The organism is Lentzea sp. NPDC003310 (assembly GCF_040610935.1).
Lineage (GTDB): Bacteria > Actinomycetota > Actinomycetes > Mycobacteriales > Pseudonocardiaceae > Lentzea.
Window position 1 is genome coordinate 166,197 of record NZ_JBEXNC010000006.1, and the last position, 57,284, is coordinate 223,480.

The following is a 57,284-nucleotide window of genomic DNA, read 5'->3' on the forward strand; positions in this document are numbered from 1 at the left end:
TCAACAGGTTGTCCCCAGCGCCGCAACCCCTGTGAGCAACCATCCACAAGTTGTCCCCCAGTTGTCCACAGGACGATCCACACGCTGGTTTGCTTGCTCCGGACGGGTCCCTCTAGCGTCGCTGTCAGGGCGAGGCCATCGCACAGCGTGGCCGCCCGGAATTGTCGGTGCCGCGCGGTACAACTAGGGGACTCAGGCACCGGCTCTCGACTTCTTTCGCAGGGGTGATTCGGCAGTGGCGCTCGTGGACGACCGGGGCATGGCAGAACCCGCATTCGAGCGCCAGCCGCCCCAGGACCTCGCGGCGGAGCAGTCCGTCCTCGGCGGCATGCTGCTGTCGAAGGACGCGATCGCGGACGTCATCGAGGCACTCGCGCCGAACGACTTCTACCGCCCGGCGCACCAGGCGATCTACGACTGCATCCTCGACCTCTACGGCCGCGGCGAGCCCGCCGACCCGATCACGGTCTCGGCCGAGCTCGAGCGCCGCGGCGAACTGCTGCGCGTGGGTGGCGCGCCGTACCTGCACACGTTGATCGCGACGGTCCCCACGGCCGCGAACGCCGGGTACTACGCCGAGATCGTGGCCGAGAAGGCGGTGCTGCGCCGCCTGGTCGAGGCCGGCACGCGCATCGTGCAGCTCGGCTACAACGGTGCCGAGGGCGCCGACGTCGACGAGGTGGTCGACCGCGCGCAGGCCGCGATCTACGAGGTCACCGACCGCCGCACCACCGAGGACTACGTGGCCCTCGAAGACCTGCTGCAGCCGACGATGGACGAGATCGACGCGATCGCGTCCCGCGGCGGCATCTCGCAGGGCATCCCGACGGGCTTCGCCGACCTGGACGCCCTGACCAACGGCCTGCACGGCGGCCAGATGATCATCGTCGCCGCCCGCCCCGGTGTCGGCAAGGCGCTGGCCCTCGACACCCCGCTGCCCACCCCGTCCGGCTGGACGACGATGGGCGAGGTCGAGGTCGGCTCGCACCTGATCGGCGCCGACGGCCGCCCGACCCGGGTCGTCGCGGCGACCGAGGTGATGAAGGGCCGCCCCTGCTTCGAGGTGGAGTTCTCCGACGGCACGGTGATCGTCGCCGACGCCGAGCACCAGTGGCTCGCGGAGTCGTGCAGCGAGACCGGCGGCTTCTGGGCGATCCGCACCACCGCGCAACTCTTCGACCGCGTCGGCGTGTGCCGCATGTTCGTGCGCATGTCCGCGGCCTGGGACCTGCCCACCGCACAGCTGCCCCTCTCGCCCACCGCGCTCGGCAAGTTCCTCTCGGGCCTCGGCGACCTGGAGCTGACGGACGAGGAACTGCGCGTCGCCAAGGACCTGGACCTGGCCGACGACCCGCACATCCCCGCCACCTACCTGCGCGCGTCGACCAAGCAGCGCGCCGAACTGCTGGCGGCCCTCCAGATCGACGGCCGCTTCGCCCGCCTGCGCCACGACGTCGACGAGCTGATCGCGAGCCTCGGCAAGCACGACCAGGTGGAGATCGTCGCGGTCCGCCCGGTCGCCTCGGTCCCGGTGAGGTGCGTGGAGGTCGACAACCACGACCACCTGTACCTCGCGGGCGAGACGATGATCCCCACGCACAACTCGACGCTGGGCCTCGACTTCGCCAGGTCGTGCTCCGTGAAGCACGGCATGACCAGCGCCATCTTCAGCCTGGAGATGAGCCGCACCGAGATCGTCATGCGCATGCTCAGCGCCGAGGCCCGCATCCGCCTCAGCGACATGCGAGGCGGCACCATGAGCGACGACGACTGGACCCGCCTGGCCCGCCGCATGAGCGAGATCAGCGAGGCCCCCCTCTTCGTCGACGACAGCCCGAACCTGACGATGATGGAGATCCGGGCCAAGGCGCGTCGGTTGAAGCAGCGCCACGACCTCAAGCTGGTGGTCGTCGACTACCTCCAGCTGATGTCCTCGGGCAAGAAGACCGAGTCCCGCCAGCAAGAGGTCTCGGAGTTCTCCCGAAACCTCAAGCTGATCGCCAAGGAGCTCCACGTCCCGGTCATCGCGATCTCGCAGCTGAACCGAGGCCCGGAACAACGAACCGACAAGCGCCCGATGCTCTCCGACCTCCGCGAGTCCGGCTCCCTCGAGCAGGACGCCGACATGGTCATCCTGGTCAACCGCCCGGACGCCTGGGAGCGCGACGACCCGCGCGCGGGCGAGGCGGACCTGATCATCGCGAAGCACCGCGCCGGCCCGACCGCCACCATCACCGTGGCGCACCAGCTGCACTACAGCCGCTTCACGGACCTGGCCCAGACCTGATCCGGGCAGGTCAGCCGGCGAACCTGTTCCAGCTGTCGGCGTGCTGCTCGACGGCACCAGGTTCGACGTCGGGTGAGGTCACGTAGAAGGCCGCCGTGCCGACGGACAGGTCCACGAACACCAGCGCGTGAGCGCCTTCGGTGTCCTGTTTGGTGCCGCGCCGCACGGGAGCGACGCGTGGCGGGCAGGCTACGACTTGCGGGGCGTGAGGCCGGCCAACGCCGTGTCCACCACCTGTTCGGCGTACTCGCTGGTCAGCGGCGCCGTCCGGTGCAGCCACCGGTTGAGGACCGGCCCCCAGATCAGGTCGACCGCGACCTCCAGGTCCACCTCGTCAGCCAGCTGGCCGACCTCCTGCGCAGCCCGCAGCCGTGCCTTCTTGATCTCACGCATCGGGTTGTCCAGGCGGGCCGCGTAGTCGGCGGCCAGGACCGGATCCAGGACGATCTCGGTGTGCAGGGCGCGCATCGCGCGGTCGAAGCGCGGGTCGTTGAGCTCGTCGACGGTGGCGACCAGGACGAGCTTCAGGTCTGCCGCCAGGTCTCCGGTGTCGGGCAGGGCTGCTGCTTCGCCGTCACCGGCGAGGTCCAGGAAGGCGTCGAAGAACACCGCGCCCTTGGACGGCCACCAGCGGTAGATCGTCTGCTTGCCCACGCCTGCCGACTTGGCGATGCGCTCGATCGTGAGCTTCGCGTAGCCCACCTCGCCGACCTGGTCGATGGCCGCGCTGAGGATCGCGCGCCGCGTGGCGTCGTTGCGGCGGCTGGGGTCTGGGGCACCTGTCGTGGACACGGGGGTCAACATAGCAAACAACGAGACGAGACGTCTCGTCTTGACAGCACGCGAAACGTCGTGCATCCTTTCGAACATCAGCGAGACGAGACGTCTCGTCTCGCCAACGGAGGGGGAACGGCATGACTGCCTCAGCTCGAGTTTGGTTCGTCACCGGTGCCAGCCGCGGACTCGGCCGCGCGTTCACAGAGGCGGCGCTCGCCGCCGGGGACGCGGTCGTCGGCGTGGCTCGGGACCTGTCGCCGCTCGACTCGCTCGCGGCCGAGCACCCGGAGCGGCTGCTGCGCATCGCGCTCGACGTCACCGATCGGGAGGCCGTGTTCGACGTCGTCGGGAAGGCCGTCGAGCACTTCGGGCGGCTCGACGTCGTGGTCAACAACGCCGGCGCGTTGTTCGCCGGGATGGTCGAGGAGTTCAGCGAGGCCGAGGCTCGGGCGCAGATGGAGCTGAACTTCTTCGGGGCGTTGTGGGTCAGTCAGGCCGTGTTGCCGCACCTGCGCGCCAACGGGAGTGGGCACCTGCTGCAGATCTCCAGCATCGGTGCGCTCGGCGGGTTCCCGAGCACCGGGCTGTACAGCGCGAGCAAGTTCGCGCTCGAGGGGATGAGCGAGGCGGTGGCCGTGGAGGCCGCGCAGTTCGGGGTCAAGGTCACCATCGTCCAGCCCGGCGGGTACTGGACGGACCTGTACGCGAGCAGCCGGGCGACCACGCCGAACCCGGTGTACGACGGGTTGCGGGCCGAGTTGGAGAAGCAGTGGGCCGAGGGGTCCGTCGACAGCGAGCCGAAGCTGGCCGCCGAGGCGGTCATGAAGCTGGTCGCCAGTGACGAGCCGCCGCTCCGGCTGTTGCTCGGCAGCATGGTCTACGACGTCGCGTTCGACATCTCGCGGCGGCGGATGGAGACGTGGGCCGCGTGGGAGGAGACCAGTCGTGCGGCGGAGAAGGCCGTGCCGGCGCCCTGACTGTTTTGATGTCGGTATGACCGTTTACGACGTTGCTCGTCGGCTGCCTGAGATCGTGGAACTGCGTGCGTTGTGCCGTGCGGTGGCGGCGTTGGAGATCGTGCTCAGTCCCGACGACGACACGTACTACCGCTACACGACCGCATGGGCGTCGAACGAGGAGTTGGCGTCCATGCGGAACGGTTCAGGCGACGAGTTCGATGTCGTGTTCACGGCGGCAGGGGCATACATACGCGGGTTCGACCACGAGTCGCCGATGAGTCCTTACGGCAACGACGACGAGCCTTGGCCCGGCGTGCTCGACGCTGTGCCTGAGGTGTTCCGCGAGTGTGTGGAGGAGCCGGCTTTCACCGATGAGTTTGATACGCCGTGCGTCACCGTCTGTCTGTGGCGCGAGCACGGTGACACGGCTTGGCAGCACGGGGACATCGACTTCCCTGACGAGGGCCAGGACGGGGCCGACTGGATGTTCCGGTTGCTGACCGACCGAACGCCCGAGGCGTTCCAGGACTGGGCGCAGGACTACTACGAGATGCCGGTCGACCTCGACGCGGTGCGGCACTTCTACGAAGGACGGCCGGTCACCGCACAGGTCGTGGCCGCGCTCAACCCCGGCACCGAACTGACCAAGGTGCTCAGCCGGATCGCCGAGACGGGCTACCCGGTTCCCCGGGAGACGGAGTGACTCACCCATGAGGGTCTCGGTGCTGGTCAACTGGCCTGTGCTCGGCTAGAACCGGAGGGTGCTGCACGACCCGCTCACGGGCCTGCCCGGACACGCGTTGCTGCTCGACCGCCTGGAGCAGTCGCTGATCCGCGCCCGCACGCGCGGCACGCTCGTGACGTTGGTGCTGATCACCGGGCCGGACGACGTGCTGGCCGCGGCGAAGTCGTTGCGGCAGAACCTGCGGCCCGATTTCACGGTCGCGCGGTACGGGGACGCGGTGCTGGCGGTGCTCGCCGAGCACGACTTCGGGGACGGGGAGCCGATCGCCGAGTTGATCAGGCAGGTCGCGGGGGAGAGTCCGCAGGTCCACTGGGTGACGAGCGACGGGGACGCGACGCCGGAGGAAGTGCTCTCGACAGCGCGAACTCCCCCCGAACGGCACTGAGCCCCAGCGACACCGTCGTGTCGCTGGGGCTCAGCTTCTTACCGGAGGGAGGGTGTTACGTGGTGCGGGGTGTTACAGCTGGCCGGTCACCGTCTGGAACAGGTTGGCCGGGTCGATCAGGGCGATCGCCGGGGCGTTGAACGGCAGCTGCGGCAGCGCGCGCTCGTCGGCCTGCGGGGCCAGGCCCTGGGTCGGGTTGAGCTTCAGACCCGAGATGGAGGCCGGGCCGTCGACCGGGAGCGTGGGCAGCGAACGCTCGGTGGGGAGCGCGGGCAGCTGCACCGGCACCGGCAGGGCCGGGGCGGTCACGGGCAGGGACGGCAGCGAACGCTCGGTGGCGCCGGCCGGAACCAGGTCCTTGGCACCGTCGAGCAGCTGGCCCAGGGGCAGGCCCTGGACGTTCGGGGACAGGCTCGCCAGACCACCGTTCACCGGCAGAGCGGTGCGCTCCTGCGCCACGCCGGGCAGAGCCGGGGTGGGCAGCTGGCCGGCCATGGCCGCCAGGTCAGCCGGGTTCGGGAACTGGTTGACGGGCAGCTTGCCGTCGAGGCCGTTGATGCCGTTGAACGCCGGGACCTCGTTGGCCTTCAGCAGGCTGTCGACGCCCTTGGGGAGCTCGAGGCCCTTGAGCTGCGTGGCGCGCAGGACGCCGGCGGTCTCCTCGCCGGTGAGCTGCGTGTCGTCGCTCGTGCCCAGCGTGGTCGCCTGGCCGACGACCTCGACGGGGATGCGCGCGAACTTGGCGGCCGCCTCGACCGGGACGTGCATGTCGCGGGCGGTCAGCGGGCCGGAGCCCTCGGTCAGGGTCTCGCCACCGGCCTGGGTGTACGAGGCCTTGTCGGTGACCGTCGTCGCGTTGCCGGCCACCGCGACCGCGTCCGCGTACACGCCGGCGAAGGCGTTGGCGGGGACGTTGATCAGGTTGCCGGACACCGAGGCGTCCTCGGCCGACGAGTAGCTGTCGTCACCGGACACGACGTTGGTGTCGGACACCACGTCGGAGTTGGTGATGCCCGCCGCGGCAACGGTGTTGCCCGGGACGGCCGGGAGGACGGCCGGCTGCGCGCCGATCAGGTTGCCGGAGACGGCACCCTTGTCACCGTTGCTGTTGACGTCGCCGCCGGCGACCGAGCTGAGGTCGTTGGTGGCCGTCGAGTTGACGTTGCTGCCGCCGCCGACCGACCAGCCGAGGACCTGCGTGCCGGTCGCGACCGGAGCCGACACGGCGTTGCCCGCGATGGAGCCCGCCTCGCCGGTGGTGATGGCGTCGCCGCCGGCCTTCATGTCGGTGGCGTTGTCGCCCTTGGTGTCGTTGTTGCCCACCAGGGTGGCACCGTCGGCGAAGACCTGGGCCGGCGTCGAGGTCGGGACCTGGACGATGTTGCCGGACACCGAGCTCTTCTTGCCGGTCGCGTGGGGCGCGTCGCCCGCGATGACCGTGGTGTCGTTCGCCGAGTCCGACACGGTGTTGCCCACGAGGGCGGCGGTGACGGCGAAGACCTGCGGCGCGGCCGCGGTCGGGGCGGTCACGATGTTGCTGGAGACCGTGCCGCGGTCGTCCTCGGTGTTCGGGGTGCCACCGGACTGCACCCACTTGACCTCGTCGGCCGAGCCGGCGGCCTGGCCACCGAGCGCGGCGGCGAGGCCGTAGACCTCGGCGGGCGTCGCGACCGGGGTGGACGCGATGTTGCCGGAGACGACCGAGTCGTTGCCCGTCGTGCCCTGGTAGCCCGAGGTGACCGACTTGACGTCGTTCTCGCAGGTACCAGCGGCCTGGCCGGCCAGCGTGGCGCCGTTGCCGCACACGTCCACGGCCGTGGCCGGGGGGACGTCCGCGATGTTGCCGGAGAGGACGGACTTGTCGCCGACGGTGAAGGTCTGGCCACCGGCGGTCGAGTTCGCCTCGTTGGTGTGGTCGGTCAGTGCGTTGCCGACCAGCGACGCGCCGTTGCCACCGACCGCGGCGGGCAGCGAGATGGGCGCACCCGCGACGTTGCCGGACGCGGTGGAGCCGTGGCCCGTGGTGTGGTGCGAGCCACCGGCGCGCGAGTCGTTCGTGGTGTCGCTGACCGCGGCCGAGTTGCCACCGACGGCGGCGGCGTTGTCGTCGACCGTGATCGGGCCGGCGAGCGCGGGCTCGACGATGTTGCCCGCCAGCGTGGCCGGGTCGCCGTTGGTGACGGTCTTGCCACCGGCGTACGCGGCACCCGTCTGGGTCGAGTCGGTGGCGGCGTTGCCCGCACCGGCGGCCGAGTTGCCGTTGACCTCGGCGAGCGGGGCCAGCGGGATCGGCACGGCGTTGCCGGAGATCGTGCTGTTCTTGCCGCTCGTGATGACGTCGCCCTCGGAGGAGGCGAACGTGTCGGCGGTGGAGTTGGCGTCGGCGATGCCCGCCGCGCCCACGCCGTTGCCGGTGATCTGGACCGGGGTCGCGCCCTGCTCGGCGATGACGTTGCCGGAGATGGCACCGCGGTCACCGCTGGTCCTGATGTCGCCGCCGGTCGTGGAGACCTGCTCGGCGGTGGTGTTCGTCTCGGCGTTGCCGCCGGCCGCGATCGCGTTGCCGGTCAGCTGGACCGGGAGCACGTGGTTGACGGCGACGACGTTGCCGGCGATGGCCTGGCCCGCGCCGTCCGTGACGATCGTGCCGTCGCGGTGGGTGTGCTGCTGGCAGTCGGCGTTCGCCTCGGTGTTCGCGAGGACCGCGATCGCGTTGCCGCAGATGTTGATCGGCACATCGACGTGCGCCTGGATCGTGTTGCCGCGCACCAGGTTCTGCAGGGCGGTGCCCTGGAGGCGCTCACCGGCCTGGCGAACCAGCGGGTTCGCGACGGGGGCCGCGGTGCGGGTGGGCACCGCGCTGGTGACGCGGTCCGTGCTGATCGTGCGGTCCACCTTGGGGAGCGTGATCTCCCGGACCGGGGTGGCCAGCTTGTTCTGGTCGGCCTTGACCGGAACGGAGGCCGCGACGTCGACGGCCGGAGGCGCGGCGTCCGGGTCGACGTTCTCCTGGGCAGAAGCGATGCCCGTACCGAGCATCAGCAAACCACCAGTGACAAACGCGGTCTGAAGTCCGCGCTTTGCCCAGGTCTGCATTAGAACTCCTTCATTTGGTTTCCCGTCAGTGAGCGACGGGGGCTCAAGGGGGTGGGGCCGAAACGCGCAGGGGAAGGCGCGTCATCACCGGGGGAGTCGCACGCGGTGATCGACCGTTGTTGAGCGCAAAGGAAAAGCGCGACGGTCGACTTCCGGACAGCCAGGGGAGGAGGGCTGTCGCGGACCGCGCGCTGTGATCAGTCGGGGTTGATACCGGGCTGCTTGCCCGGCGTCACGGTGACCTCGTCAGTGGACGGCGCGAGGGCAGCCGTCGACGAGGTGCCGTGAGCAGCACCGGGTGCAGCGAGAGCAGCGATCAGGCTGCCCTTGGCAGAACCAGAACCGTCGTTGCACGAAGAGCACTGCACCGGCGCGGGGGCCGGGACGGGCAGCTTCGGGAACGGGTTGCTGGGCAGGGAGGGACGCTGCTCGGAGGGCACCACGAAGTCGTTGTGCTCCAACAGGTCCGTCCAGCTGCCACCGGACGAGCCGGTGAACTGCGAGACCACCGGTGCCGCAGGCTGCGCGACATCGGTGGCGGGAGCCGGGATCTCCGGGAACGTCACGTCCATCGCCCGCTCGGTGGCGGGGCTGCTGGACTGACCGATCCTGGTGACCTGCGGCATGATTCGTGCGGCGATCTGCTCGACCGCCTGCGAGACCTGCACGGCCGGCAGGGAGGCGCGAGCCTTCTCCTGCTCGGCGCGCAACGTCTCGTCGATCTTGTGCACCGCTGCGGCAGCGGGGGTGATCACCGGCAGTTTCTCGTCGGTCTTGCTGACGAGCTTGCTGACGACGTCGACCTGCTGCGCGTCGGCGGACGGCACCGTGTCAGCCGCCTGGGCCGACGAAGTGGTGAGCGCCCAGGCAACGGCCGTTCCCGCGATCGCACCGCCGACGGCGAGCAGCGCACGGGTGGCGAACCGGCGGATGCCGTTCGTTCCCGTCTTCGCTCGCAGATCGGCGGAGAACAACGCAGGAAACCTCGCTACTCGGTGGCACTCAAGGGAATCGCCGACGATCAACTGATCAAGTCGACGTCGGCGACTCTGCCAGTCCATCCACCCCGAATGCACGCTCTGAGCGCTCGGTTAACTACATCGTGTGAACGCTTCTCCTTGGCTCACACGCGTTTCAGCACCCGTGCGGCACCGGCCGCCGCGGTCGACGCGAGCACCCATCCCACGGCCACGAGCAGCGAAGATATCCACTGCGACGCACCGGTGAACTGCCACTTGCCGTCGTGCCCGAAGTCGATGATCGGGATCAACAGGTCGAGGGCGAGCAACGCGGCGTTCCACACCGGGTCCTCGTCCTTGTTGAGCTTGACCATGGGGTGCCAGTTGAACCACAGGGCACCGAAGAGCCAGAACACGGCGAGCCAGCAGATCGCGAGCCACGGCCGGTAGCCGTAGCCGACCGTCCACCGCTGCACCTGGCCCCACACCCGGCCCGCGCGGCCGAGTTCGGCGTAGCGGCGGCGCTGCTTCTCCAGCTGGACCTTCTGCGCGAGCTCCTCCTCGCCGCCCTGCTGGTAGACGGCGGCGAGCTGCTCGTACGGTCCGGGCGCGAAGTCCGGCTGGACCTTGAGCAACCACTTGAGGCGCGTCTGCACCGGCACGTCCGGGTCGGCGGTGATGCCGGCGAACTCGAAGTCGTCCACGGCGACGCCGCCCTCGGCGTCCCACAGCCCCGGCCCGTCGGTCACCGACACGGCCTTCAGGCGGCTCAGCACTATCTTCCCCTTGGGCTGCTGGCCTTCGGGGATGTGCAGGCGGAACTGGTGGACGGTGAGGCCGTACGCGTTGAGCGCGATGTCCGCGGAGGTCGAGCCGAGGTGCGAGTCGCTGAAGGTCGCCATCTTGCCGACCTCGCCCAGCCGGAGCCGGACGCCGCCGACCGCGGTGAACCCGCGGCTGCACAGGAGGTCCTTGCCGATCGTGATGGCACGGGCGTCGAGCGACGGCTTCTGCGTGCCGTTGGGGCGCAGCCGCGGGAGGGTCAGCTCGGCGCCGGACATGTCGAGCGTGGAGCCGATGTTCGCGTTCTGCAGGCGGATCGAGCCCTTGGCCCTGAGCTCGCGCAGGAAGAGCGTGCCGCCGACCTGGAGGCGGTCGGCGAACAGGACGTCGATGCCGGGCCCGTGCAACGAGACGCCGGACATGCTGGCGCTGCCCATGATGTGCGCGTTGGAGAGCCGCACCTGGCCGTAGGTGTGCAACGGCTGCGAACGCGTGCCCGCACCGTTTAATGCGCTGCGAGCCTCCACGTCGCCACGGACCTGCATACCGTCCGCGTGCAGTGCGACGGGGATGCGGTTCGTGACGTCGCCGGCGAGCTCCTCGGCGACCTCGCGCGGTCCGATCACCGCGCCGGACAGCCGGAGGTACCCGCCGACGCTCGCGTTGGGCAGCCGGACCGTGCCGGTGCTCGTGAAGCCGTCGTCGAGCTCGACGTTGCCCTCGACCCGGATGCGGTCGGCCACGAGCGTCGCGGCCTCGTCGGCGGACCCGTGCGGCAGGACCAGCACCTGGTTGTCGACGCGGTGGGTGGAGTTGAGGCGGGCGCCGGTGAACTCGACGTTGCCGCCGACCCGCGCGCCGTCGAAGAGCACGCGGCCGTCGGCGGTGAAGCGACCGCCCTCGGCGTTGCAGAAGACGTTGCCCGAGACGACGATCCCGGACGCGTCGAGCGCGTCCTTGCCGGCGTTGAGCAGCCGCGCGCCGCCGAGGTGGACGCTGCCGCCGATCGCGGCACCCCTGAGGCGCACCTCGCCGTTCGCGCGGACCGCTATGGCCTGGACCGAGCCGCTGACCCGCAGGCGCGCGCCGAGCAGCGCGTGGTCGGAGTTGGGGCGCAGCACCGCGCCGGCGAGCCGGAGCGTGCCGTCGACCGCCGCGTCGGTGAGGTCGACGGTGCCGGTGGAGGTGAAGCCGGCCTCGAGGACGAGGTCGCTGAACACCCGGAGGTTGCGCCCCTGCAGACCGGGGACGCGGGTGCCGCGCAGCCGGAGCCCGATGAGGCGGGCCATGCGGAGGTCGGGCGGTTCCTCGAACGTGCAGTGGGTGAGGTCGATGACCCGCGTGACGCGCGTGCCCTCCAGCTCGAACTTGCCGGTGATCCGCGCGTTGCGCAGGCGCAGAGCGGGTAGCCCCTTGCGCGGCACTCGGTACATGCCGGTCAGCAGACCGGTGAGCACCTCACCGCGAGCGCTCTGTCCGGTCAGGTCCAGCTCGGTCCCACCCGCGTAGGCCCCCGCGACCTGGCGTTCGACATCGGTCAAGTCTTCGGGCTTGATCACTTCGTCCTCCCCTGACGGGTTGGATCATCCCTGGTGATGTTCCGGCTTGGCGAGGGTCCGAACAGTTAACGTGAGGCACATGAGCACGCCGGAGTCCGAGATCAGCGGCCGCGTTCCGAAGCTGCTGCGGGTGAGTGCCGCGGTGAGCTGGCGGTTCGTCGTGGTGATCGCCGCGTTGTACGTCGTCGCGTACGCGTTGAGCTTCATGGCGTCGGTGGTGATCCCGGTCGCCATCGCGCTGCTGCTGGCCGCCCTGTTCTCGCCGGGGGTGTCGAAGCTCGTCGAGTGGCGCGTGCCGCGCGGCGTCGCGGTGACCGTGATGATGATCCTCGGCATCGGCGTCCTGGGCGGCGTGCTGACGTTCGTGATCAGCGAGTTCTCCCGCGGCCTGCCGGAACTGCAGACGCAGGTGGCCGCCTCGCTCGACACGATCCAGAAGTGGCTGAAGGACGGGCCCGCTCACCTGTCCGACGCGCAGCTGCAGGGCTACGTCAACGAGATCGTGAAGACGATCAAGGAGAACCAGGCGGAGATCACGTCGGGTGCCCTGACGACGGCGGCGACGCTGGGCGAGCTGCTGACCGGGCTGCTGCTGGCGCTGTTCACGCTCATCTTCTTTCTGCACGACGGCGACGGCATCTGGCGCTTCGTGACCCGTGCGGTGCCACGGGACGTGCGTCAGCGTGTCGAGGTGGCCGGCCGTCGTGGGTTCGGCTCTCTCGTCTCCTATGTGCGCGCTACGGCCGTGGTCGCGATCGTGGACGCCGTCGGCGTTGGTGTCGGGTTGGCGATCATCGGCGTGCCTCTGGTCGTGCCGCTGTCGGCGTTGGTGTTCCTCGGCGCGTTCATTCCCATCATCGGTGCGGTGTTCACCGGTGCTGTGGCGGTGTTGATCGCGTTGGTGACCAACGGGCCGATCGCCGCTCTCGTGGTCTTGGCTGTGCTAATCGGCGTCATGCAGTTGGAGTCGCACGTGCTGCAGCCGCTGCTGTTGGGGCGTGCGGTGAAGCTGCACCCGTTGGCCGTGGTGCTGGCCATCGCCGGCGGGTTGGTGACCGGCGGGATCGCCGGGGCGTTGCTGGCGGTGCCGTTGCTCGCGGTGCTGAACTCCGGGATCCGGTCGTTGGTGTCGGACGCCGATGCCGAGCAGAACCCGGAGAAGGTGGACGTGCTGAACCCGCAGGACACGGCACCGAAGGACGACAAGGGCGAACGGGTGAAGGAGCTCTAAGCCATCGACACGAGGTTGCGGCCGAAGCCCTTCGCCGCCAGCAACGCCGCATCGGCCGCAACCAACAGGTCCGACAGCTCGTATCCGAACCGAGTCGTCGTCGACACTCCGATAGACACAGTCAGCCCGTGCAGCTCGTACGGCTGCTTATCAACGGACATGGTCGGCACCCGCAGGGTCTCCACGGCCTTGCGCACCCGCTGGGCGACGGACTCCGCCTCGTCCGGCGTGGCCTCGGGCAGCAGCACCACGAACTCCTCGCCACCGAACCGCCCGACGAAGTCGCCGCGCCGGACGGTGCCGCGCAGCAGGAGCGAGATCGCGGCCAGTGCCGCGTCTCCTGCCAGGTGGCCCACCTCGTCGTTGACGCGCTTGAAGTGGTCGAGGTCGAGCAGCATCACGGCCATCGGGCGGGTGCGGTCGGCTCCCTTGCTCAGTTCGTAGCGGGCCCTGCTGTCCCAGTGGACGGCGTTGGCCAGGCCTGTCTTGGCGTCGCGCTGGGCCGAGCGGCGCCATTGGGGGAGTTGGGCCGCTCGTTCCAGCAGGGCGAGGGGCGGGCCGGCGATCAGGGCGTGGATGGCGTTGGTCTCCGCCACGCAGCCCATCAGGCCGCCGATGGAGACCGCGACGATGCCCAGGACGGCGTCGATGGGCTCGCCGACGTTCTCCTCGAAGCCCGCGGACGGGTTGCGCAGCCTCAGGCCCAGGGCGATCAGGCCCGCGCGCAGGACCAGCAGCAGGGTCGCGCACAGCGTCAGGACCAGGAGGTTGGCGTGCGGGTCGGCCCAGCCCAGGGCGTAGCGGGTGGCGAAGACGGCCAGGGTGGTGGCGCTCAGGGTGAAGAGCCAGCGGTGGGTCTCGGGGCGTTGGGCGAGCAGGCAGTGCAGGGCCGGGCCGAAGAGCAGCAGCACCAGCAGGTTCGGCGGGAGGGCCAGGACGCCCGCGGTGAGGTAGCAGAGGTGGGCCGCCCACGGGTTGCGTTCGGTCTCGCCGAGGCGGTGGCTGTAGATCGAGCTGCAGATGATGACCGCGCCGGCCGTGCCCGCGATCGCGGCGAACCTGGCGACTTCGGAGGGTGACGGCGTTTCGGAGGAGACGATGCAGTGGACGACGGTGGCGAAGGCAGCCATGTCGATGAACAACCAGTAGCAGAGCGCGGGCCGCCGCAAAGTCCACAACGGCCAGTAGCGCACCTGCATTCGCCCTCCCCCGAACCCGGAGAGCGTCGCACATTCCTCCGTTCGGCAGAAGACGGCCACCTGGGGGTTAGCCACGCCACGTTCACCCGGCAGGATGGTGTCCGAAAGGAGCACAGCGTGCGCAAAGAGCCTGCCGAACGTGTGACGAAGGTGATCGACGACCCGGCCACGCCCCTGTGGCGCGGGACGATTGCGCTACGCATAGTCACATTCCTCTTCGCGACGGCCAACATCATCGCGAACCAATCCGGCTACGTGCGGCCGTGGCTCGCCTGGACCACGCTCGGCGTCATGGCGCTGTGGTCGGTGTTCACCAGCCGCGCCTACAGCACGACGTGGGGCAGGCGGTGGCCGCTCGTGCTCGTCGACCTGGCTCTGACCTGCGCACTCATGTCGCTGTCGCCGCTGATCATGTCCGACGCGCAGTTGCTGACGCTGAACGTCCCGCTCATCACCACGATCTGGGCGTGCGTGCCGGCGGTGGCGTTGGGCGCGTTGGGCGGGCCGTACGCGGGCTTCGCGGGCGGGTTGGCGGTCGGCCTCTCGACGTACCTGAGCAAGGGCGTGCCGAGCCTCGACCTGCTGCGCGACGTCGTACTGCTCGCCGGCGCGGGCATGGTCGTCGGCATGGCGTCGGCCACGGCCCGGCGCAGTGCGGTCCTCCTCGCGCAGGCGCTGCGGGCGGAGGCGGCCACCGCGGAACGCGAGCGGCTCGCCCGGTCGATCCACGACAGCGTGCTGCAGGTCCTCGCCCGCGTGCGCAAGCGCGGGCTGGAGGTCGGCGGCGAGGCGGCCGAACTGGCCGCGATGGCCGGCGAGCAGGAGGTGGCGCTGCGGAACCTGGTGGCCGCCGCCCCCGTCGACTCCACTGTGGACGGCGACATCGACCTGCGGCCCGGCCTGCAGCTCCTCGCCACGCCGCGCATCCAGGTCTCGACGCCCGCCACGCAGGTCATGCTGAAGGCCGGGGCGGCGAACGAGCTGACGTCGCTGGTGCGGGAGGCTCTGTCCAACGTGGACAAGCACGCCGGTGAGGACGCACGGGCCTGGGTGCTGCTCGAAGACCTCGGTGAGGAAATCGTGCTCAGCGTCAGGGACGATGGACCGGGCATCCCGGAAGGCCGCCTGGCGCTGGCCGCCGCGGAGGGCAGGATGGGGATCGAGAAGTCGATCAAAGGCCGGGTGGAGTCGCTCGGCGGGACGCTCGAGCTCCAGACCGGGCCGGGGGAGGGCACGGAGTGGGAGGTTCGGGTGTTCAGGAAGGGGGCGGCAGGATGACGGTCTCGGTGATGGTCGTGGACGACCACCCGATGTGGCGCGAGGGCGTCGCACGAGATCTGCAGGAACGCGGGTTCGAGATCGTGGCGACCGCGGGCGACGCGCCCTCGGCCGTGCGGATCGCGAAGGCCGTGCGGCCCAACGTGGTCCTGATGGACCTCAACCTCGGCGAGCTCTCCGGGGTCGACGCCACCGCGATGATCACCAGCGAGCTGCCGGAGACGCGCGTGCTGGTGCTGTCCGCGTCCGGCGAGCACGACGACGTGCTGCAGGCCGTGAAGGCGGGCGCGTCCGGCTACCTGGTGAAGTCCGCGTCCTCCGACGAACTGGTCGAGGCGGTCACCCGCACGGCCGCGGGCGACGCCGTGTTCACCGCGGGCCTCGCCGGCCTGGTGCTGGGCGAGTACCGGCGGATGGCCGCCGCGCCGGACGACTCGGAGGAGAAGCCGCAGCTCACCGACCGGGAGACCGAGGTGCTGCGGCTCGTGGCCAAGGGCCTCACCGCACGACAGATCGCGAACCGCCTGGTGATCTCCCACCGCACGGTCGAGAACCACGTCCAGTCGACATTGCGGAAACTCCAACTGCACAACCGGGTGGAGCTGGCGCGTTATGCCATTGAGCACGGGCTCGACGCCGAACCGGAGGCAGAGAAATGACAGACCCCAGAGAGTTACGCGTGTCCGACGCGGAACGTGAGCACGTCGTCAGCCTGCTGAACAAGGCGGTGGGCCGCGGCATGATCACGCTCGACGAGTTCACCGTCCGCACGGACACCGCTCTCGCCGCGAAGACCAGGGCCGATCTCAACGGCGTGCTGGTCGACCTGCCGGGCATGGTCAACAACGAGGTCGCCCACGCCCGCACGGAACTGAAGAACACGATGAGCACCACGACCCGCAAGGGTCACTGGGTCGTGCCGCAGGAGCTCGTCATCCGCAACACCCTCGGCACCACGAACCTCGACTTCACCGCCGCCGAGGTGCCGCCGGTCGTGAACGTCGACCTGGACGTGTCGCTCGGGACGGTGAAGCTGCTGCTGCCGGTGGGCTCGTCGGTCAACACGGACGCGGTCGAGATCACCGCGGGCGAGGTGAAGGACAAGGTGCACGTACCGGCCATGGGCAACCCGCACTTCCAGCTCAAGGGCGTGGTGCGCGGCGGAACCGTGGTGATCAAGCGCTCCAAGCGCTGATCTGCAGGCAGACCCGCCGTCGCGCAGGATCGAGGCATGCGGTGTCTCGTGACCGGCGCGACCGGGTACCTCGGCGGACGACTCGTGCCCAGGCTGCTGGCCGAAGGGCACGAGGTCCGCTGCCTCGTGCGTTCCCCTGAGAAGCTGCGCGACGTCCCGTGGGCGGCCGACGTCGAGATCGTGCGCGGAGACGTGCTCGGTGACCTCGACGAGGCCATGCGCGACATCGAGGTCGTGCACTACCTCGTGCACTCGCTGCACGACAAGGACTTCGCCGACGCCGACCGCAAGGCCGCCGAGAACACGGCGAGGGCTGCGGAACGCGCCGGCGTGCAGCGCATCGTCTACCTCGGCGGGCTGCACCCCGAGGGCACCGAACTGTCGCCGCACCTGGCCTCGCGCAAGGAGGTCGGCGACGTCTTCCTGCGGTCACCGGTCCCGGCCGTCGTGCTGCAGGCCGCGGTGATCATCGGGTCGGGGTCGGCGAGCTTCGAGATGCTGCGCTACCTCACCGAACGCCTGCCGGTCATGGTCACGCCGCGGTGGGTGCACAACCGGATCCAGCCGATCGCCGTGCGGGACGTGCTGCGCTACCTGGTCGACGCCACGACGTTGGAGAACCAGAACCGCACGTTCGACATCGGCGGCCCGGACGTGCTGACGTACCTGCAGATGATGCTGCGGTACGCCGAGGTCGCGGGCCTGCCGAGGCGCCGCGTGCTGCCCGTGCCCGTGCTGACGCCGGGCCTGTCCTCGCACTGGGTCAACGTGGTCACGCCCGTGCCGAAGTCGATCGCGAAGCCGTTGATCGAGTCGCTGGTGCACGAAGTGGTGTGCCGCGAGAACGACATCCAGACCCTGCTGCCGGGCGAGAACATCGGCTACGACAAGGCAGTCGAGCTCGCTCTCGACAAGATCCGCGACGCCGACGTCGAGACGCGCTGGTCGGGGGCGTCCCTGCCGGGCGCGCCGAGTGAGCCGCTGCCGAGCGACCCCGACTGGTCCGGCGGGTCCGTCTACGTCGACGAACGGGAGCGGCGGACGACCGCGAGCCCCGACCGGCTGTGGGAGGTCGTCGAGGGCATCGGCGGCGAACGCGGCTGGTACTCGTTCCCGCTGGCCTGGGCGGTGCGCGGCTGGATGGACCGGCTCGCGGGCGGCGTGGGGCTGCGGCGCGGGCGGCGGGACCCGCACCGGTTGAACGTCGGCGAGGCCCTCGACTGGTGGCGCGTGGAGGAGATCGAACGCGGCTCGCTGCTGCGGCTGCGCGCCGAGATGAAGGTGCCCGGCAAGGCCTGGCTGGAGCTTCGAGTGGCGGCGAACGAGGGACACGGGTCCACTTACCGCCAACGTGCCGTGTTCGTGCCCAAAGGGCTCGCCGGCCACCTCTACTGGGCGGCCGTCTACCCCTTCCACGGCATCGTGTTCGGCGGCATGGTGCGCAACATCGCCAATGAAGCTGAGCTGCACAAGAACTTCAGAAAGTCCTGATGGACTGCACAAGCAGCAAAGGGTGAGACTTCCCGCATGAAGGCTCTCGTCAAGGTCGCCGCTGGGCCCGGCCTCGAACTGACCGACGTCCCGGACCCCACCCCCGGACCGACGGACGTGCTGGTCAGGGTGCTGCGCACCGGTATCTGCGGCACCGATCTGCACATCGACTCGTGGGACGACTGGGCCGCCGCCAACATCAAGGCGCCGCTGGTCCTCGGACACGAGTTCGTCGGCGAGGTCGTGGAGATCGGCGCGTCGGTGAGCGGCGTGAAGGTCGGCGACCTGGTCAGCGGCGAGGGCCACCTCGTCTGCGGCACGTGCCGCAACTGCAAGGCCGGCCGCCGCCACCTGTGCGCGAACACGCGCGGCCTCGGCGTGCACTCCAACGGCGCGTTCGCGCAGTACGTCGTGCTGCCCGAGCAGAACGCGTGGGTGCACCGCACTCAGGTCGACCTGGACGTTGCCGCGATCTTCGACCCGTTCGGCAACGCCGTGCACACCGCGTTGAGCTTCCCGGTCATCGGCGAGGACGTGATCATCACGGGCGCCGGTCCGATCGGCATCATGGCCGCCGCCGTCGCCAAGCACGCGGGCGCGCGCAACGTCGTCATCACCGACATCTCCGAGCACCGCCTCGACCTGGCCCGCAAGGTCGGCGTCGACCTCGCCGTGAACGTCTCCGAGAAGACGATCGCCGACGCCCAGCGCGAGCTCGGCATGGCCGAGGGCTTCGACGTCGGCATGGAGATGTCCGGCAAGCCCGTCGCGATGCGCGACATGATCGCGAACATGGCCCACGGCGGCCGCATCGCGATGCTCGGCCTGCCCGCGGACGAGTTCTCCGTCGACTGGAGCAGCGTCGTGCTCAAGATGCTGCACATCAAGGGGATCTACGGCCGCGAGATGTTCGAGACCTGGTACTCGATGACCGTGCTGCTGCAGCGCGGCCTCGACCTCGCGCCGGTGATCACGCACCGGTACGACCACACGCAGCACGCGGAGGCGTTCGCCACCGCGCGCGAAGGCAAGTGCGGCAAGGTCATCCTCGACTGGACGGGAGCCTGATGTACGGCGAGCTGAAGAACGACCTCCTCAAGACCATCGGGGAGATCAGGGAGGCCGGGCTCTACAAGTCCGAACGCGTCATCGCCACCCCGCAGAACGCCAGCGTCAGGGTCGGTTCCGGCGACGACGTGCTCAACTTCTGCGCCAACAACTACCTCGGCCTCGCCGACCACCCCCAGCTGATCGAAGCCGCCAAGAAGGCCTTGGACGACTGGGGCTTCGGCATGGCCTCCGTGCGGTTCATCTGCGGCACGCAGGAGCCGCACAAGGAACTGGAGCGCAAGCTCTCCGAATTCCTCGGCACCGAGGACACGATCCTCTACAGCTCGTGCTTCGACGCGAACGGCGGCCTGTTCGAGACGCTGCTCGGCGCCGAGGACGCGATCATCTCCGACGAGCTGAACCACGCCTCGATCATCGACGGCGTCAGGCTGTCGAAGGCGCGGCGGTTCCGCTACAAGAACCGCGACATGGACGACCTGGAGCGCCAGCTCAAGGACGCCTCCGACGCCCGCTACCGCCTGATCGCGACCGACGGCGTCTTCTCGATGGACGGCTACCTCGCGCCGCTCGACGAGATCTGCGACCTGGCCGAGCGCTACAACGCCCTGGTCATGGTCGACGACTCGCACGCCGTCGGCTTCACCGGCCCGACCGGCCGCGGCACCCCGGAGCTGTTCGGCGTGCAGGACCGCGTCGACATCGTGACCGGCACCCTGGGCAAGGCGCTGGGTGGCGCGTCCGGCGGTTACACGTCCGGGCGTGCGGAGATCATCGAACTGCTGCGCCAGCGCTCGCGCCCGTACCTCTTCTCGAACTCGCTCGCGCCCTCGATCACGGCCGCCGCCATCGCGACTTTGGACATGCTCTCGTCGTCCACCGAGCTGCTCAGCCAGCTGCGGTCGAACACCGAGCTGTTCCGCCGCCGGATGACCGAGGCCGGCTTCGACCTGCTGCCGGGCGAGCACCCGATCATCCCGGTGATGATCGGCGACGCGGCGGAGGCGGCGCGGCTCGCGGACCTGTTGCTTGAGCAGGGCGTGTACGTCATCGGGTTCTCGTACCCGGTGGTGCCGCACGGCAAGGCGCGCATTCGCACGCAGATGTCGGCTTCACACACCACCGAGGACGTCAACCGCGCCGTGGACGCGTTCATCGCCGCACGGGAGAAGATGTAGACGTCGGACTTGTACCGGCTCCAAGAAAGTACTTCTTTCGAGGAAAAACTGGAGCCGGTACGGGTTTCGCTTCTAGTTTCTTCGGCATGCCACGACGAAAGTCCAGTGCGGTCGCCGGCATCCTGATCTGAGGGGACGTTCCGCATGTCGATCTGGCGCAAGAGCTCTCACAGCCCGAACTCCAGTGACTGCGTCGAGGTCGGGCATGGCGTCGGCATCCGGGACAGCAAGGCGCCCGCCGCTCACCTGCCGGTGTCCGCCCAGGCCTGGTCGGCGTTCCTCCGCGATGTGACCCGGGTCACTCCGCTGTAAGAATCGGCTCGCTTCCAGCACTTCCTCGACGTGGAGGACTTCTCGGCTGTCTACCGCGAGTGCTACCCGCGGGTGCTCGCGTATGCCGCGAGCCATGCGGGGCCGAGGCTCGCCGAGGACATCACGAGCGAGACCTTCACGATCGCCTGGCGCAAGTCCGGGCAGATGCCGTCGAACGCGCTGCCGTGGCTGCTCGGCATCGCGCGCAACCTCGTGCGGGCGGCCCACCGGCAGACGACGCACTACGAGCTGACCGACTTCCCGGCTGACGACGACTTCGCGGTGATCGAGCTGCGGGCGGCGTTGTCGAGCCTGTCGGAGGCCGACCAGGAGGTGCTCACGCTCATCGCGTGGCACGGGTTGGCGGCGGCCGAGGCGGCGCAGGTGCTCGGCTGCACGACGGCGACGTTCTTCGTGCGGCTGCACCGGGCTCGGCGGCGTCTGCAGGCTGCTCTCTGGACTCCGAAATTCGACAGCGCGAGGGAGTCATGGAAGACATCCTGAAGGACCTGGCCCAGGCCAAGCCGCCTGCTCCCGAGGTCGACCGCGAGCGGATGGAGCGCGACCTCGCCCGAATCATCACGTTGCCGCGGGAGAGACCGGCACGGAAGCTGCTCGTGCGGCGGTTTGCGCCGTTGGTCGTCATCGCTGCCGTGGTGGTGCTTGCGGTCGTGTTGCTGCCTGCGCCTCCTCAGCCCGTGCAGCCTGCGGCGCCTGCGAAGTGGTGGCACGTGCTCACGCGGAACTGGTCGATGATGGTCGTTGGCGATCCGGCGGATCCGTACGCGGTGTTCATCGACTCCAAGACCGACCGGTGGTCTTCGGGGAACCAGCAGGTCACGGTGTCGCAGAAGGACGGTCATGTGACGCCGTTCTCGTTGGACCGGCAGAACGAGTGGGAGGCAGCGGGCAAGCCCGAGACGGTGCCGCAGGTTGGTGGCGACCACCTGGTGCGGATCGGGCCGATGAAGCCGGCCGTGCAGAAGACCGCGGTGTCCGGGTTCCAGATGTCGTTGCACAGCCAGGTGCGGCTCGAGTCGCTCGACACGTTGCCCACCGACCCGAAGGAGCTGCGCAAGGTGCTGGAGACCGTCGTCGGGTCCGACACCTACCGGGTCGGGTCGCTCGCGATGGAGTTGATGACCGCGAACGTGCGCAGCGACCAGCGGCGGGCGGCGTTCGAGCTGCTCAAGTCGCTCGACGGGGCGAGGTTCCTCGGCGACGTGCAGGTGCGCGAGGGGCGGTCCGGGCTCGGGGTGGTGCTCGCCGCGCCGCCGACGTTCCAGTACAGCGGGGTCGAGACGCGGTTCGTGGTCGACCCCGAGACGTGGCTGCCGGTGAAGAGGAGCGACCTGCTCACCGCGCCGCAGCACGGTCTGCCCGCCGGGGCGCCGATCTCGGAGGAGGAGTACCTCCTGCTGGAAGAGGTGAACTTCGAACCGATCGTGCCGCAGGACGTCCCCGTGAACGCTCCGGTGGAATCCCCCATCATTGTGCGGTGATCGACCCACGACGGTTGCGGGTGCTGCGCGCGCTCGCCGACCACGGCACGGTGACGGCCGCTGCTGCAGCGCTGCACCTCACGCCGTCAGCGGTGTCGCAGCAGCTTGCGGCGTTGGAGTCCGAGGCGGGGCATCCGCTGTTGCTGCGCAAGGGACGGAGGGTTTCCCTCACGCCCGCGGGTGAACTTCTCGTCGTGCACGCCCATGTCGTGGCGGCAGAGCTCGAACGCGCACAGGCCACTTTGGACGCCCTCGCCTCCGGCACGGCGGGCCGGGTGGCGGTCGCGGCGTTCGCGTCGGCGATCACGCAGGTGGTGGCGCCGGCGTTGGCGGCGTTGAAGGAGCGCTCGATCGAACTGTCTGTGCGGGACGCCGAGGGCCACGAGAGCGTGCGGCTGCTGCTCGACGGCGAGATCGACGTCGCGATCACCGAGGAACACCGCACGACCGACCGCCTGACCAGGTTTCCGCTGTACACCGAACCTTTCGACGTCGTGCTGCCTCCGGGACACCGGGTGTCCGCGCCGGTGGACCTCGCGTCGCTGGCCGACGAGGACTGGGTGGTGACGCTGCCCGGCAACCCGCTGCGGGACGTCGTGGAGATGGCGTGTGCCCAAGCCGGGTTCACCCCTCGGATCCGGCACACCGCTGACGACTTCCGCGCGATCGAGGCGCTGGTGGCGGCCGGCGCGGGGGTGGCGTTGGCGCCGCGGAACGCCGTGCGCGGGGTGCCGGTCGCGGGAGACGCGCCGTTGCGACGAGTGGTGGCAGCTGTGCGCCGAGGGTCGGAGGACCACCCGTTGATCAGAGCGGTCCTCGACGAACTGCAGGGCTAGGGCGAGGGGATCGACACGCGCAGCTTGGCCGCGATGCGCGTCAACGCCTGGCGGTCGGCGGCGTCGAGCTGGTCGAACACGACCTGTCGAACCGCGCGCACGTGCGTGGGCGCGGCGGCGGCGACCACCTCGTAGCCCTCGTCGGTGAGTTCGGCGACGGTGTACCGGCCGTCGTCGGGATCGGGCGAACGCACCACCCAGCCGCGCTGCTCGAAGCGCTTGACCACGTTCGACAGCCGCGAGAGCGACCCGTTCGCCAGGTGGGCCAGCTCGCTCATGCGCATGCGGCGGTCCGGCGCCTCGGAGACGTGGCTGAGCACCAGGTAGTCGAACAGGCTCAGCCCCGCCCCCTGCTGCAACGGCGCCTCCAGCCGACCCGGTAGCAACAGCAGCATCGAGACCAGTCCGGTCCAGGCGTCCTTCTCGTCCGCGTTCAGCCACTCCACGTCGCGCAGCGTACTTCACGCTTGAAGTCATGTACTGTTGACTTCAAGCGTGAAGTCATAGGAGGAGAGATGAGCAAGCCGGAGTTCTTCGCCACCCCCGGATACGGCGAGACGCAGCTGGAGAACATGCACTACAGCCAGGCCGTGCGCATCGGCGACCGGGTCGAGATCTCGGGGCAGGGCGGCTGGAGCGACGAGTTCGAGTTCCCCGAGTCGCTCGAGGACGAGATCGTACGGGCGTTCGAGAACGTCGAGCGCACCCTCGCGACCGCCGGTTCGTCGTGGGCCGACGTCGTGCACGTGAACTCGTACCACGTGCTCGGCGACGACTCGTTCGACGACCACAACCGCGTGATGGTCGAGCAGTTCCGGACGCGGATGGGCGAGCGCAAGCCGATCTGGACCGAGAGCGGGGTCACCGCCCTCGGTCACCCGAAGATGCGCATCGAGATCCGCGTGACCGCGGTCGACTAGACGCGGGGGAGGTGGGCGGCGACCTCGGCGAGGGCGTCCAGCGTGTCGTGGTCGACCTGGCCGGTCGCGGTCTCGGCCTCCGCGACGGTCACGGTCCGGCCGTCGCGCTCGCTGCCGTAGCGCAGGCCGGTGAAGCGGATCTCGGCCAGGTCGAGGAGGGTGCTGCCGAGCGGGTGGACGTCACCGCTGCCGTGCCTGTTCATGACGGACTGGAACCTGCGCGCGTCGCCGTCCGACGAAAGCCCGACCCACACCACGGAGATCACCGCGGTGTTGCCGGTGCCGTCGGTCACCGCGAACAGGACCCGGTCCAATGAGGTGCAACGGTTCTGGAGGAAGAACTCGCGCACCTCGCCGAATGACACGGCCACGCATTCGGCTTGTTGCCGGGTGGTGCGTTTCAGCTGTCTCATGCCCAGGCGCTGCCAAGCACCGTCGACATCGCCTTTGCGGGCCGCCTTCTGCCCCTCGGCCTTGCGCGGGCCCAGCCGTAACGACGTCCCGCCCGATCCGACCTCGGTCGGGCCGAGGCCACCGACGGTCGTGGCGCCGCCCGTGCCCGCGGCGACGGTCAGGGCCAGCGCTCCGGCCACCACGACACCGGTGCCCTTCTTGCCCCCGCCGCCGCCGTTCAGCGGGATGACCTTGCCGTTCTTGGTGATGAAGTCAGTCACGCGATCTCAACGCGGGGGCCGTGCCCCCGCGTTGATCACACGATCGAGTGACTAGTGCGGGGCGCGGGCCGCGAGCTTCGCCGAGGCCGGGTCGCCCGCCGCCAGCGCGCCGCGGGCCGCGAGCTGGCAGATGTCCAGGCTGGACGTCGCGAGCCGCGACCCGACGCCCGCGAGCGCCGTGTGGTTCATCGACAGCGACGTCACGCCGAGGCCGATGAGCACGCACGCGAGCAGCGGGTCGGCCGCTGCCTCGCCGCAGACGCCGACCGGCTTGCCGGTGGCGATCGCCGCCTCGCCGACCAGGGCGATCAGGCGCAGGAGTGCGGGCTGCCAGGGGTCGTTCAGGGCCGCGACGCCGCCGAGCTGGCGGTCGGCCGCGAAGACGTACTGGGCCAGGTCGTTGGTGCCGATCGAGATGAAGTCGACGACCTGGAGGATCTCGCGCGCGGACAGGGCCGCGGACGGGACCTCGACCATGACGCCGGCGCGCTGGATGCCGGCGGCGCGGGCTCGTTCGACGAACCACGCGGCCTCGGCGGCGGTCGCGACCATCGGGGCCATGACGGAGACGTCGGCGCCCGACGAGGCTGCGGCGGCCGCGATGGCTTCGAGCTGGCGGTCCAGGATCTCCGGGCGGTCGAACGCTACGCGCAGGCCGCGGACGCCTAGGGCCGGGTTGGGCTCGGGGTCCGGGTTCAGAAACGCCAGCGGCTTGTCCGCGCCCGCGTCGAGGGTGCGCACCACAACGGGTTTGCCCTTAAACGGCGCCAGCACAGCCTCGTAAGCAGCAGTCTGCTCAGCAACGGTCGGTTCCTCAGCTGCGTCCAGGAAGCAGAACTCCGTGCGGAACAGGCCTACGCCCTCCGCACCCGCGGCGGCTGCCGCGGCGGCATCGGCCGGGGAGCCGACGTTGCCGAGAACCTTCACGCGGTGGCCGTCCTTGAGGACGCCGACGCCGTTCCACTCGGCCTTCTTGCCGGTGCCGGCCGCGCGGACCTTGCCGTCGGACTCGCGGACCTGGCCCGTGTCGCCGTCCACGTCGAGCGAGGTGCCCTCGAACGCGAGGATGCCGCGGCACGCGACGACGGCCGGGATGCCGAGCGAACGGGCGAGGATCGCGGTGTGCGAGGTGGGGCCGCCCTCCTCGGTGACCAGGGCGAGGACCTTCGCCGGGTCGAGGCCCGCGGTGTCGGCGGGCGCGAGGTCGCGGGCCACCAGCACGGACGGCGACTCGAGGTCGGGGACGCCGGGCGCGGGCAGGCCGAGGAGTTCGGCAACGACGCGGTCGCGGACGTCCTGGACGTCGCGGGCGCGTTCGGCCATGTAGCCACCGGCGGCCTGGAGTGCGGAGATGAACTTCTGCGCGGCCTCGTGCACGGCACGGGCGGCGGTCAGCGACTGGTCGACGACGAGCTTCTCGGCGGCCTTGATGAGCGACGGGTCGCCCGCCATCGCCGCGGTGGTCTCCAGCACGGAGCGGGCGTCGCCCTCGACCGTCTTCGCGCGCTCCATCAGGCGCTGCGCCACGACCTCCGTCGCGGGACGGATGAGGGAGGCCTCCATCTTCGTGTCCGCTGTTCGCTGACCAGCAGGAGGTTCCGGCAGGGCCTCGGTCACCCTCACCACGGGGCCGGTTGCCCGGCCGCTGCTGACACCGACACCGCTCAGCCGCGCGCTCGACATGGTCTAGACCATACCCTCCTACCGGGAACCCGGGACAGCTCAGTGTGACCAACAGGCGAGCAGAATGCGGGACGACGCGAAGCTCGTCTTCACGGCGTAACACGGATGAAAACAGGGGCAGTGCCCCGATGGGCCGAACAGAGCAGTACGGTGCCTGCCGTGCGCGTTCCGTACGCCCTTGCCGCAGTGCTCCTCGTCGCCGGTTGCTCGACGCCGGAGGACCCCGGACTCGAGATCAGCGTCCCGGCACAGGCAGGCACCATCCAGGCCGCGGTCGACGCGGCGCGCGAGGGCACGACGATCCTGGTGGCGCCCGGTGTCTACCGGGAGTCGGTGCGGGTCGGCACGCGCGGGGTGACGATCAGGGGTGCCCAGCGCGGCAGCGTGATCATCGACGGTGAGGTCAGGCGGGCGGACGGGATCGTGCTGGCCGCGCCGGACGTGTCCGTGCAGAACCTGACGGTCCGCAACCACACGTCTCACGGCGTGCTGATCTCGCAGGTGCAGGGCTTCCGCGTCTCGTACGTGACGGCGAGCAACAACGCGATGGACGGCATCCACGCGTCGGGCGCCCAGCACGGCGTGATCGAGCAGAGCTACGCGAGCGGCAGCACGGACTCCGGCTTCCACGTGGGCCGGTGCCAGGCGTGCGACGTCGTGGTGCGCGGCAACGTCGCCGAACGCAACGCCGTCGGGTACCGGTCGGCTGACGCGTCCGGCCGGATGTTCGTGCTGGGCAACAGGTTCAGCGGCAACCGCGTCGGTCTGAGCTCGGACGCCTCCGCGCAGGACGACGTCGCGCTCGTCGGCAACCTCGTGTCCGACAACGACGAGGCGCTGTCGCCGGCGCGCGAGGGCAGCGCGTTCGGGATCGGCCTGGACATCACGGCGAGGCCGCGCGCCGGGATGTTCCGCAACCTGGTCACCGGCAACCCCGGCGGTGACGTGGTCGTCGGCGATCTGCCGCGCAAGAAGCTCATGGCACCGCCCGGGATCCCGTTCACCCAGGTCGCCGCGCCGCCGTTGCAGCCGGAGATGCCGGACGCGCCGTTGCCGGACAGGGCGCCGGACGTGGAGAAGTACGTGCTGCCGGACGAGGACCTGTTCGACGACCGGGCGGCGGTGCGCGCGTAGGTCAGCCGACCTCGGCCGCGGTCGGGTAGGACGGCTGGGCGCCCGCCTTCGTGACGGACAGCGCGGCGACCTTCGCGGCGTAGCGGGCGGCTTCCACCAGGGCGTCGCCCTCGGCCAGCCGCGCGGAGAGCGCCCCGGCGAACGCGTCACCGGCGCCGGTCGTGTCGACCACCTCGGCGACCTCGATCGACGGCACCTCGACGACGCCCGAAGGCTCCACCACGGCGGCACCGCGCGAGCCCAGCGTGACGATCGCCGACGCCGGGCCGAGGTCGAGCAGGCCTTGCCAGTCCGAGGCGAGCTGCGCGGCCTCGTGCTCGTTCACGATCAGGACCGCGAGCTGCCGCAACGTCTCCGCGGGGAGTTCCGCGACCGGCGACAGGTTCAGCACGGTCCGCACGCCGGCCTCGGCGGCCACGCCGATCGCGTGCACCACCGTCTCCAGCGGCACCTCCAGCGAGCACGTCAGCACGCCCACGCCGTCGAACGACAGACCGTCCACATCGGACTTGAGCACGTCCGAGTTGGCGCCGGGGGAGACGACGATCGAGTTCTCGCCGTCGGGCGTCACGGTGATGTACGCGATCCCGGTCGGCCGCTCGGAGGTCTTCACCAGCGCCGTGCCGACACCGGACGACTCCAGCGACTCGCGCAGCAGCGCGCCGTACCCGTCCCCGCCGAGGGCGCCGACCAGCGAGACTGACGCACCGACGCGGGCGGCGGCCACGGCGGTGTTCGCGCCCTTGCCGCCGGGCAGCACGACGGTGTCGCCGCCGAGCACGGTCTCACCGCCGGCGGGCCGCCTGCCGACCTCGACCACGAGGTCGGCGTTGGCGGACCCGAGAACGAGCAGAGTCTGTGTCACTTGACGAACTCTGCCACGTTCTTCGCGGTGATGACCTTGACCTCGACGTCCACGACCTGCTGAACCGGTTCGCCCTTGGCGGCGTGCACGGCCTGCTCGACGGCCTTGGAACCGAGCAGCTTCGGCTGCTGCGCGACGGTCGCCGCGAGCGTGCCGTCCTGGATCGCCTTCAGGCCGTCCGGCGTGCCGTCGAACCCGACGACCTGCACGTCCTTGCCCGCGCGGGCGCCGAGGGCCTTGATCGCGCCGAGCGCCATCTCGTCGTTCTCGGCGAAGATGCCCTTGAGACCGGGGTGGCCCTGCAGCAGGTTCGTGGTCTCGTTGAGGCCCTTGGCGCGGTCGAAGTCGGCGACGGCCGAGGCGACGACCTTGATGTTGCCGCTGTTCAGACCCTGCTCGAAGCCCTGGCCGCGGTCCCGCGACGCCGACGCGCCCGGGATGCCCTTGAGGTGCGCGACCTCGCCGGAGGTGGCGCGGCCGAGCTCGATGGCCGCGAGGCTGCCGCCCGAGACGTTGTTGGACGCGACCTCGGCCGCGACCTTGCCCTCGACCGCGCGGTCGACCGAGATCAGCGGGATGTTCGCGGTCTCGGCGGCCTTCGCGGCCGGACCGGACTGCTTCGAGTCGACCGGGTTGAGGATGATCGCCTTGACGCCCTGGGTCACCAGCGTCTGCACCTGGTTGATCTGGTTCGTCGCGTCGTTCTGCGCGTCGACCACGGTGAGCTTGGCGCCCAGCTGGTCCGCCATCTCCTGCGCGCCCTGCTGCAGCTCCACGAAGAACGGGTTGTTCAAAGTGGACACAGCGAGGCCGATGGTGAGCTGGCCTCCGGACGCCCCAGTTCCGCTGCACCCGGTCGCCAGCAGAGCAGCGGCACCGAGCGTCAGCGCGATCCGTCGGGTCACCTTCATTGGTGTCTTCCTTACCTGTTGCGGGTTTTCTCAGCGACGGCGAAGTGAGTCGAGCAACGCGGCGAGAGCGATCACCACGCCGATGACGACCTGCTGCCAGAACGGCGGGACCTGCAGCAGGTTGAGGCCGTTGCGCAGGACGGCGAGCACGAGTGCGCCGACCAACGTCCCGGTGGCGCGGCCGACGCCACCGGACAACGACGCACCGCCGATGACGACCGCGGCGATGGCGTCGAGCTCGTAGCCGGCCGCTGCCTGCGGACCGGCGGACCCGAGCCGTCCCGCGAGCACGAGGCCCGCGGCGGCGGCGAACAGGCCGGACAGCGCGTAGATCCAGAGCTTGTTGCGGCGCACGTCGATGCCGCTGAGCTTCGCGGCCTCCTCGTTGCCGCCGATCGCGTACATGCGGCGGCCGAGGTTGGTGCGCGTGAGGATCAGGCCGGTGACGCCGAAGAACGCGAGCATCAGCAGCAGCGGCAACGGCAACATCGGCGCGAGGTTCGAGCCGAGGAACGTGACCACCGCGTCGGTCTCGTGCGGCTGGCCCTCGGAGAACACCAGCGTGAGGCCGCGGGCGACGCTGAGCATGGCGAGCGTGGCGATGAACGGCGGCAGCTTGCCGTAGCTGATCAACGCGCCGTTGACCAGGCCGCACAGCGCGCCGACGACCAGTCCGAGCGGACCGGCGGTGAGCGCGCCGACCATCGCGGCGAGCGCGGCGATGCTGCCGACGCTCAGGTCGATCCCGCCCGCGACCACCACGAACGTCATGCCGAACGCCATGATCGCGATGACCGCGGCCTGCACGCCGACGTTCAGCAGGTTCTGGGCGTTCAGGAACGCCGGCTGCATGACCGCGATGACCAGAGCCAGGATCAGGAGGCCGGCCAGGGCGCCGTTCTCACTGGCGTACTTGCGAATGCTGATCGTGCTCACGCTGGAATCTCCTGCACGGCGAGTGCCATCACCTGGTCTTGGGTCGCGCCCCCGGGCAGCTCACCGGCCACGCGGCCGTGGGCCATGACGACGACGCGGTCGCTCATCCCGATCACCTCGGGCAGGTCGCTGGACACGAGCAGCACGGCCCGGCCCTGCGCGGTCATGCGGTTGATCAGCTCGTAGATCTCGACCTTGGCGCCGACGTCGACGCCGCGGGTCGGTTCGTCGAGGATCAGCACCTTCGGGTCGGCCAGCAGCCACTTGCCGATGACGACCTTCTGCTGGTTGCCGCCCGACAGCTCCTTCACCGGCTGCTCGACGCGGCCCTTGATCCGGAGCTTGCCCGCGATGTCGTGCAGGCGCTGCTGGTCGCGGTCGCCGAGCGTGACGAGCTCGAGGTTGCGGCCGACGGTGGCCGTCAGCACCAGGCCCTGGCCCTTGCGGTCCTCCGGCACGAGACCGAGACCTGCCCTGATGGCGGCCTGGACGTCGTGGCGCGGCAACGGTTTCCCGTCGACCGCGACCGTGCCGCGGTCGTAGCCGTCGACGCCGAACGCGGCGCGCGCGACCTCCGTGCGTCCGGCGCCGACCAGGCCCGCGATGCCGACGACCTCGCCCGCGTGGACCTCGATCGTGATGTCCTCGAACGCACCGCGCCTGGTCAGGCCCTGGATGCTCAGCAACGGCTGGCCGGGGCGTTGCCGGGCGCGCGGGTACTGCTCGTCGATCGGGCGGCCGACCATCAGCTCGATCATGTGCTGGGTGGTGGCCCTGGGACCGAGGACGCCGACGCTGCGGCCGTCGCGCAGGACGGTGATGCGGTCGGCAACGCGCTGGATCTCGTCCAGGTGGTGGGTGATGAAGACGAGGCCGACGCCGTTGTCCCGCAGCTGGGCCATGATCTCCAGCAACCGGTCGGTCTCGGTCTCGGTGAGCACGGCCGTCGGTTCGTCGAGGATCAGCACGCCGGCGTTCTTGTCGAGCGCGCGGGCGATCTCGATCATCTGCTGCTGGGCGATGCCGAGGTCCTTGACCTTGGCGTTCGGGTCGACGGTCAGGCCGACGCGCTCGAGCAGCTCCGGTGCCCTGCGGCGCATCTCCGCGCGGTCGACGAAGCCGAACTTGCGCGGCAGCCGGTTGAGGAACAGGTTCTCGGCGACGGACAGCTCGGGGACGAGCGCCAGCTCCTGGTGGATGACGGCGAGGCTCGCGCGGCCCTCGATCGTGCCGGCGTCGTGGCCGTGGATGCCCGCGAGGACCTTGACCAGCGTGGACTTGCCCGCACCGTTCTCGCCGAGCAGGACGTGCACCTCGCCCGCGTTGATGTCGAGGTCGACGCCGTCCAACGCCTTGGTGGCGCCGAAGTGCTTGGTGATGCCACGGGCCGTGATCAGCGTGGTCACAGTTCTGCCTCCCCGAGGGAGCCGCGAAGCACGAGCTTCGCGGTGAGGCGGACGTCGTCGGGCTGGCGGCCGTCGATCAGGGCGAGGAGGCTGCGCGCGGCGGCCCTGCCCATCTCGACGGTCGGCTGCGCGATGACCGTGATGGGCGGGTCGAGCAGCGGGAACCACGGCTGGTCGTCGAACACCGCGAACGCGATTTCGTGCGGGATCTGCAGGCCGCGGGCCCGGACCTCGCCCAGTGCGCCGAGGCCCATCAGGTTGTCCATCGCGACGAGCGCGGTGGCGCCGTCGTCGAGGAGCCTGGCCGCGGCCTGGCTGCCGCTCTCCTGCCGGAAGTCGCCGTGCACGACCTGCGCGAGGCCGCCAAGCGAGCCCACGAGCACGTCGGTCCGTTCTCTTCCAGTGGAGGTGTTCGGCGGACCCGCGATCACTCCGATGCGGGTGTGGCCGGCGCCGACGAGCCGCCGGGCGAGCGCGGTCAACGCCTCGCTGCCGTCAGCGCGGACGACGGGGCATGTGGCGCCCCGGACCGTCCGGTCGAGCAGGACGACGGGCACGCCGCCTGCGCTCACTTCGCGAACCAGACTCGGGTCGTCGGTCGCGGGGCACAGCAGGAGGCCGTCCACCCGGCGGTCGAGCAGGGTGCGCACGTAGGTGGCCTCCTGCTCGGCGCTCTCGTCGGCGTTCCCGATCACGACGCAGTAGCCGTGTGACCGGGCTTCGTCCTCGACCGCTCGGGCGATCTCGGCGAAGAACGGGTTCAGCAGATCGCTGATGACCAGACCGAGGGTCTGGGTGCTGGTGGTCCTGAGGGATCGCGCGAGGGCGTTGGGCCGGTAGCCGAGCTCCTCGATGGCCGCGAGCACGCGCTCACGGGTCTCGGGAGTCGGTGCGGCATGGCCGTTGAGCACGCGCGACACGGTGGCTGTCGACACGCCCGCGTGCTGCGCGACGTCCTTCATGGTCGTCACGGAGCAGTAGTTAATCGATTACACATGTATCTAGTCAAGCGGATGAGTAGGTGTACGGATGTAACTCGGGGTGCTCTGCCTCACCCTGATCACATGGACGGACAGGATCGCCTCGGGTACGAGCAGCGCCTCGCACTGGAGCTCGCTGCCATCGGGCAGCGGCTCGCGACGATCAGCACGGAGATGCGCGAGCACTCCGCCTCGACCGCGACCGCGGTGATCGAGGCACCCGAGGTGGCGCGGCCCGGTGAGGTGCCACAGCCGCCGGTCACCGCTGTCCCGCCTGTTCCGCAGCAGCCGCCGGCGGTTCCGCAGCAGCCGAACCCGTGGTCGCAGCAGGCCGCCGGACCGGCCCCGGTGCCGCCCGCGCCCGGTCCGCAACTCCCGCCGCCCCCCGCGGCGCAGTTCCCGCCGCCCGGTCCCCAGGTCCCACCGCCCGGCCAGGCGCCGTGGCCCCACCCGCAGCCGCAGTGGGCTCCGCCCCAGCCGCCGCGCGAGTCGTTGTTCGAGAAGCTCGGCAAGGACGGCGCCGGTGCCAAGCTGCTGGCATGGGTCGGTGGCGCGATCACCGTGCTCGGCTTCGTGTTGCTGCTGGTCCTGGCCGTGCAGCGCGGCTGGCTCGGCCCGTTGCCGCGTGTGGTCGGCGGTGCGGTGTTCAGCGGCGCGCTGGTCGGCATCGGCATGTGGCTGCACCGCAACCCGGCCGGTCGCACCGGTGCGATGGCGCTCGCGTTCACCGGTTTCGCCGGGCTCTACCTGGACGTGATCGCGGCGACCAGCCTCTACCACTACCTGCCGGAGAGCGTGGGTCTCGTCATCGGGCTCGCCGTCGCCGCAGCCGGTGTCGTGCTCGCGCTGAAGTGGGAGTCGCAAGCGCTCGCGGTCACCGTCGTCGCAGCGTGCGCGGTGTGCTCGCCGATCATCACCGAGGGCTTCACGGTCCTGCTCGTCGGCTTCCTGCTGGTGCTCAAGATGGCCAGCACGCCCGTCCACATCAAGCGCAACTGGCCCGGTCTCGCCATCGCGGGCGGCTTCCCGCCGATCTTCGCCTCGCTGTTCGCCACCGCCACCGCCATCCCGCGCTCGTACGAGTGGACCGTGGTCGGCGTCGCGGCGGCCACGACCGTCGTCGGCATCGCGGTCGCGCTGCTGACGATCCGCAAGCGCCCGGAGGACGTCGTCGCGGTCGCGCTGGTCTCGGGCTCGGCGCTGCCGTCGCTGTTCGCGACGACGCTGCTGGAGAACCCGGTCAACTCGATCCTCGCCGGCGCGGTCGCGGCCGTGCTGCTGGCGATCTGGATGGTCCCCGACCTGCCGCGCGGGTTCGCGACGGCGGCCGGTGCGACGGGCATGCTCGCGCTGTTCCAGACCACGGTGATCGCGCTCGACGGCAACGTCCGCACGGCGATCGTGCTGGCCGAGGCGGTGCTGCTGGCGTTCCTCGCGGCACGCCTCGACAAGAAGAGCGCGCTGGTGGGCTCGATCGCGTTCGGCGTCGTCGGTTTCATCATGACGATCGGGATCGCCGCGCCGATCACGTGGCTGGTCGAGGAACCTCGGTTCTTCAACGACGTCCAGCCCGGCGACTACGCGGCCGGCCTGGTGACGACCGTCGTGCTGGGCGTCTTCGCCGCGATCCTGCCGTGGGCGGCCCTGAAGATGCAGGTGCTGCGCGAGCCGGCCAAACACCCGTTCCCGTGGATCGTCGCGGCGCTCGTGCTGCTCTACGCGGCGGCCGGGCTGGTGCTGTGCGCGGCGCTGCTCGTCTCGCCGAACGAGACCGGGTTCCTCTTCGGGCACTCGATGGTCACGGTGTCGTGGACGGTGGCCGCGTTGTTCCTGCTGGTCAAGGGGATCAACAACAAGGTGCTGCGGATTTCGGGCCTGATCCTCGTCGGTGCCGCGGTCGCGAAGCTGGTGCTGTTCGACCTGTCCGCGCTCGACGGGATCGCCCGCGTGCTGGCGTTCCTCGGTGCCGGTCTGGTCCTGCTCACCGCGGGCACCCGTTACGCCAAACTGGTGACTTCGGCGAGGAATCCCGAGTCATATGAATCCAAATCAGTGGCTCCGCCCTCTTACTGATCGGGACGGCTCTCGTCCGCACCGCCGTCGTGGACGAGAGCCGTACTACATCCAGGCATAGATTTCCCTCGGTCGAGTGACCGAAGTGGATCGAAAGCACCCGGAAGTGTTCCCATCGGGTCATGGCAAAGCCACGCCTCGTGGCCGCGGTTCTAGCGCTCTCAGCGGCCTTCGCGGCGACGGGTGTTCACCAAGGGCACGAGTACACGACCACCTCCTCCGCCTCGGCGGCACCGCTCGCGTACGTGGTGGGGAAGACCGGTCTCGTCCAGGTCGTGGACACCCGCAACGGTGCCGTTCTCGTGCAGGCGGACACCGGCGGACGTGCCACGGGGGTGGCGGTGTCGCCGGACGGCCGGCGGCTCTACGTGATCAACGGGTGGACCGGTGCGATCACCGTGGTCGACCCGAGCACCGGCGCGATCGTCGACCGGCTCTTCACCCAGGTCCAGCTCTCGCACGCGGCGATGCGCCCGGACGGCCAGCGGCTCTACGTCTCGGCCGCCGGCGGGGTCGCGATCGTCGACCCGCAGGACTTCCGGCTGGTCGCGGCGATCAAGGTCGGCGGGCAGCCGCAGGGACTCGCCGTGCACCCGGACAACAAGATCCTCTACGTGGCCAACTCGCAGGACGGCACGGTCGGCCTGGTCGACACCGCCACGGCGTTCCAGACCACGACGGTGCAGGTGGGCGGGCTGCCGCAGCACCTGGCGCTGTCGCCGGACGGCAGGCGCCTCTACGTGAGCGGCCTGCGGCTGGGGGAGAAGACGCCCGGCACGTTGTCGGTGATCGACACGGCCACGAACCAGGTCGTCGGCGCGGTGGAGGTCGGCAGGGGAGCGGGCAGCCTCGCCGTCACGCCGGACGGGGCCACGGTCTACCTGACGCTGCCGAAGGAGCGGGCGGTGCTGGTCGTCGACGCGGCGACGATGACCGTGCGCGAACGTTTGCCGATCGACTCGCCGAGCGTCGCCATCGCGCCGGGGGACACGAGGGTCTTCCTCGCGACCGGCGCGACGACGACGGTCCTGGACAGCACGAACGCGGTGCTCACCACGTACCTGATGAAGACGGGCGAACTGGAGGCGAGGCCGCGCCTGTTCGACGCGGCCATGATCGCCTTCCCGCCCGCTCAGCCGACCGGGACCGGCCTGCGGACCTCGTCGTCGAAGTCGTCCAGGTCGTCCACCGGCTCGTCGTGAAGCGCGAGGCGCTCCTGGATCCGCTTGAGCGGACCGGGTGACCACCACGCGGCGTTGCCGAGCAGCTTGAGCACGGCCGGCACGAGCAGCATCCGGACCACGGTGGCGTCGAGCGCCAGCGCGAGGATCATGCCGACGCCGACGAACCGCATCATCGCGACCTGCGAGAACGCGAACGCACCGGTCACGACGATCAGCAGCAGCGCAGCCGAGGTGATCACGCGGCCGGTCTTCGCGAGACCGGTGGTGACTGCCTCCTCGGTCGTCGCGCCCTGGCCGCGGGCCTCGACCATGCGGCTCAGCAGGAAGACCTCGTAGTCCGTCGACAGACCGAACACGATCGCCGCCATCAGCACGACGATGCCCGACTCGAGCGGTCCCGGCGTGACGCCGAGCAGGTTGGCGCCGTGGCCGTCCTGGAAGATCCACACGAGCACGCCGAACGTCGCCGACAGCGACAGCGCGCTCATGACCACGGCCTTGATCGGCAGCACGACCGAGCCGAACGCAAGGAACATGAGGATCAGCGTCGCGCCGACCAGCAGCGTGACCATCAACGGCAGCCCGTCGGCGATGGCGTCGAGCGAGTCGCTGACCACCGCAGTGTTGCCGCCGACCAGCACCTCGGCGCCCGGCGGGGCCGGGAGCGCGCGCACGTCCTTCAGCGCCTGCTTCGACTCCTCGCTCAGCGCGTCGTTGTCGAGACCGGCGGACGCGGCCGTGACACCCTTGTCCGCGCCCGTCGGCTGGACGTCGCCGATGCCGTTGATGTCCTTGACCTTGCCCAGGTACTCCTGGACGGCGGCCTGGTCGCCACCCTTGATGACGATCTTGAACCCGTTGCTGGAGAGCGCCGAGAAGTTCTGGTTGATGTTCTCGGTGGCCACGCGCACGGCGTTGCCCTCGGGCAGCACCTTCTCCGTGACCTGGCCGAACTGCACGCCGAGGAACGGCGAGCCGAGCGCGACGAGCACGCCGATGATCGGCAGGGCGATCAGCACGGGCCGCTTCATGACCGCGCCGCTGAGCCTGCGCCAGCCGCGTTCGCTCGGCTCCTTCTTGCGCCACGGCATGGCGAGCTTGTCGACCCGCTTGCCCAGCACGCCGAGCAGCGCGGGCAGCAACGTGATCGAGACCAGTGCCGCGATCGCGACCGAGGCCACGCCGCCGTACGCGAGGGACTTCAGGAAGCCGTGCGGGAAGAGCAGCAACCCGGCCAGCGCGATGACCAGCAGCGTCGCGCTGAACACGACGGTGCGGCCGGCACTGGCGACCGTGCGTCCGACGGCCTGTTCGGTCGTGCGCCCCTGGGCGAGCTCCTCGCGGAACCGTCCGACCATGAACAGCCCGTAGTCGATCGCCATGCCCAGGCCGAGCAGCGACGCGACGTTGACGGCGAACGAGTTGACCTCGGTGAAGAGGGAGACGGCGTGCAGCACGCCGAGCGAGCCCATGATCGCGAGACCGCCGACCACCACGGGCAGGCTGGCGGCCACGAGGCCACCGAAGATGACCACGAGCAACAGCAGGACCAGCGGCAGCGAGAACATCTCCGCGCGCGTCAGGTCCTCCTGGGACATGTCGTTGATGGCTTTCTGGGTGGGCACGAGCCCACCGACCTGCTCGGTGAAGCCGTCGATCTTCAGCTGGGACTGGACGTCCTGGAACTGCTTGATCTGCTCGTTCGAGTCACCGCTGCTCAGCGTGATGGCGACGAGCGCCTGCTTCTGGTCGTCGGAAGGCACCGGCCCGACGGCCTTGAGCACGTCGTCCTTGGGAAAGCCGCTGATGTGGTCGGCGACCTTCTTGAGCTCGAGCGGGTTCGCGAAATCGCCGCGATAAATGACGATCACGTCACCGTTCTGCCGCCCGAACGCCTCCTCGGCTACCTTGTCGGCCCGCGCAGCCTCACTGGAAGGAGCCTCATACCCGCCCTGGCTGAGCTTGTCGAACACCCCCAGCCCCCAGATGCCGCCCACGACGGCGAGCAGCACTGTCGCGACCAACACCACCCACCGGCGGCGATATGCGATCGAGCCCCACTTCGCGAACATCGGCGACGGCCTCCTGGGTTACCGTTCTGTAAATCCCGTGAACTCTTGTAAACACCGTTCACTGAAACCGTACGGGGCCGTGGACAGGGTCTACAACCCGATGGAGTGACATATGACCGAGGCCACTCGCCGAGAACGACTCCGCGCCGAGACCGAGCGTGAGATTCGGCAGGCGGCCCGCGCCCTTTTGGTGGAAAGCGGACGTGACGCGGTTACCCTCCGTGCGATCGCACGCAAACTAGGCATCACCGCACCGGCGCTGTACCGCTACTACGACTCGCACGACGCGCTGCTGCGCCAACTCTGCGACGACATCTGCGCCGACATGGCCCTCGCGCTGCACGCGAACCTGGCCGCGGAGACGTCAGGCCAGGTGGGCTGCAAGGTCCGCGCGGTCTGCCACGCGTTCCGCCGCTGGGCGCTGGCCCACCCGCAGGAGTTCGCGCTGGTGTTCGCGTCGCCGCGGGACCCGATCGGCGCCGACCAGTTCGGCTCGGTGTTCCTGCAGCTCGCGGGGCCGTTGATCGCGTCGAACGAGGACGCGAACCACGTGGACGAGCCCGTGCCCGCGGTGCTGCACGAGGACCTGGTCCGCTTTCAGCAGGTGCTGCGGGACGCGGTGGCGGAGCACGGGGTCACGTTGGCCGACGAGGTGCTGAACCTCGGGAAGATCTACCACGTCGTGCAGTCGTGGGTGCGGCTGTACGGGCACGTGGCTTTGGAGGTGTTCGGGCGGTTCCCGTTCGCGGTGAGCAACCCGGAGCCGATGTTCGACTCGATGCTGGACCAGATGCTGTCGGACATCGGGTTCGTGGAGGTCGAACGGTGATGTAGCGCCGGGCGGACGTTCGGCGACATACGACCCGTGGCAGAACTGGAGTCGTCCAACGGACCTGGCCAGGCGATCCTCGACCTCGTGGACAAGGCCATCGGCCTGCAGACGTCGATGGTGCGCAACAACATCGCCCGCGCCCGCCAGCGCAACCCCGAGTCCACGCCAGCCGAAGTCATCGGCACCCTGGAGAAGATGTACGTCAGCGCTCTGACGAGCACGGGGGCAGCCGTCGGAGGTGCTGCGGCCGCACCCGGCGTCGGCACCGGGATCTCACTGGCGTTGTCCGCGGGTGAAGCGCTGTCCTCGCTCGAACTGAGCACCCTGTACGTGCTGTCGGTCGCCGAGATCCACGGCATTCCGCTCGACGAGGTCGAGCGCCGCCGCACCCTCGTCCTGGGCATCCTGCTTGGCGAGTCCGGGTCCAAGAGCATCGGCAAGGTCGCCGAGCGCACCGGCCAGCACTGGGCCCGCCAGTTCGTCAAAGCCGTGCCCACGGAGACGCTGAAGCAGATCAACAAAGTCCTGGGCAAGAACTTCATCACCAAGTACGGCACCAAGCAGGGGATCGTCGTGCTCGGTCGGGCAGTCCCGTTCGGCATCGGTGCGCTGATCGGGGGTGCCGCCAACGCCACCATGGCCGCTTTCGCCGTTCGTGCCGCCCGGCACGCGTTCGGCCCGGCTCCGGAGTCGTGGCCTGCCGAGATCGGGTCGGCGCAGCCGTAGCCGCGCCGACCCTTCCTGTTACTACAGAACGATGTTCACCAGGCGACCGGGGACCACGATCACCTTGCGCGGCTCGCCGCCCGCGACCAGCTCGGCGATCTTCTCCTCGGCCAGCGCCGCGGCCTTGATCTCCTCCTGCGCCGCCGACGCCGACACGACGACCCGCGAGCGCACCTTGCCGTTGACCTGGATCGGGTACTCGACCGTGTCCTCGACCAGGTACTGCTCGTCGGCCTTCGGGAACGGGCCGTGCGCCAGCGAGCCGTCGTTGCCCAGCTTCGTCCACAGCTCCTCGGCCACGTGCGGTGCCTGCGGAGCCAGCATCAGCACCAGGGGCTCGGCCAGCGCGCGGGGCGTGCCGGCGGCGTAGTGCTTGGTGACGTAGTTGTTCAGCTCGATCAGCTTCGCGCCCGCCGTGTTGTAGCGCAGGTTGGCGTAGTCGTCGTGCACGCCGGCGATGGTCTTGTGCAGCAGTCGCAGCGCCTCGACCGAAGGCTCCTCGTCCACAACGCGCAGGGACCCGTCGGTCTCGTCGACCAGGTTGCGCCACAGGCGCTGCAGGAAGCGCTGTGCGCCCACGACGTCCTTGGTCGCCCACGGGCGTGAAACGTCCATCGGGCCCATGGACATCTCGTAGAACCGGAACGTGTCGGCGCCGTACCGTTCGCACATCTCGTCCGGCGTGACGACGTTCTTCAGGCTCTTGCCCATCTTCCCGTACTCGCGGTGAACGACTTCACCGTTGTACGTGTACTTGCCGTCCGCCTCGACGACCTCGTCGGCGGGCACGGGGGTGCCCCGGTCGTCGCGGTAGGCATACGCCTGGATGTAGCCCTGGTTGAACAGGCGGCGGTACGGCTCGTCGCCGGACAGGTGGCCCAGGTCGAACAGGACCTTCTGCCAGAAGCGCGAGTACAGCAGGTGCAGGACCGCGTGCTCGACGCCGCCGATGTACAGGTCGACGCCGCCGGGGTCGGTCGGGCCGTGCTGGTCGGTGCGCGGGCCCAGCCAGTACTTCTCGTTCTCGGCGTTGACGAACCGCTCGGTCTCGACCGGGTCGACGTAGCGCAGCTGGTACCAGCACGAACCCGCCCAGTTCGGCATGGTGTTCGTGTCGCGGCGGTAGGTCTTCAGGCCGTCGCCCAGGTCCAGCTCGACGGTCGTCCACTCCGTGGCGCGCGACAGCGGCGGCGACGGCTCGGTGTCCGCGTCCTCTGGGTCGAAGGTGCGCGGCGAGTAGTCGTCGACGTCCGGCAGCTCGATCGGCAGCATCGACTCGGGCAGCGCGATGGCGGTGCCGGCCTCGTCGTAGACGACCGGGAACGGCTCGCCCCAGTAGCGCTGGCGGCTGAACAGCCAGTCGCGCAGCTTGAACTGGACGGTGCCGTGGCCGTGGCCGTTCTCCTCCAGCCAGCCGATGATCGTCTTCTTGGCGTCGTCGATCGCCATGCCGTCCAGGAAACCGGAGTTCACCGCCGGTCCGTCGCCGGTGTAGGCGTCGCCCTCGAAGCCCTCCGACGGCTGGACCGTGCGGATGATCGGAAGGTCGAACTTGACCGCGAAGTCCCAGTCGCGCTGGTCCTGGCCGGGGACGGCCATGATCGCGCCGGTGCCGTAGCCCATCAGGACGTAGTCGGCGATGTAGACGGGGATTTCCTTGCCGTTCACCGGGTTCGTGGCGTACGCCCCGATGAAGACGCCGGTCTTCTCCTTGTTCTCCTGACGGTCCAGTTCGGACTTCAGGGACGCTGCGCGCCGGTACGCGGCGATGTCTGCCACGCGATCGGGCGCCGCAATCTGGTCCACCAGCTCGTGTTCCGGTGCCAGGACCATGTAGGTCGCGCCGAACAACGTGTCCGGACGGGTCGTGAAGACCTCAATGTTCTCGTCTCCCACCGCAAATCGGACACGGGCACCATGCGAGCGCCCGATCCAGTTGCGCTGCATGGCCTTGACCTTGTCCGGCCAGTCCAGCCGGTCCAGGTCGTCGATCAGCCGGTCCGAGTACGCGGTGATGCGCATCATCCACTGGCGCAGGGATTTCCTGAACACGGGGAAGTTGCCACGCTCACTGCGACCGTCCGCGGTGACCTCTTCGTTCGCCAAGACAGTACCCAGTCCGGGACACCAGTTGACGGGCGCCTCCGACATGTAGGCCAGGCGGAATTCGCCCAAGATCCTTTGCTGGTCGGCAAAAGACAGCTCAGACCACGTGCCGCCCCCCGGAACGTCCCGGTCGCCAGACTCGAACTGCGAGATCAACTCGGCGATCGGACGAGCCTTGCGGGCATCCGCGTCGTACCAGGAGTTGAAGATCTGCAAGAAGATCCACTGGGTCCACTTGTAGTACTCGGGGTCGATCGTCGAGATGCGGCGGCGCTCGTCGTGGCCCAGCCCCAGCCTGCGGATCTGGCGCAGGTAGGTGTTTATGTTGTCCTCGGTGGTCTTGCGCGGGTGCTGACCCGTCTGCACCGCGTACTGCTCGGCGGGCAGGCCGAAGGCGTCGAAACCCATGGTGTGCAGCACGTTGCGGCCGTTCATGCGGTGGTACCGCGCGAAGACGTCCGTGCCGATGAAGCCCAGCGGGTGGCCGACGTGCAGGCCGGCGCCGCTCGGGTACGGGAACATGTCCTGCACGAACAGCTTGTCCGCGGGCACGTCACCCTTGAGCGCACCTACCGGGTTGGGCGCGTAGTAGGTGCCGTGCTCCTCCCAGTACCGCTGCCACCGCTCCTCGATCTGGTTCGCCAGGTCGGCGGTGTAGCGGTAGGCGGGGATCTCCGCCGCGTCCGTGCTCATCTCAACGTCCCTCTCACGTCTGTTCCTGCCCCTGACATGACGAAACCCCCCAGCCCAGATGGGCATGGAGGGTGGCCGCGCCGACCGTCTCTCGAAGGGGTCGTCGCGGCTAGATAAGGAGCAGGCGGGCCGTGCTCATGCCCTCAACGGTATCAGCGCAGCGCAAGCGCGATGCATCGGGCGGTGGCGTGCGGCACATCAGGCCGGGGCTCGTTCCCCGCGCGCCCCGGCCCCGGCTTACCCTCATGAGGTGAACATCGTGCTGTCGATCGTCCTGGGTGTGCTCGGCGTCGCTCTCGGCGCGGTCGGTCTGCTGGGTCTGCAGGGCAAGCTGCGCCGCAACCGCTTCGTCGGCGTGCGCACCGCCGCCGCCGTGCGCGACGAGGAGACGTTCGCGCTGGCCAACCGCGTCGCCGGGGTGCCGAACGTGGCGGCCGGTGTTGTCGCGGTCGTGTCCGGCGCGATGGCGTTCGTGATGGCCGACCTGGCGATCACCGCCGGGGTCATCGGACTCGTCGGCGCGCTCACCATCGCGTTCGCCGGTGGCGTCATGGGCAGCCGGGCGGCCGCTCTGGTGCCGGAGCCGGTCAAGCCGAAGGGCTGTGGCGGCTGCGCCTGTGGCGGTGGCGGGTGCTCGCCGCTCGCGGGCCTCTAGAGCCGCTCTCGAACGACAGGCCGGACCACTGCGGTGGTCCGGCCTTTTTCGTGCCGACGTTTCACGTGAATCAGTTGTCCTTCGGGTCCTTCGGGTACGTCGACAGCAGCGCCAGCGGCATGCCCTGCCGCCGCAGCACCCGCCCCCACAGGTCGACGTTCGCGCCCACCAGGACGTCGTCGGCCAGCCCCGTCACGACGATCCAGTCGCCGCGGTCGATCTCGCCCTGCAGCTGCCCCTCGCCCCAGCCCGAGTACCCGGCGAAGACGCGCAGGCCGCGCACCAACGGCATCAGGTCGTCCGGTTCGGCGTCCAGGTCGACCAGCGCCACGGGACCCTGCACGGCGACCAGACCCTCCACAGCGGTCGGATCGGTGCCGGGTTTCAGCGCTGCCAGACACAGGGCCGTCTTCTGCTCCACCGGGCCGCCTATGTGGATGCACTGCGGCTTGGTGACGTGTGCGCCCCACGGCGGGAGGACGTCGTGCACCGCTACCTCGGAGGGGCGGTTCAGCACGACGCCGAGGGTCCCCTCTGGACGTTGGTCGATGATGTAGACGACGGTGCGTGTGAAGTTGGGGTCGTTCAGGCTCGGAGCGGCCACCAAGAGGGAGCCCGCCTCCACTTCCACTTCGTCATCAGGACGCACGTCACCATGAAATCACCCGTGATCGCCGGAACAACTCAGGCCCGCGTCCCGTTAGACTGAGGTGTCGGATGTCTTTGTGTCCCCCGGGCTCAACAGACAACCGCCTTCGCGGAATACCGTTCGGCTGGAGCCGCGTAGTGCAACGCGCCGTGAGGCGACCTGGCATCCGGCACCAGGGGAGCCGGACCGCGAGGTCCGGCTTTCGTGGTTTTCACGGGCGCGCGCTTAGAGTGCAACGGTGACAACGCTTGCGGTGGAGAAGCACCACTGGGGATCACGCCGGTTCCTCGGCATCCCCGCCTACCGCAGACTCCTCGCTACCCGCCTCGCCTCGCAGTGGGGTGACGGGCTCTTCCAGGCCGGACTCGCCGGCGCTGTCCTCTTCAACCCCGAACGGCAGGCCGATCCCGCGGCGATCGCGGCCGGGTTCGCGGTGCTGCTGCTGCCGTACTCGCTGATCGGACCGTTCACGGGCGCGTTGCTCGACCGGTGGGACCGCAAGAAGGTCATCGTCGTCGCCAACGTCGTGCGGGCCTCGTTCGTGCTGCTCACAGCTCTGGCGGTGGGGGCGGGGCTGAGCGGGTTGCCGCTCTACGTCTCGGCGCTCGTCGTCATGGGCATCGGCCGGTTCGTCGGGTCCGGGCTCTCCGCATCACTGCCGCACGTCGTCGACGAGGACCACCTGGTCGAGGCCAACGCGCTGGCCACGACGGCCGGCGCGGTCATGGCCGTGATCGGTGCGGCCAGCGCCATCGGGTTGCGCACGCTGCTCGGTGCCGGGGACGGCGGTTCGGCGTGGACCACCAGTGTCGCCGTGGTCGGGTTGCTGCTCAGCGCGTTCATCGCGAGCCGGTTCAAGGCGGGGGTGCTCGGGCCGGACGAGGTCGACGAACCGGACCACGCCGTCACCGCGGTCGCCCGCGGCCTGGTGGACGGCGCGAAGGCCACCTGGCGCACGCCGACCGTGACCGCCGGGCTGGCCGCGCTGCTCGCGCACCGGGCGGCGTTCGGCATCAGCCTGATGATCACGCTGCTGCTGATGCGCTACAGCCTGGAGGACGTCGGCATCCTCAAGGCCGGCATCGGCGGGCTCGGCGAGGTCGCCGTCGCGGGCGGTGCCGGTGTGCTGCTCGCGGGCATCCTGACCGACCGGATCGTCGACCGGTTCGGCGTGAAGCGCACGATCTGCGGCGCGCTGCTGCTGACCGCGGCCGCGCAGGTCGGGCTCGGGCTGCCGATGACGCTGGTGACGATCCTGCTGGCCAGCTTCGTCATCATCTTCGCCGGTCAGGTCGTGAAGCTGTGCGTGGACACCGCCGTGCAGCACGACGTCGGCGACGAGGTGCGCGGGCGCGTGTTCGCCCTCTACGACACCCTCTTCAACATCGCGCAGGTCACGGCGGTGTCCATCACCGCGACGGTCGTCCCCCTCGACGGGCGCTCGCCCGCCCTCATCCTCGTCGCCGGGTGCCTCTACCTGGTCGGTCTGGCGGCCTTCCTGGTCCTGTCAGCGCGGAAACGGCAGGTGCAGCATTCCGGCCTCGTGCGCGAAGACGACGGCGGCCACACGATCGGGTAGTTCCAAGCGTCGCAGGATGTCGGTCACCTCGTCGGCCACCCTCTGCTGCGCGAAGCCGAGCACGCGGGCGATCTCGTGGTCGGCGTGACCGCGTGCGATGCACCGCAGCACGGCCCGTTGGTCGTCGGTCAGCACGGCCAGGTCGTACACCGCCGGACCTGCGAAAAGTCCTCGGAATGCCATCTGCACCACCCCCATGCGCCCCCCTGGCGCACTTCACATGGTGCATCGCCGCGCTGACGCTTCGCTAACGCGGCGATTCCATTCGCTCACGATGTGTCACCGGGTGGGCGGGGTGATTCCCTGTTCGCGCGCCCAGTCGAGCAACGCCGCCTCGGCTTCGTCACGCTCCAGCGGCCCCCGGTCGAGCCGGAGCTCCTTCAGGAACTTCCACGCGGCGCCGACCTCGCGCCCCGGCGGCAGGCCGAGGAGCTTCATGATCTCGTTGCCGTCGAGGTCCGGGCGCACGCGCGCGAGGTCTTCCTCGGCCGCGATGCGCGCGATGCGTTCCTCGAGAGAGTCGTACGTCCGGCGCAGCAGGTTCGCCTTGCGCTTGTTACGGGTCGTGCAGTCCGCACGGACGAGCTTGTGCAACCGCGTCAGCAGGTCACCGGCGTCCGTCACGTACCGGCGCACGGCGGAGTCGGTCCACTCGCCGTTGCCGTACCCGTGGAACCTCAGATGCAGGTAGACGAGCTTCGCGACGTCCTCGGTGATCTCCTTCGAGAACCGCAACGCCCGCAAGCGCTTGCGGACCATCTTCGCGCCCACGACCTCGTGGTGGTGGAACGAGACGCCGCCGCCGGGTTCGAACCTGCGCGTGGCCGGTTTGCCGATGTCGTGCAGGAGCGCGGCGATCCTCAGCACCAGATCGGGTGATTGATCAACTTCTTCAAGATCAATTGCCTGTTCCAGCACAACCAGCGAGTGGTCGAAGACGTCCTTGTGTTGATGATGCTCGTCGATTTCCAGCTTCATGGCCGTGAGCTCGGGCAGGACGACGTCCGCCAGCCCGGTCTCGACCATGAGCTCGATGCCGCGGCGGGGGTGCGCCCCGCACAGGAGCTTCGAGAGCTCCACCTGCACGCGCTCCGGCGTGATGCGGGTGAGCTGGGCTGCCATCGATCGCATCGCCTCGACCACCCGCGGCGCCGCCGTGAAGCCGAGCTGGGAGACGAACCGGGCCGCGCGCAGCATCCGCAGCGGGTCGTCGCCGAACGACTCCTGCGGGGTCGCCGGGGTGTCCAGCACGCCGTCGTGCGCCGCCTGCAGGCCGCCGGTCGGGTCCACGAACTCGCTCGCCGCGATGTCGAACGCCATCGCGTTGACCGTGAAGTCGCGCCGGACCAGGTCGCCGTCGATCGAGTCGCCGAAGGTCACCTCGGGGTTGCGGGTCACGCCGTCGTAGACGTCCGCGCGGAAGGTCGTGATCTCGATGATCTCGCCCTTCTTCGACGCGCCGACCGTCCCGAAGGCGATGCCGGTGTCCCACTGGGCGTCGGCCCAGCCCTTCAGCAGCTGCTGGATCTCCGCTGGTCGGGCGTCCGTCGTGAAGTCGAAGTCGTTCGTCGGGCGCCCCAGCACGGCGTCGCGCACACTGCCACCCACGAGGTAGAGGCGCTTGCCCTCGGCTGCGAACCGAGCGGCGAGTTCGGCGACGACTGGTGTGATGGCGGGCTTCTCCACCACCGCATTCTGCTGGAGCGATCGAGACACGAGAAACCAGCGTACTTAAGGTTCGTAAGTACGATCGGCCGTATGCCCCCGTCAGCCGCGCGTTCCGGGAGTCCCAAACCGGGACGCCGGAAGCGGCGCCGGGGCCGGAGGCTCGAGACGGTCGACGAGACGTCGGCGGGTGGCCTGGTGCTCGACGGCGAGCGGCGGGCCGCGGTGATCGGAAGACTTGACCGGCGGGGCCGGTTGCTGTGGTCTTTGCCCAAGGGTCACATCGAGGCCGGCGAGACCGCGGAACAGACCGCGGTGCGCGAGGTCGCCGAGGAGACCGGTATTCATAGCAGGGTGCTGCGCCCGTTGGGGTCGATCGACTACTGGTTCGTCGCTGACGACCGCCGGGTGCACAAGACGGTTCACCACTTCCTCCTCGAAGCGACGGGGGGAGAGCTTTCCGACGAAGACGTGGAGGTCACCGAGGTGGCGTGGGTGCCACTCGGCGAGCTGGACGGGCGCCTGGCGTATGCCGACGAGCGCCGTCTGGTCCGCCGAGCCGCCGAACTGCTCTCCGACCGCTGCCCGAACGGGGCGGAGTCGGCGTGAGCCTTCGGAAGTTCGTCTGCACAGCCGCCGTCGCCGCGTTCGTGGTGATCACGGCGCCGCCCGCCGGCGCCCAGCAGTCACAGCCGGACGAGGTCGACGCACTGCCGTTCATGCCCGCTCCCGCCACCCAGGTGTGGGCGACCAGATCGCTCTCCGCGCAGCCGGGTCAGGCGCAGCCGCAGTTCCTGCGGCTCGACATCGACCAGCTCACGCCGCGGTTCGTGACGAGCGACTCGCCGGGGACCGTGAAGATCACCGGCAAGATCGTCAACGTCGGCGACCGCAAGGTGTCCGACATCGTGCTGCGCCTGGAGCGCGGTGAGGCCCTCGAGTCCGAGGACGACCTGCGCAAGGCACTGCGCGAGCCGGCGGCCGCCGAGGCCGTGCAGCCCAAGTTCACCCCCGTCGCCTCCGAGCTCGCGCCCGGCCAGCAGCAGGACGTCACGCTCGAGGTGCCGCTGCGCGGTGCCGACGCGACCTCGCTGCAGGTCGACAAGCCGGGCATCTACCCGATCCTCGCGAACGTGAACGGCCGGCCGGACTACGGCGGCCAGGCGCGGCTCGCGGCGCTGTCGACGCTGCTGCCCGTGCTGGGCGTGCCCGGCGGCGAGACCAAGGGCAGGCCCGGCACCGGTTCGAAGCTCACCGTGCTGTGGCCGATCGCGGACCGCCCGCGCCTGGTCCGGCTCGGCGGCGAGAACCAGTCGGAGCTGATCGACGACGAGCTCGCGACGTCGCTCTCGGTCAACGGCCGCCTGTACGGCCTGCTGCAGGCCTACGAGCAGGCGATCGGGTCGATGAGCACCGCCATGTGCCTCGCCATCGACCCGGACCTGCTGCGCACCGTGCAGGCCATGAGCACCGGGTACCGGGTGCGCGGCGGCGCCGAGGGCAAGGGCAGGATCGAGGCCAGGCTGTGGCTCGACCGCCTCAAGCTCGCCGTCACCGGCCGGTGCGTGGTCGCGCTGCCGTACGCCGACGCCGACCTGGTGGCGTTGAACAGGGCGAAGCTCTCCACGATGCGCGCGCTCGCGGTGACCGACGGCCCCAAGCTCATCCAGGACGTCCTGTCCGTGCAGCCGCTGCCCGACCTGGTGTGGCCCGAGGACGGCGTGCTCGACCAGTCGACGTTCGACGAGCTGGTCACGCCGCAGCCGGACAAGGGCTACCGCGGTGCGAAGTCGCTGCTCCTCGACCCGACCGGCCTCTCCGACGCACCGGGCACCGCGCCCGTGGGCATCGGCGGCGAGAACCCGGTCACCGCGGTGAAGATCGACTCGATGGTCTCGGACGCGCTGCAGGGCAGCGAGTCGCGGCCGCGCACGCTGTCCGGCGTGACCACGCCGGTCGAGAGCCAGCCGGTGTCGGTGCAGAACGCGCTGGCGGTGCTGGTCTTCCGCGCCGGCTGGCAGGGCGACGGCCGCAACGTGCTGGTCACGCCGCCGCGCCGGTGGCACGCGCCGCTGTCGGAGATGACCGAGTTCCTGACCGCGGCCCAGAAGCTGCTGACCGGCGGCTACGCGACCCAGACCGGCCTGAGCGAGCTCACCGGCGCGACGCCGTCGGTCACGAACGCCAAGGTCGCCTACCCGCCGGAGGCCGGGGCGCGGGAGATCTCCGCGATCATCTCCGACTCGGTGACGAACCAGAGCGCCGAGCTCAACGGCCTGGTCGCAGCCATGCAGCAGGAGGACAGCGCGCACGCGTCGCCCGCCGACCTGGCCGACCCGCTGTGGCTCGGCCTGCTGCGGGTGATGTCCGGCGCGTGGCGGGGCAACGAGCAGGGCGCCCGGTCGCAGGCCGAGGTCAGCCAGAACGAGCTGAACGCGCTGACCGGCATGGTCGGCGTGACGCAGCCGAGCAGCCCGATCCTGCTGGGCTCCGGTGACAGCCCCATCCCGGTCACGATCACGAACAAGCTCGACGTCCGCGTCACGGTCCGGATCACGCTCGCCGACACCCCCGGCATCCGCAAGCTCGACCTCGCCGACCAGGTGCTGCCGGCCCGCGGCGAGCGCGTCGTGCGGGTGCCCGTCGAGGTGCTGAGGTCCGGCCGGTTCCCGGTCAACGTCCGGCTGACCACTCCCGAGGGCGTCTCGCTCGGCGACACTGTCAAGCTGGAGGTGTCGTCGTCGGCCTACGGCACCATCACGGTGATCATCACCGTGATCGCCGGGGTCGCGCTCGTCCTGCTGTCCGGGCGCCGGATCTACAAGAGGGTCCGGGCTCGCAACGGCGAGAACGGCGACGCACCGTCCATCGAGAACGTCACACCGGAGAAGTCGAGCGCGTGAGCGAGACAGCCACGACCACCCAGCCAGAGCAGCAGAAGCAAGCACCGTCGGTCGCCAGGGCGAGCGGCTCGATGGCGATCGCCACGATCGTCAGCCGGGGCACCGGCCTGCTGTCGAAGGTGCTCCTGATCGCGGTGATCGGCGCCGAGGTCCTCGGCGACTCGTACCAGGCGGCCTCCACGCTGCCGACCATGATCAACGAGCTGCTCCTGGGCGGCATCCTGACCAGCGTCGCGATCCCGCTGCTGGTCAGGGCCGAGAAGGAGGACGGCGACGGCGGCGACTCGTACGCCCAGTGGCTGATCTCCATGGGCACGCTGATCCTCGGGATCGGCACGGTCCTCGCGATGGCGTGCGCGCCGTTGCTCACGGACCTCTACATCTCCGACTCGGACAAGGCGAACCCCGAGCTCGTCACCGCGTTCGCGTACCTGGTGCTGCCGGGCATCGTGTTCTACGGCCTGACGGCGCTGCTCAGCGCCGTGCTCAACGCACGGCACGTGTTCGGCCTCCCCACGTGGGCGCCGGTGCTGAACAACGTGGTCGTCATCCTCGTGCTGGGCGTCTACGCGTTGCTGCCGGGCGAGCTCACGCTCAACCCGGTCCGGATGACCGACGTGCACCTGCTGGTCCTCGGGATCGGCACCGCGCTCGGCGTGGCCGTCCAGGCACTCGTGCTGTTCCCCGCGTTGAAGAAGACGGGCTTCCGCTTCAAGTGGCGGTTCGGCTGGGACTCGCGCCTGTCGGAGTTCGGCAGCCTCGCGTTCTGGGTGCTGCTCTACGTCGGGCTCGGCCTCGCCAGCATGGTCGTGCTGACCAACGTCGCGACGAGCGCCGAGGGCACGCTGACCGCGTTCAACTACCAGTGGCTGATCGCCCAGGTGCCGTACGGCGTCCTCGGCGTCTCGCTGCTGACCGCCCTGATGCCGAAGATGAGCCGGGCGGCCGCGAACAACGACAACGAGTCGATCGTGCGCGACCTGCTGTTCGGCAACCGGATGTCGGCGATCCTGCTGATGCCGTTCAGCGCGCTGCTGACGGTGTCCGGCCTGGCGGTCGGTCTCGGCATCTTCGCCCTGGGCAACTCGGGCATCTCCGGCGGCACGCGGATCGGTCTCGCGCTGGCGCTCTCGGCGTTCGGCCTCGTGCCCTACGCCGTGACGCTGCTGCAGCTGCGGGTCTTCTACGCGATGAAGGACGCCCGCACGCCGACGCTCATCCAGGCGTTGATCGTGGCGGTGCGCATCGGACTGCTCTACGCGTTCCTGGGCATCTCCACGCCGGGCGACGCGGACGAGCTCGCCGTCGGCGTGTCGCTCGCGATGTCGCTGAGCTTCGTCTTCGGCGCGATCGTCGGCCAGGTGTGGCTGCGGATCCGGCTCGGCCGGCTGCGCACCGGTTTCACCATCTGGACGGTCTGCCTCACGGTCGTCGCGTCCTCGCTGGCCTTCGGTGTGGCCAAGGGCATCAACTGGCTGGTCCAGGACCTGTTCTCGATCACCAACGTCTACGTGTCGAGCTGGGTCGAGCTCGTGCTGGTCACGGCGATCGGCCTGCCGCTCGCGTTCGGCCTCCTGGCGGCTTTCCGGGTGCCCGAGATGAAGCCGGCGATCGACAAGATCAACCGTTTGGTGCGGCGAAGGTGACTCCAGCCGGTGAGCGCCTTCCCGTAGCCTGGTGTCCGTGAGTAGCGGAGTCCACGCCGCCCTGATCCCCGGCGGCGTCATCGGCAACGGCCGCTACCGTCTGCTCGCCAAGTCGGGGGCGGACGCGCGGTCCAACGCGGAGCTGTGGCGCGCGCGTGACGGTCAGCTCAACCGGGACGTCGCGCTCACGGTGCTGCTCGGCGACCTCGCGGACAACGAGGCCGCCGCCCGTGCCCGCCGAACGGTCGAACGCGCGATGCACGCGTCGTCGTTCACGCACCCCGGCGTGTCCAGGGTGATCGACGTCCTCACGCCCGGCACCGGCATCCGCCCGGACGAGGGCATCCTCGGCATCGTCATCGCCGAGTGGACCCAGGGCACCGACCTGATGGACCTGATCGCGGAGGGTCCTCTGCCGGCGGGCGCCGCGACCCGCCTGCTCGAACCGCTCGGTGCCGCCATCGAGGGCGCGCACCACGCCGGCCTCGTGCTGGGCGCCGACCACCCGCAGCGCATCCGGGTCACCTCGGACGGCCGCCTGCGTCTCGCGTTCCCCGGCCCGCGGCCGGACGCGATCGCGCGCGACGACGTCAAGGGCCTCGGCGCGATCCTGTACCTGCTGCTCACCGGCCGGTGGGCGCTGCCGGGCGGCCCCCAGGGCGTGCCGGTCGCGCCGACCGGGCCGGACGGCTCCGTGGTCGCACCGAACGCGCTGCACCCGTACCTGCCGCACGACCTGTCGTCCGTCGCGGTGCGCTCGCTCGAGGACACCTCGGTGGGCGGCATCCGGACGTCCGCCGCGATCCTGCAGGTGCTCGACCAGATCGCGGCGGAGGAGGCGCAGACGGCGCTGATCTCGCCGGTGTCGTCGGCCCGCGACGACGATGACGACGACCAGGTCGTCTGGACGACGCAGAAGCCGCGCCAGGACAAGCAGACGAAGAAGAAGCTGTGGATCAGCGTCGGCGTGCTCGCGGTGGCCACGCTGACCGTGATCGTCTGGCTGAGCGTGCAGATCGTCGGGTTCTTCAGCGACGAGCCGTCCAAGGGCGGCGGCCCGACCGTGGTGATCAACCAGCCGGGGTCGAACGGCCAGACCGCGCCCCCGCCCGCGCCCGCCGGACCGGTGCAGCCGGCGGCGATCGGCGTCTACGACGTGACGAACCAGCCCGACAACCCGAACCAGGCGAGCCGGGCGGCCGACAACAACGCGTCCACGTTCTGGCGGACCGACAACTACTTCCAGCCGTTCCCGACGCTGAAGCCGGGCATCGGGCTGATGGCCTCGTTCGCGGAGCCGGTGAAGCTGGCCTCGGTCACCATCACCTCGCCCAGCAAGGGCACGAAGGTCGAGATCCGGTCGGCGTCCGCGCTGGACTCGCCGCTGGAGGAGACCAAGGTCATCGGCGTCGCCGACCTGTCGGAGGGGCAGACGCAGATCCAGCTGAACGAGCACGAGTCCACCGGTCACGTGCTGATCTGGATCACCACGCTGTCGAGCTCCGGCGGCGGCAAGAACCAGAGCGAGATCCGCGAGGTCCTGTACACCCGCGCCCAGTAGAAGTACTCAGCCACGCTGGGTAGACCTGTCCGGGTGATCTGTGATCACGGTCGCTAAAGTGCGTTCCGTGACCGCCGCAGCCAGCTCGGACGCCGACCTCATCTCGGCCCACGCCGCAGGTGACCCCTACGCGTTCTCGGAGCTGGTGAAACGACACCGCGACCGGATGTGGGCGGTGGCGTTGCGCACGCTGCGCGACCCCGAGGAGGCCGCGGACGCGCTGCAGGAGGCGTTCATCTCGGCCTTTCGCGCCGCCTCGTCGTTCCGCGCGGAGTCACAGGTCACCACCTGGCTTCACCGGATCGTGGTGAACGCGTGTCTCGATCGGATGAGACGGCGACAAACCAGACCGACAGTGCCGTTGCCCGAGGCCGGTCCCGGCGAACCGGTCGCTCCCCGTGACGCGATGAGCGACCGCGAGACCAGCCTGATGGTGCAGCAGGCTTTGATGGAGCTGCCGGAAGAGCAGCGGGCGCCCATCGTGCTCGTCGACGTCGAGGGATACTCGGTCGCGGAAACGGCCAAGCTCCTCGGCATCGCGGAGGGCACGGTCAAGAGCCGGTGTGCGCGAGGTCGCGCCAAGCTCGCCAAAGTTCTCGGGCACCTCAGGAACCGAATCGCAGATGCGAACGTCCCAGCTGACGGTGTGAATGTGCAAGAGCAACGTCAGTGGGAGGGTCGATGACCGGCATGGAGCGCGTGCCGATGGGTCCGCCGTGGTCTGTCGACCTCATCGCGGACCTGCACGCGGGCGTGCTGCCCCCTGAGGTCGCCGCACAGCTGCGTCCGAGGGTCGAGGCGGACGCGGAGGCCAACGAGATCCTGCGGGCGCTCGACGCCACGCTGGAGGACCTGCGGGCGTTGCCGCCGATCCCGATGCCCGACCACGTGGCCGCGCGGATCGACGCCGCACTGGCCGCCGAGGCCCGTCCCGGCATCGCGCCGGTCGTGTCGCTGAACGACGCCCGCAGGCGCCGCAACCGCCGGCTCGGCTTCGGCGGCGCCGGTGTGCTGGTCGCCGCGGCGGCCGCGTTCGGCATCGTGCTGGCCGTGTCGCCGGGCGCGCAGCAGCCCGCCGGTAACAACGCCGCTCAGCCACCTGCGAACACGACCTCCCAGGTCACGCCGCCGTTGGCGCTCAAGCGCGACGAGCTCGGCACCGCGGTCGGCGAGGTGCTCAAGGCGCAGAACTACGGACCGCTGGAGACGCCCGACCGGTTGGCCGGCTGTCTGAAGGGCGGCGGCATCACCAGCTCGGGCAACCCGCTCGGCATCAGCCCGATCAACCTCGAGGGCAAGGACGCCGTGATGGCGATCCTGCCCGCGGGACTGGGCAAGTACCGGCTGGTCGTGCTGGACCCGGACACCTGCGGACCGGACAAGCCGCAGGGCGTTCTCGCGGACACGACGGTGGGCCAGAGGTAGTCGTTCAAGTCACGGAATTAGCTGCACCTACGATCCGTTGAGCCAGTCAGACGACGAGATCGAGGAGTTGCATCAGCCGTGAGCGTGCGCAACGTGATCATCATTGGATCGGGACCGGCGGGCTACACCGCGGCGGTCTACGCGGCACGCGCGCAGCTGGAGCCCCTGGTCTTCGAGGGGTCGCAGTACGGCGGCGCCCTCATGACGACGACCGAGGTCGAGAACTACCCGGGCTTCCGCGACGGCATCATGGGCCCCGAGCTCATGGAGCAGATGCGCGAGCAGGCCACCCGCTTCGGCGCCGAGTTGCGCGCCGAGGACGTCGAGTCGGTCGAACTGACCGGGGAGATCAAGAAGGTCGTCGCGAACGGCGTCACGTACGAGGCCAAGGCCGTCATCCTCGCGATGGGCGCCGCGGCCAGGTACCTGAACATCCCCGGCGAGCAGGAGCTGCTCGGCCGCGGTGTGTCCGCCTGCGCGACCTGCGACGGGTTCTTCTTCCGCGACCACGACATCGCGGTGGTCGGCGGCGGCGACACGGCCATGGAGGAGGCGACGTTCCTCACGCGTTTCGCCAAGTCCGTGACGGTCATCCACCGCCGTGAGGAGTTCCGCGCCTCGAAGGTCATGCTGGAGCGCGCCCGTGCCAACGAGAAGATCAAGTGGCAGCTGAACACGCAGGTCACCGACGTGCTGGGTGACGGCACCGTGTCGTCGATCAAGGTCAAGGACACCCAGACCGGCGCCGAGTCCGAGCTGCCCGTCACCGGCTTCTTCCTGGCGATCGGCCACGACCCGCGCTCGGCGCTGGTCAAGGGCCAGGTCGACCTGGACGCCGAGGGCTACGTCCTCACCAAGGACAAGTCCTCGTACACGAACCTCGACGGCGTGTTCGCGGCCGGCGACCTGGTCGACCACGAGTACCGCCAGGCGATCACCGCCGCCGGCTCCGGCTGCAGCGCCGCGATCGACGCGGAGCGGTGGCTCGCCGAGCACGGCACCGAGCAGGCCGAGATGGCCGCCGAGGCCGTCGGCGGCGGCTACGGCAAGAGCATCTGAAGTTCCTTCTGCGAGACGTTTTAGGGAGAGCAACATGGCAGGCGCCACCGTCACGGTGACCGACAAGTCGTTCGCGGACGACGTGCTGACCAGCGAGAAGCCCGTGCTGGTCGACTTCTGGGCGACCTGGTGCGGCCCGTGCAAGATGGTTGCGCCGGTGCTGGAGGAGATCGCGGCCGAGCACGGCGAGAAGATCACCATCGCCAAGGTCGACATCGACGCCAACCCGTCGATCGCCCGCGACTACCAGATCATGTCCGTGCCGACGCTGATCCTGTTCCAGGGCGGCCGTCCGGTGAAGCAGATCGTCGGCGCGAAGCCCAAGGCCGCGCTGCTGAACGACCTGCAGGACGTCCTGGCCTGAGCCGAAAAAAGTTGCATGGGCTAAGAAGTCGAGTGCAACGCGCAACGTGACCCGCCCGTCTATCGATAAGACGGGCGGGTCGCGTTCGTTTTCGGTGCCGGGACAGTCATCTCGGTACGACTGTGAGTAGCCCTGCATCGATCACTCTGCGGAACAGGGCACAATGAGGACTTCCCAACTGACGCGCCGACCGAGTTCGGTGCCCTAGTCGAGCGAGGGTGCATGCAGCTGCTCCGCCGCGGGGACGTCGGAAGTGATGTTGCCGAGATCCGGTCGATCCTGACCAGGCTCGGACTGCTTCCGCCGGCCGACCCACAGGCGCCGCCGGTGTTCGACCAGCAGGTCGAGCACGCAGTGCGCGCGTTCCAGCAGCAGCGGGGGCTGATCATCGATGGCATCGTCGGCCCGGCCACCTACCGTTCGCTGCGTGACGCGACGTTCCGGTTGGGGGACCGGCCGCTCGCGTTCCTGATGTCGCAGCCGACGACCGGTGACGACGTGCTGATGCTGCAGGAACGCCTGCTGGAGCTCGGCTACGACGTCGGCCGCGCCAACGGTGTGTTCGGCCAGCAGACCGAGGGCGCGCTGAGGAACTTCCAGCGCGACTACGGGCTGATCGTGGACGGCATGTGCGGTCCGGACACCGTCCGCGCGCTGCGCCAGCTCCAGCCGAAGGTCCGCGGCGGCCGTCCGCAGCTGCTGCGCGAGCAGGAACGGCTGCGCGGTGCCGGCTCCCGCCTGTCCGGCAAGCGGATCGTCATCGACCCCGGCCACGGCGGCCAGGACCGCGGTGTGGTCGTGGACGGGCTGTCCGAGGCCGACCTGATGCTGGACCTGGCCCGCCGCCTCGAGGGCAAGATGGCCGCCACCGGCATGGAGGCGCTGCTCACGCGCGGTCCGGACAACTGCCCGGACGAGGCCGAGCGGGCCCGGTTCGCGAACGAGGCCGGTGCCGACCTGATCCTGTCGCTGCACAGCGACGGCAACTCGTCGCCGAACGCGCAGGGCGTGGCCACGTTCCACTACGGGACCGGCAACGGCACGTCGTCGACGGTCGGTGAGGCGCTGGCCGGGTTCATCCAGCGCGAGGTCACCGCCCGCACGACCATGTCGAACTGCGGGTCGCACCCGAAGACGTGGGACCTGCTGCGGCTCACCCGCTGCACGGCCGTCCGCGTCGAGGTCGGCTACCTGACCAACGCCGAGGACCGCGCTCGCCTCGCGACGCCCGGTTTCCGCGACATCGTGGCCGAGGGCATCCTCGTGGCCGTGAAGCGCCTGTACCTGCTGGGCAAGGACGACCAGCCGACGGGCACGTTCACGTTCAACGACCTGCTCCGGTACGAGATGTCGAAGACCTCGTCCTGAGCCGCTGACTGACGAAAAGGCCCCCTCCGCCGCAGTGGAGGGGGCCTTTTCGTCTGCCTAGACGGGGCGGAAGCTGGGTTCCGCGGTGGAGACGGTGACGCTGTTGAGGAGCCGTTCGAGAGCGGCCTCCACGTCTTCCTTCCACGTGATGGAGCTGCGCAGCTCCATGCGCAACCGGGGCCAGCGCGGGTGCGGCCGCACGGTCTTGAAGCCGACGCTCGTCAGGAAGTCGGCCGGCGTGACGCAACTGGGCTCTTCGTCGTCCGGGCGCATGTCGCCGAACGCCTCGATGGCCTTCACGCCACGACGCGTCAGGTCCTTCGCCACGGCCTGCACGAGCACGCGCGCGAGTCCTCCCCCTCGGAACTCCGGGAG

52 protein-coding genes (1 of these 52 only partly in view) are annotated in these 57,284 nt (G+C 69.7%); 32 read left to right on the top strand and 20 right to left on the bottom strand.

What is annotated here, in order from left to right; translation table 11 throughout:
* Positions 1-328 precede the first annotated feature (328 nt).
* A complete protein-coding gene (dnaB, locus tag ABZX02_RS13445) occupies positions 329-2,287 on the top strand; it encodes a replicative DNA helicase (protein ID WP_355298401.1) in 1,959 nt (652 codons plus the stop codon).
* Between the two features lie 10 nt (positions 2,288-2,297).
* Here dnaB and ABZX02_RS13450 read toward each other — a convergent pair whose 3' ends face one another.
* Together ABZX02_RS13450 and ABZX02_RS13455 are read right to left on the bottom strand one after the other, a co-directional pair.
* Positions 2,298-2,453 (bottom strand): hypothetical protein, encoded by a 156-nt coding sequence (locus tag ABZX02_RS13450; RefSeq protein WP_355297899.1) that lies wholly within the window; start codon positions 2,451-2,453, stop codon positions 2,298-2,300.
* A 23-nt stretch (positions 2,454-2,476) separates the two neighbouring features.
* Positions 2,477-3,079 carry a TetR/AcrR family transcriptional regulator gene (locus ABZX02_RS13455; RefSeq protein ID WP_355297901.1) on the bottom strand — a complete coding sequence of 201 codons (603 nt, stop codon included), beginning with the start codon at positions 3,077-3,079 and terminating at the stop codon, positions 2,477-2,479.
* Positions 3,080-3,201: 122 nt separating this feature from the next.
* On the opposite strand from ABZX02_RS13455, the gene ABZX02_RS13460 reads away from it, so the two are divergent.
* Genes ABZX02_RS13460 through ABZX02_RS13470 form a run of 3 tightly spaced genes read left to right on the top strand, consistent with a single transcriptional unit; the run spans position 3,202 to position 5,153 of the window.
* Positions 3,202-4,041: an SDR family oxidoreductase gene (locus ABZX02_RS13460; RefSeq protein ID WP_355297903.1), complete on the top strand. Its 840-nt coding sequence runs from the start codon at positions 3,202-3,204 to the stop codon at positions 4,039-4,041.
* A gap of 16 nt (positions 4,042-4,057) precedes the next feature.
* A complete protein-coding gene (locus tag ABZX02_RS13465) occupies positions 4,058-4,726 on the top strand; it encodes a hypothetical protein (RefSeq protein WP_355297905.1) in 669 nt (222 codons plus the stop codon).
* A 58-nt stretch (positions 4,727-4,784) separates the two neighbouring features.
* On the top strand, positions 4,785-5,153 hold the full coding sequence (locus ABZX02_RS13470; protein WP_355297907.1) for a hypothetical protein: 369 nt from the start codon (positions 4,785-4,787) through the stop codon (positions 5,151-5,153).
* 72 nt (positions 5,154-5,225) lie between these two features.
* On the opposite strand, the gene ABZX02_RS13475 is transcribed toward ABZX02_RS13470, so the two are convergent.
* The 3 genes from ABZX02_RS13475 to ABZX02_RS13485 form a co-directional block, all read right to left on the bottom strand.
* The gene (locus ABZX02_RS13475; RefSeq protein WP_355297908.1) at positions 5,226-8,192 is read right to left on the bottom strand and encodes a chaplin family protein; all 2,967 of its coding nucleotides are present in this window, start codon (positions 8,190-8,192) and stop codon (positions 5,226-5,228) included.
* A gap of 254 nt (positions 8,193-8,446) precedes the next feature.
* A complete protein-coding gene (locus tag ABZX02_RS13480; protein ID WP_355297910.1) occupies positions 8,447-9,223 on the bottom strand; it encodes a hypothetical protein in 777 nt (258 codons plus the stop codon).
* Positions 9,224-9,372: 149 nt separating this feature from the next.
* Entirely contained in the window at positions 9,373-11,550 is a 2,178-nt protein-coding gene (locus tag ABZX02_RS13485; RefSeq protein ID WP_355297912.1) for a hypothetical protein, read from the bottom strand.
* A gap of 79 nt (positions 11,551-11,629) precedes the next feature.
* Here ABZX02_RS13485 and ABZX02_RS13490 point away from each other — a divergent pair, with 79 nt between their 5' ends.
* The gene (locus ABZX02_RS13490) at positions 11,630-12,781 is read left to right on the top strand and encodes an AI-2E family transporter (protein ID WP_355297914.1); all 1,152 of its coding nucleotides are present in this window, start codon (positions 11,630-11,632) and stop codon (positions 12,779-12,781) included.
* Here the strand turns inward: ABZX02_RS13490 and ABZX02_RS13495 are convergent.
* Positions 12,778-13,980, bottom strand: coding sequence for a diguanylate cyclase (locus tag ABZX02_RS13495; protein ID WP_355297916.1), 1,203 nt, complete (start codon positions 13,978-13,980; stop codon positions 12,778-12,780). The two genes, ABZX02_RS13490 and ABZX02_RS13495, sit on opposite strands and share 4 nt — an antisense overlap.
* A gap of 117 nt (positions 13,981-14,097) precedes the next feature.
* Here ABZX02_RS13495 and ABZX02_RS13500 point away from each other — a divergent pair, with 117 nt between their 5' ends.
* From ABZX02_RS13500 to ABZX02_RS13545, 10 genes are all read left to right on the top strand, one after another.
* The gene (locus ABZX02_RS13500; RefSeq protein WP_355297917.1) at positions 14,098-15,258 is read left to right on the top strand and encodes a DUF5931 domain-containing protein; all 1,161 of its coding nucleotides are present in this window, start codon (positions 14,098-14,100) and stop codon (positions 15,256-15,258) included.
* Entirely contained in the window at positions 15,255-15,917 is a 663-nt protein-coding gene (locus ABZX02_RS13505) for a response regulator transcription factor (RefSeq protein ID WP_355297919.1), read from the top strand. The genes ABZX02_RS13500 and ABZX02_RS13505 overlap by 4 nt, the downstream gene beginning before the upstream one ends.
* Before the next feature lie 20 nt (positions 15,918-15,937).
* Positions 15,938-16,453 carry a DUF1707 domain-containing protein gene (locus ABZX02_RS13510; RefSeq protein WP_355297920.1) on the top strand — a complete coding sequence of 172 codons (516 nt, stop codon included), beginning with the start codon at positions 15,938-15,940 and terminating at the stop codon, positions 16,451-16,453.
* A gap of 36 nt (positions 16,454-16,489) precedes the next feature.
* Positions 16,490-17,944 carry an SDR family oxidoreductase gene (locus ABZX02_RS13515; RefSeq protein ID WP_355297922.1) on the top strand — a complete coding sequence of 485 codons (1,455 nt, stop codon included), beginning with the start codon at positions 16,490-16,492 and terminating at the stop codon, positions 17,942-17,944.
* A gap of 36 nt (positions 17,945-17,980) precedes the next feature.
* Positions 17,981-19,012, top strand: a complete 1,032-nt coding sequence (gene tdh, locus ABZX02_RS13520) for an L-threonine 3-dehydrogenase (protein WP_355297924.1) — start codon at positions 17,981-17,983, stop codon at positions 19,010-19,012.
* Complete coding sequence (locus ABZX02_RS13525) at positions 19,012-20,190, top strand: glycine C-acetyltransferase (protein ID WP_355297926.1); 1,179 nt, start codon at positions 19,012-19,014, stop codon at positions 20,188-20,190. Before tdh ends, ABZX02_RS13525 begins: the two co-directional genes overlap by 1 nt.
* A gap of 144 nt (positions 20,191-20,334) precedes the next feature.
* Complete coding sequence (locus tag ABZX02_RS13530) at positions 20,335-20,502, top strand: DUF397 domain-containing protein (RefSeq protein WP_355297928.1); 168 nt, start codon at positions 20,335-20,337, stop codon at positions 20,500-20,502.
* Between the two features lie 30 nt (positions 20,503-20,532).
* Positions 20,533-21,006 (top strand): sigma-70 family RNA polymerase sigma factor, encoded by a 474-nt coding sequence (locus tag ABZX02_RS13535; RefSeq protein ID WP_355297930.1) that lies wholly within the window; start codon positions 20,533-20,535, stop codon positions 21,004-21,006.
* Positions 20,991-22,004, top strand: coding sequence for a hypothetical protein (locus ABZX02_RS13540; RefSeq protein WP_355297932.1), 1,014 nt, complete (start codon positions 20,991-20,993; stop codon positions 22,002-22,004). Before ABZX02_RS13535 ends, ABZX02_RS13540 begins: the two co-directional genes overlap by 16 nt.
* Complete coding sequence (locus tag ABZX02_RS13545) at positions 22,001-22,840, top strand: LysR family transcriptional regulator (RefSeq protein WP_355297934.1); 840 nt, start codon at positions 22,001-22,003, stop codon at positions 22,838-22,840. Before ABZX02_RS13540 ends, ABZX02_RS13545 begins: the two co-directional genes overlap by 4 nt.
* Here ABZX02_RS13545 and ABZX02_RS13550 read toward each other — a convergent pair.
* The gene (locus ABZX02_RS13550) at positions 22,837-23,235 is read right to left on the bottom strand and encodes a MarR family transcriptional regulator (protein ID WP_355298403.1); all 399 of its coding nucleotides are present in this window, start codon (positions 23,233-23,235) and stop codon (positions 22,837-22,839) included. The two genes, ABZX02_RS13545 and ABZX02_RS13550, sit on opposite strands and share 4 nt — an antisense overlap.
* Before the next feature lie 120 nt (positions 23,236-23,355).
* On the opposite strand from ABZX02_RS13550, the gene ABZX02_RS13555 reads away from it, so the two are divergent.
* Complete coding sequence (locus ABZX02_RS13555; RefSeq protein ID WP_355297936.1) at positions 23,356-23,760, top strand: Rid family hydrolase; 405 nt, start codon at positions 23,356-23,358, stop codon at positions 23,758-23,760.
* Here the strand turns inward: ABZX02_RS13555 and ABZX02_RS13560 are convergent.
* Together ABZX02_RS13560 and ptsP are read right to left on the bottom strand one after the other, a co-directional pair.
* A complete protein-coding gene (locus ABZX02_RS13560) occupies positions 23,757-24,434 on the bottom strand; it encodes a hypothetical protein (RefSeq protein ID WP_355297938.1) in 678 nt (225 codons plus the stop codon). The genes ABZX02_RS13555 and ABZX02_RS13560 overlap by 4 nt on opposite strands.
* Before the next feature lie 51 nt (positions 24,435-24,485).
* Positions 24,486-26,117, bottom strand: coding sequence for a phosphoenolpyruvate--protein phosphotransferase (ptsP, locus tag ABZX02_RS13565; protein ID WP_355297940.1), 1,632 nt, complete (start codon positions 26,115-26,117; stop codon positions 24,486-24,488).
* 159 nt (positions 26,118-26,276) lie between these two features.
* Here ptsP and ABZX02_RS13570 point away from each other — a divergent pair, with 159 nt between their 5' ends.
* On the top strand, positions 26,277-27,251 hold the full coding sequence (locus ABZX02_RS13570) for a right-handed parallel beta-helix repeat-containing protein (RefSeq protein WP_355297942.1): 975 nt from the start codon (positions 26,277-26,279) through the stop codon (positions 27,249-27,251).
* 1 nt (position 27,252) lies between these two features.
* On the opposite strand, the gene ABZX02_RS13575 is transcribed toward ABZX02_RS13570, so the two are convergent.
* Genes ABZX02_RS13575 through ABZX02_RS13595 form a run of 5 tightly spaced genes read right to left on the bottom strand, consistent with a single transcriptional unit; the run spans position 27,253 to position 32,331 of the window.
* On the bottom strand, positions 27,253-28,116 hold the full coding sequence (locus ABZX02_RS13575) for a ribokinase (protein ID WP_355297944.1): 864 nt from the start codon (positions 28,114-28,116) through the stop codon (positions 27,253-27,255).
* Positions 28,113-29,027, bottom strand: coding sequence for a substrate-binding domain-containing protein (locus ABZX02_RS13580; RefSeq protein WP_355297946.1), 915 nt, complete (start codon positions 29,025-29,027; stop codon positions 28,113-28,115). The genes ABZX02_RS13575 and ABZX02_RS13580 overlap by 4 nt, the downstream gene beginning before the upstream one ends.
* 30 nt (positions 29,028-29,057) lie before the next feature.
* Positions 29,058-29,963: an ABC transporter permease gene (locus tag ABZX02_RS13585; protein ID WP_355297948.1), complete on the bottom strand. Its 906-nt coding sequence runs from the start codon at positions 29,961-29,963 to the stop codon at positions 29,058-29,060.
* Complete coding sequence (locus ABZX02_RS13590) at positions 29,960-31,369, bottom strand: sugar ABC transporter ATP-binding protein (RefSeq protein WP_355297950.1); 1,410 nt, start codon at positions 31,367-31,369, stop codon at positions 29,960-29,962. Before ABZX02_RS13590 ends, ABZX02_RS13585 begins: the two co-directional genes overlap by 4 nt.
* A complete protein-coding gene (locus ABZX02_RS13595) occupies positions 31,366-32,331 on the bottom strand; it encodes a LacI family DNA-binding transcriptional regulator (protein ID WP_355298405.1) in 966 nt (321 codons plus the stop codon). Before ABZX02_RS13595 ends, ABZX02_RS13590 begins: the two co-directional genes overlap by 4 nt.
* Before the next feature lie 102 nt (positions 32,332-32,433).
* Between ABZX02_RS13595 and ABZX02_RS13600 the strand changes: the two genes are divergently transcribed.
* Entirely contained in the window at positions 32,434-34,422 is a 1,989-nt protein-coding gene (locus ABZX02_RS13600) for a DUF2339 domain-containing protein (protein ID WP_355297952.1), read from the top strand.
* Between the two features lie 122 nt (positions 34,423-34,544).
* Positions 34,545-35,624 carry a hypothetical protein gene (locus ABZX02_RS13605; RefSeq protein ID WP_355297953.1) on the top strand — a complete coding sequence of 360 codons (1,080 nt, stop codon included), beginning with the start codon at positions 34,545-34,547 and terminating at the stop codon, positions 35,622-35,624.
* On the opposite strand, the gene ABZX02_RS13610 is transcribed toward ABZX02_RS13605, so the two are convergent.
* A complete protein-coding gene (locus tag ABZX02_RS13610; RefSeq protein ID WP_355297955.1) occupies positions 35,555-37,678 on the bottom strand; it encodes an MMPL family transporter in 2,124 nt (707 codons plus the stop codon). The genes ABZX02_RS13605 and ABZX02_RS13610 overlap by 70 nt on opposite strands.
* 112 nt (positions 37,679-37,790) lie before the next feature.
* Here ABZX02_RS13610 and ABZX02_RS13615 point away from each other — a divergent pair, with 112 nt between their 5' ends.
* Positions 37,791-38,507 carry a TetR/AcrR family transcriptional regulator gene (locus ABZX02_RS13615; protein WP_355297957.1) on the top strand — a complete coding sequence of 239 codons (717 nt, stop codon included), beginning with the start codon at positions 37,791-37,793 and terminating at the stop codon, positions 38,505-38,507.
* Between the two features lie 36 nt (positions 38,508-38,543).
* Positions 38,544-39,236 (top strand): hypothetical protein, encoded by a 693-nt coding sequence (locus tag ABZX02_RS13620; RefSeq protein WP_355297958.1) that lies wholly within the window; start codon positions 38,544-38,546, stop codon positions 39,234-39,236.
* 21 nt (positions 39,237-39,257) lie between these two features.
* Here ABZX02_RS13620 and leuS read toward each other — a convergent pair whose 3' ends face one another.
* Positions 39,258-42,035: a leucine--tRNA ligase gene (gene leuS, locus ABZX02_RS13625; RefSeq protein ID WP_355297960.1), complete on the bottom strand. Its 2,778-nt coding sequence runs from the start codon at positions 42,033-42,035 to the stop codon at positions 39,258-39,260.
* A gap of 250 nt (positions 42,036-42,285) precedes the next feature.
* Between leuS and ABZX02_RS13630 the strand changes: the two genes are divergently transcribed.
* The gene (locus ABZX02_RS13630) at positions 42,286-42,690 is read left to right on the top strand and encodes an SdpI family protein (protein ID WP_355297962.1); all 405 of its coding nucleotides are present in this window, start codon (positions 42,286-42,288) and stop codon (positions 42,688-42,690) included.
* A gap of 70 nt (positions 42,691-42,760) precedes the next feature.
* Here ABZX02_RS13630 and ABZX02_RS13635 read toward each other — a convergent pair whose 3' ends face one another.
* Entirely contained in the window at positions 42,761-43,339 is a 579-nt protein-coding gene (locus ABZX02_RS13635; protein ID WP_355297964.1) for a YqgE/AlgH family protein, read from the bottom strand.
* 253 nt (positions 43,340-43,592) lie between these two features.
* Between ABZX02_RS13635 and ABZX02_RS13640 the strand changes: the two genes are divergently transcribed.
* Positions 43,593-44,918: an MFS transporter gene (locus ABZX02_RS13640; RefSeq protein ID WP_355298407.1), complete on the top strand. Its 1,326-nt coding sequence runs from the start codon at positions 43,593-43,595 to the stop codon at positions 44,916-44,918.
* On the opposite strand, the gene ABZX02_RS13645 is transcribed toward ABZX02_RS13640, so the two are convergent.
* On the bottom strand, positions 44,847-45,101 hold the full coding sequence (locus ABZX02_RS13645) for a LuxR C-terminal-related transcriptional regulator (protein ID WP_355297966.1): 255 nt from the start codon (positions 45,099-45,101) through the stop codon (positions 44,847-44,849). The genes ABZX02_RS13640 and ABZX02_RS13645 overlap by 72 nt on opposite strands.
* A 96-nt stretch (positions 45,102-45,197) precedes the next feature.
* A complete protein-coding gene (locus ABZX02_RS13650) occupies positions 45,198-46,634 on the bottom strand; it encodes a CCA tRNA nucleotidyltransferase (RefSeq protein WP_355297967.1) in 1,437 nt (478 codons plus the stop codon).
* A gap of 42 nt (positions 46,635-46,676) precedes the next feature.
* Here ABZX02_RS13650 and ABZX02_RS13655 point away from each other — a divergent pair, with 42 nt between their 5' ends.
* The 9 genes from ABZX02_RS13655 to ABZX02_RS13695 all read left to right on the top strand — a co-directional run bounded on the left by ABZX02_RS13655 (position 46,677) and on the right by ABZX02_RS13695 (position 56,909).
* A complete protein-coding gene (locus ABZX02_RS13655) occupies positions 46,677-47,192 on the top strand; it encodes an NUDIX hydrolase (RefSeq protein WP_355297968.1) in 516 nt (171 codons plus the stop codon).
* Positions 47,189-49,486, top strand: coding sequence for a DUF6049 family protein (locus tag ABZX02_RS13660; RefSeq protein ID WP_355297970.1), 2,298 nt, complete (start codon positions 47,189-47,191; stop codon positions 49,484-49,486). Before ABZX02_RS13655 ends, ABZX02_RS13660 begins: the two co-directional genes overlap by 4 nt.
* Positions 49,483-51,132, top strand: coding sequence for a murein biosynthesis integral membrane protein MurJ (murJ, locus tag ABZX02_RS13665; protein ID WP_355297971.1), 1,650 nt, complete (start codon positions 49,483-49,485; stop codon positions 51,130-51,132). The genes ABZX02_RS13660 and murJ overlap by 4 nt, the downstream gene beginning before the upstream one ends.
* A gap of 37 nt (positions 51,133-51,169) precedes the next feature.
* Complete coding sequence (locus ABZX02_RS13670; protein WP_355297973.1) at positions 51,170-52,693, top strand: protein kinase family protein; 1,524 nt, start codon at positions 51,170-51,172, stop codon at positions 52,691-52,693.
* 67 nt (positions 52,694-52,760) lie between these two features.
* Entirely contained in the window at positions 52,761-53,378 is a 618-nt protein-coding gene (gene sigM / locus ABZX02_RS13675; protein WP_089927514.1) for an RNA polymerase sigma factor SigM, read from the top strand.
* On the top strand, positions 53,375-54,118 hold the full coding sequence (locus ABZX02_RS13680) for a hypothetical protein (RefSeq protein WP_355297975.1): 744 nt from the start codon (positions 53,375-53,377) through the stop codon (positions 54,116-54,118). Before sigM ends, ABZX02_RS13680 begins: the two co-directional genes overlap by 4 nt.
* A gap of 78 nt (positions 54,119-54,196) precedes the next feature.
* The gene (gene trxB / locus ABZX02_RS13685) at positions 54,197-55,177 is read left to right on the top strand and encodes a thioredoxin-disulfide reductase (protein ID WP_355297977.1); all 981 of its coding nucleotides are present in this window, start codon (positions 54,197-54,199) and stop codon (positions 55,175-55,177) included.
* A gap of 34 nt (positions 55,178-55,211) precedes the next feature.
* Positions 55,212-55,541, top strand: coding sequence for a thioredoxin (gene trxA / locus ABZX02_RS13690; protein ID WP_089948318.1), 330 nt, complete (start codon positions 55,212-55,214; stop codon positions 55,539-55,541).
* Positions 55,542-55,763: 222 nt separating this feature from the next.
* Positions 55,764-56,909, top strand: coding sequence for an N-acetylmuramoyl-L-alanine amidase (locus tag ABZX02_RS13695; protein ID WP_355297979.1), 1,146 nt, complete (start codon positions 55,764-55,766; stop codon positions 56,907-56,909).
* Between the two features lie 57 nt (positions 56,910-56,966).
* On the opposite strand, the gene ABZX02_RS13700 is transcribed toward ABZX02_RS13695, so the two are convergent.
* Positions 56,967-57,284, bottom strand: partial view of a GNAT family N-acetyltransferase gene (locus tag ABZX02_RS13700; RefSeq protein WP_355297981.1) — the 3' portion only. It continues 315 nt past the right edge of the window; the window shows 318 of its 633 coding nt (coding positions 316-633); the start codon falls outside the window, past its right edge; its stop codon occupies positions 56,967-56,969.

Excerpts from the sequence above, each read along its gene's own strand:
- dnaB (WP_355298401.1), top strand. The coding sequence starts at position 329 with ATGCTGCTGTCGAAGGACGCGATCGCGGACGTCATCGAGGCACTCGCG.
- ABZX02_RS13460 (WP_355297903.1), top strand. The coding sequence starts at position 3,202 with ATGACTGCCTCAGCTCGAGTTTGGTTCGTCACCGGTGCCAGCCGCGGA.
- ABZX02_RS13465 (WP_355297905.1), top strand. The coding sequence starts at position 4,058 with ATGACCGTTTACGACGTTGCTCGTCGGCTGCCTGAGATCGTGGAACTG.
- ABZX02_RS13475 (WP_355297908.1), bottom strand. The coding sequence starts at position 8,192 with ATGCTCGGTACGGGCATCGCTTCTGCCCAGGAGAACGTCGACCCGGAC.
- ABZX02_RS13490 (WP_355297914.1), top strand. The coding sequence starts at position 11,630 with ATGAGCACGCCGGAGTCCGAGATCAGCGGCCGCGTTCCGAAGCTGCTG.
- ABZX02_RS13495 (WP_355297916.1), bottom strand. The coding sequence starts at position 13,980 with ATGCAGGTGCGCTACTGGCCGTTGTGGACTTTGCGGCGGCCCGCGCTC.
- ABZX02_RS13505 (WP_355297919.1), top strand. The coding sequence starts at position 15,255 with ATGACGGTCTCGGTGATGGTCGTGGACGACCACCCGATGTGGCGCGAG.
- ABZX02_RS13515 (WP_355297922.1), top strand. The coding sequence starts at position 16,490 with ATGCGGTGTCTCGTGACCGGCGCGACCGGGTACCTCGGCGGACGACTC.
- tdh (WP_355297924.1), top strand. The coding sequence starts at position 17,981 with ATGAAGGCTCTCGTCAAGGTCGCCGCTGGGCCCGGCCTCGAACTGACC.
- ABZX02_RS13525 (WP_355297926.1), top strand. The coding sequence starts at position 19,012 with ATGTACGGCGAGCTGAAGAACGACCTCCTCAAGACCATCGGGGAGATC.
- ABZX02_RS13530 (WP_355297928.1), top strand. The coding sequence starts at position 20,335 with ATGTCGATCTGGCGCAAGAGCTCTCACAGCCCGAACTCCAGTGACTGC.
- ABZX02_RS13540 (WP_355297932.1), top strand. The coding sequence starts at position 20,991 with ATGGAAGACATCCTGAAGGACCTGGCCCAGGCCAAGCCGCCTGCTCCC.
- ABZX02_RS13550 (WP_355298403.1), bottom strand. The coding sequence starts at position 23,235 with ATGCTGCTGTTGCTACCGGGTCGGCTGGAGGCGCCGTTGCAGCAGGGG.
- ABZX02_RS13555 (WP_355297936.1), top strand. The coding sequence starts at position 23,356 with ATGAGCAAGCCGGAGTTCTTCGCCACCCCCGGATACGGCGAGACGCAG.
- ptsP (WP_355297940.1), bottom strand. The coding sequence starts at position 26,117 with ATGTCGAGCGCGCGGCTGAGCGGTGTCGGTGTCAGCAGCGGCCGGGCA.
- ABZX02_RS13580 (WP_355297946.1), bottom strand. The coding sequence starts at position 29,027 with ATGAAGGTGACCCGACGGATCGCGCTGACGCTCGGTGCCGCTGCTCTG.
- ABZX02_RS13595 (WP_355298405.1), bottom strand. The coding sequence starts at position 32,331 with ATGAAGGACGTCGCGCAGCACGCGGGCGTGTCGACAGCCACCGTGTCG.
- ABZX02_RS13600 (WP_355297952.1), top strand. The coding sequence starts at position 32,434 with ATGGACGGACAGGATCGCCTCGGGTACGAGCAGCGCCTCGCACTGGAG.
- ABZX02_RS13605 (WP_355297953.1), top strand. The coding sequence starts at position 34,545 with ATGGCAAAGCCACGCCTCGTGGCCGCGGTTCTAGCGCTCTCAGCGGCC.
- ABZX02_RS13610 (WP_355297955.1), bottom strand. The coding sequence starts at position 37,678 with ATGTTCGCGAAGTGGGGCTCGATCGCATATCGCCGCCGGTGGGTGGTG.
- ABZX02_RS13615 (WP_355297957.1), top strand. The coding sequence starts at position 37,791 with ATGACCGAGGCCACTCGCCGAGAACGACTCCGCGCCGAGACCGAGCGT.
- leuS (WP_355297960.1), bottom strand. The coding sequence starts at position 42,035 with ATGAGCACGGACGCGGCGGAGATCCCCGCCTACCGCTACACCGCCGAC.
- ABZX02_RS13645 (WP_355297966.1), bottom strand. The coding sequence starts at position 45,101 with ATGGCATTCCGAGGACTTTTCGCAGGTCCGGCGGTGTACGACCTGGCC.
- ABZX02_RS13655 (WP_355297968.1), top strand. The coding sequence starts at position 46,677 with ATGCCCCCGTCAGCCGCGCGTTCCGGGAGTCCCAAACCGGGACGCCGG.
- ABZX02_RS13680 (WP_355297975.1), top strand. The coding sequence starts at position 53,375 with ATGACCGGCATGGAGCGCGTGCCGATGGGTCCGCCGTGGTCTGTCGAC.
- trxA (WP_089948318.1), top strand. The coding sequence starts at position 55,212 with ATGGCAGGCGCCACCGTCACGGTGACCGACAAGTCGTTCGCGGACGAC.
- ABZX02_RS13695 (WP_355297979.1), top strand. The coding sequence starts at position 55,764 with ATGCAGCTGCTCCGCCGCGGGGACGTCGGAAGTGATGTTGCCGAGATC.